This window comes from Saccharibacillus kuerlensis DSM 22868 (assembly GCF_000378145.1).
GTDB classification, from domain to species: Bacteria; Bacillota; Bacilli; order Paenibacillales; family Paenibacillaceae; genus Saccharibacillus; species Saccharibacillus kuerlensis.
Genome location: NZ_KB899279.1, coordinates 1 through 57,671 on the forward strand (window position 1 = coordinate 1; position 57,671 = coordinate 57,671).

The 57,671-nt window shown below is 52.3% G+C and carries 46 protein-coding genes, 6 tRNA genes and 1 pseudogene; 9 read left to right on the top strand and 44 right to left on the bottom strand.

What is annotated here, in order from left to right; all coding sequences use genetic code 11:
- A pseudogene (locus tag F456_RS24645) lies at positions 1 to 269 on the top strand (IS4 family transposase); the annotation flags it as partial.
- 477 nt (positions 270 to 746) lie between these two features.
- On the opposite strand, the gene F456_RS0104835 reads toward F456_RS24645, so the two are convergent.
- The 11 genes from F456_RS0104835 to F456_RS0104890 all read right to left on the bottom strand — a co-directional run bounded on the left by F456_RS0104835 (position 747) and on the right by F456_RS0104890 (position 18,837).
- On the bottom strand, positions 747 to 1,973 hold the full coding sequence (locus tag F456_RS0104835; RefSeq protein WP_018975872.1) for a chromate transporter: 1,227 nt from the start codon (positions 1,971 to 1,973) through the stop codon (positions 747 to 749).
- A gap of 388 nt (positions 1,974 to 2,361) precedes the next feature.
- A complete protein-coding gene (locus tag F456_RS0104840; protein WP_018975873.1) occupies positions 2,362 to 5,748 on the bottom strand; it encodes a VWA domain-containing protein in 3,387 nt (1,128 codons plus the stop codon).
- Positions 5,732 to 7,891, bottom strand: coding sequence for a vWA domain-containing protein (locus tag F456_RS0104845; protein WP_018975874.1), 2,160 nt, complete (start codon positions 7,889 to 7,891; stop codon positions 5,732 to 5,734). The genes F456_RS0104840 and F456_RS0104845 overlap by 17 nt, the downstream gene beginning before the upstream one ends.
- Before the next feature lie 58 nt (positions 7,892 to 7,949).
- Positions 7,950 to 8,852, bottom strand: a complete 903-nt coding sequence (locus tag F456_RS0104850) for a DUF58 domain-containing protein (protein ID WP_018975875.1) — start codon at positions 8,850 to 8,852, stop codon at positions 7,950 to 7,952.
- Positions 8,849 to 9,838, bottom strand: a complete 990-nt coding sequence (locus tag F456_RS0104855; protein ID WP_018975876.1) for an AAA family ATPase — start codon at positions 9,836 to 9,838, stop codon at positions 8,849 to 8,851. The genes F456_RS0104850 and F456_RS0104855 overlap by 4 nt, the downstream gene beginning before the upstream one ends.
- 236 nt (positions 9,839 to 10,074) lie before the next feature.
- Positions 10,075 to 11,769: a hypothetical protein gene (locus F456_RS24215; protein ID WP_018975877.1), complete on the bottom strand. Its 1,695-nt coding sequence runs from the start codon at positions 11,767 to 11,769 to the stop codon at positions 10,075 to 10,077.
- Positions 11,770 to 12,080: 311 nt separating this feature from the next.
- Positions 12,081 to 13,076: an ABC transporter permease gene (locus F456_RS0104870; protein ID WP_018975879.1), complete on the bottom strand. Its 996-nt coding sequence runs from the start codon at positions 13,074 to 13,076 to the stop codon at positions 12,081 to 12,083.
- Positions 13,073 to 14,002 (bottom strand): ABC transporter ATP-binding protein, encoded by a 930-nt coding sequence (locus tag F456_RS0104875; protein ID WP_018975880.1) that lies wholly within the window; start codon positions 14,000 to 14,002, stop codon positions 13,073 to 13,075. Before F456_RS0104875 ends, F456_RS0104870 begins: the two co-directional genes overlap by 4 nt.
- Positions 13,999 to 16,404 carry a DUF7408 domain-containing protein gene (locus tag F456_RS0104880; RefSeq protein ID WP_018975881.1) on the bottom strand — a complete coding sequence of 802 codons (2,406 nt, stop codon included), beginning with the start codon at positions 16,402 to 16,404 and terminating at the stop codon, positions 13,999 to 14,001. The genes F456_RS0104875 and F456_RS0104880 overlap by 4 nt, the downstream gene beginning before the upstream one ends.
- Positions 16,405 to 16,609: 205 nt before the next feature.
- Entirely contained in the window at positions 16,610 to 17,509 is a 900-nt protein-coding gene (gene purU, locus F456_RS0104885) for a formyltetrahydrofolate deformylase (protein WP_018975882.1), read from the bottom strand.
- A gap of 200 nt (positions 17,510 to 17,709) precedes the next feature.
- Positions 17,710 to 18,837, bottom strand: a complete 1,128-nt coding sequence (locus tag F456_RS0104890; RefSeq protein ID WP_018975883.1) for a deoxyribonuclease IV — start codon at positions 18,835 to 18,837, stop codon at positions 17,710 to 17,712.
- 470 nt (positions 18,838 to 19,307) lie between these two features.
- Here F456_RS0104890 and F456_RS0104895 point away from each other — a divergent pair, with 470 nt between their 5' ends.
- On the top strand, positions 19,308 to 20,213 hold the full coding sequence (locus F456_RS0104895) for a TIGR01777 family oxidoreductase (protein WP_018975884.1): 906 nt from the start codon (positions 19,308 to 19,310) through the stop codon (positions 20,211 to 20,213).
- Between the two features lie 139 nt (positions 20,214 to 20,352).
- Here F456_RS0104895 and F456_RS0104900 read toward each other — a convergent pair whose 3' ends face one another.
- The 13 genes from F456_RS0104900 to F456_RS0104960 form a co-directional block, all read right to left on the bottom strand.
- On the bottom strand, positions 20,353 to 22,176 hold the full coding sequence (locus tag F456_RS0104900; protein ID WP_018975885.1) for a DUF6382 and FHA domain-containing protein: 1,824 nt from the start codon (positions 22,174 to 22,176) through the stop codon (positions 20,353 to 20,355).
- 12 nt (positions 22,177 to 22,188) lie between these two features.
- Positions 22,189 to 22,704 carry an A24 family peptidase gene (locus tag F456_RS0104905; RefSeq protein ID WP_018975886.1) on the bottom strand — a complete coding sequence of 172 codons (516 nt, stop codon included), beginning with the start codon at positions 22,702 to 22,704 and terminating at the stop codon, positions 22,189 to 22,191.
- A 161-nt stretch (positions 22,705 to 22,865) separates the two neighbouring features.
- Positions 22,866 to 23,819, bottom strand: coding sequence for a TadE/TadG family type IV pilus assembly protein (locus tag F456_RS0104910; RefSeq protein ID WP_018975887.1), 954 nt, complete (start codon positions 23,817 to 23,819; stop codon positions 22,866 to 22,868).
- Positions 23,820 to 23,834: 15 nt separating this feature from the next.
- Positions 23,835 to 26,081 (bottom strand): DUF5702 domain-containing protein, encoded by a 2,247-nt coding sequence (locus tag F456_RS0104915; protein ID WP_157059996.1) that lies wholly within the window; start codon positions 26,079 to 26,081, stop codon positions 23,835 to 23,837.
- A gap of 124 nt (positions 26,082 to 26,205) precedes the next feature.
- The gene (locus F456_RS0104920; RefSeq protein WP_018975889.1) at positions 26,206 to 26,829 is read right to left on the bottom strand and encodes a hypothetical protein; all 624 of its coding nucleotides are present in this window, start codon (positions 26,827 to 26,829) and stop codon (positions 26,206 to 26,208) included.
- An 87-nt stretch (positions 26,830 to 26,916) separates the two neighbouring features.
- Positions 26,917 to 27,105: a Flp1 family type IVb pilin gene (locus tag F456_RS0104925; RefSeq protein ID WP_018975890.1), complete on the bottom strand. Its 189-nt coding sequence runs from the start codon at positions 27,103 to 27,105 to the stop codon at positions 26,917 to 26,919.
- Between the two features lie 36 nt (positions 27,106 to 27,141).
- Positions 27,142 to 28,020 (bottom strand): type II secretion system F family protein, encoded by an 879-nt coding sequence (locus F456_RS0104930; protein ID WP_018975891.1) that lies wholly within the window; start codon positions 28,018 to 28,020, stop codon positions 27,142 to 27,144.
- A 14-nt stretch (positions 28,021 to 28,034) separates the two neighbouring features.
- Positions 28,035 to 28,907, bottom strand: a complete 873-nt coding sequence (locus tag F456_RS0104935; RefSeq protein ID WP_373290940.1) for a type II secretion system F family protein — start codon at positions 28,905 to 28,907, stop codon at positions 28,035 to 28,037.
- Positions 28,904 to 30,178 (bottom strand): TadA family conjugal transfer-associated ATPase, encoded by a 1,275-nt coding sequence (locus F456_RS0104940; RefSeq protein ID WP_018975893.1) that lies wholly within the window; start codon positions 30,176 to 30,178, stop codon positions 28,904 to 28,906. Before F456_RS0104940 ends, F456_RS0104935 begins: the two co-directional genes overlap by 4 nt.
- The gene (locus F456_RS21760; RefSeq protein WP_018975894.1) at positions 30,175 to 31,356 is read right to left on the bottom strand and encodes a CpaE/TadZ family protein; all 1,182 of its coding nucleotides are present in this window, start codon (positions 31,354 to 31,356) and stop codon (positions 30,175 to 30,177) included. The genes F456_RS0104940 and F456_RS21760 overlap by 4 nt, the downstream gene beginning before the upstream one ends.
- A 298-nt stretch (positions 31,357 to 31,654) precedes the next feature.
- A complete protein-coding gene (locus F456_RS0104950) occupies positions 31,655 to 32,125 on the bottom strand; it encodes a thiol-disulfide oxidoreductase DCC family protein (RefSeq protein ID WP_018975895.1) in 471 nt (156 codons plus the stop codon).
- Positions 32,126 to 32,503: 378 nt separating this feature from the next.
- Positions 32,504 to 32,812 (bottom strand): hypothetical protein, encoded by a 309-nt coding sequence (locus tag F456_RS0104955; RefSeq protein WP_018975896.1) that lies wholly within the window; start codon positions 32,810 to 32,812, stop codon positions 32,504 to 32,506.
- Between the two features lie 146 nt (positions 32,813 to 32,958).
- Positions 32,959 to 33,381 carry an organic hydroperoxide resistance protein gene (locus tag F456_RS0104960; protein WP_018975897.1) on the bottom strand — a complete coding sequence of 141 codons (423 nt, stop codon included), beginning with the start codon at positions 33,379 to 33,381 and terminating at the stop codon, positions 32,959 to 32,961.
- A 162-nt stretch (positions 33,382 to 33,543) separates the two neighbouring features.
- On the opposite strand from F456_RS0104960, the gene F456_RS0104965 reads away from it, so the two are divergent.
- Complete coding sequence (locus F456_RS0104965; RefSeq protein WP_018975898.1) at positions 33,544 to 34,023, top strand: glutathione peroxidase; 480 nt, start codon at positions 33,544 to 33,546, stop codon at positions 34,021 to 34,023.
- A 194-nt stretch (positions 34,024 to 34,217) separates the two neighbouring features.
- Here the strand turns inward: F456_RS0104965 and F456_RS0104970 are convergent.
- Positions 34,218 to 34,300 (bottom strand) — tRNA-Leu (locus F456_RS0104970).
- A gap of 321 nt (positions 34,301 to 34,621) precedes the next feature.
- Here F456_RS0104970 and F456_RS0104975 point away from each other — a divergent pair.
- On the top strand, positions 34,622 to 35,275 hold the full coding sequence (locus tag F456_RS0104975; protein ID WP_018975899.1) for an urease accessory protein UreF: 654 nt from the start codon (positions 34,622 to 34,624) through the stop codon (positions 35,273 to 35,275).
- Between the two features lie 136 nt (positions 35,276 to 35,411).
- On the opposite strand, the gene F456_RS0104980 is transcribed toward F456_RS0104975, so the two are convergent.
- Entirely contained in the window at positions 35,412 to 35,798 is a 387-nt protein-coding gene (locus F456_RS0104980; RefSeq protein ID WP_018975900.1) for a helix-turn-helix domain-containing protein, read from the bottom strand.
- Positions 35,799 to 35,959: 161 nt separating this feature from the next.
- Between F456_RS0104980 and F456_RS21765 the strand changes: the two genes are divergently transcribed.
- Complete coding sequence (locus F456_RS21765) at positions 35,960 to 36,235, top strand: hypothetical protein (protein WP_373290939.1); 276 nt, start codon at positions 35,960 to 35,962, stop codon at positions 36,233 to 36,235.
- 314 nt (positions 36,236 to 36,549) lie between these two features.
- Here the strand turns inward: F456_RS21765 and F456_RS0104990 are convergent.
- The 6 genes from F456_RS0104990 to F456_RS0105020 all read right to left on the bottom strand — a co-directional run bounded on the left by F456_RS0104990 (position 36,550) and on the right by F456_RS0105020 (position 38,175).
- A tRNA-Leu gene (locus tag F456_RS0104990) sits at positions 36,550 to 36,632 on the bottom strand.
- A gap of 61 nt (positions 36,633 to 36,693) precedes the next feature.
- Positions 36,694 to 36,769: transfer RNA gene (locus F456_RS0104995), tRNA-Lys, on the bottom strand.
- A 6-nt stretch (positions 36,770 to 36,775) separates the two neighbouring features.
- Positions 36,776 to 36,847: transfer RNA gene (locus F456_RS0105000), tRNA-Glu, on the bottom strand.
- Between the two features lie 263 nt (positions 36,848 to 37,110).
- Positions 37,111 to 37,202 (bottom strand) — tRNA-Ser (locus F456_RS0105005).
- Positions 37,203 to 37,209: 7 nt separating this feature from the next.
- A tRNA-Asn gene (locus F456_RS0105010) sits at positions 37,210 to 37,285 on the bottom strand.
- A gap of 401 nt (positions 37,286 to 37,686) precedes the next feature.
- Positions 37,687 to 38,175 (bottom strand): SprT family protein, encoded by a 489-nt coding sequence (locus F456_RS0105020; protein ID WP_026293658.1) that lies wholly within the window; start codon positions 38,173 to 38,175, stop codon positions 37,687 to 37,689.
- A gap of 217 nt (positions 38,176 to 38,392) precedes the next feature.
- Between F456_RS0105020 and F456_RS21770 the strand changes: the two genes are divergently transcribed.
- Entirely contained in the window at positions 38,393 to 39,892 is a 1,500-nt protein-coding gene (locus F456_RS21770) for a serine hydrolase domain-containing protein (RefSeq protein WP_018975904.1), read from the top strand.
- Positions 39,893 to 40,031: 139 nt separating this feature from the next.
- On the opposite strand, the gene F456_RS0105030 is transcribed toward F456_RS21770, so the two are convergent.
- From F456_RS0105030 to F456_RS0105065, 8 genes are all read right to left on the bottom strand, one after another.
- Positions 40,032 to 42,179 (bottom strand): Tex family protein, encoded by a 2,148-nt coding sequence (locus F456_RS0105030; RefSeq protein ID WP_373290943.1) that lies wholly within the window; start codon positions 42,177 to 42,179, stop codon positions 40,032 to 40,034.
- Between the two features lie 286 nt (positions 42,180 to 42,465).
- A complete protein-coding gene (locus tag F456_RS0105035) occupies positions 42,466 to 43,407 on the bottom strand; it encodes a TRM11 family SAM-dependent methyltransferase (protein ID WP_018975906.1) in 942 nt (313 codons plus the stop codon).
- 150 nt (positions 43,408 to 43,557) lie between these two features.
- Positions 43,558 to 44,490, bottom strand: coding sequence for an L-serine ammonia-lyase, iron-sulfur-dependent, subunit alpha (sdaAA, locus tag F456_RS0105040; protein WP_018975907.1), 933 nt, complete (start codon positions 44,488 to 44,490; stop codon positions 43,558 to 43,560).
- Positions 44,487 to 45,176 (bottom strand): L-serine ammonia-lyase, iron-sulfur-dependent subunit beta, encoded by a 690-nt coding sequence (gene sdaAB / locus F456_RS0105045; RefSeq protein WP_018975908.1) that lies wholly within the window; start codon positions 45,174 to 45,176, stop codon positions 44,487 to 44,489. The genes sdaAA and sdaAB overlap by 4 nt, the downstream gene beginning before the upstream one ends.
- Before the next feature lie 406 nt (positions 45,177 to 45,582).
- Positions 45,583 to 45,933: a type II toxin-antitoxin system PemK/MazF family toxin gene (locus F456_RS0105050; RefSeq protein WP_018975909.1), complete on the bottom strand. Its 351-nt coding sequence runs from the start codon at positions 45,931 to 45,933 to the stop codon at positions 45,583 to 45,585.
- Between the two features lie 3 nt (positions 45,934 to 45,936).
- Positions 45,937 to 46,218 carry a CopG family ribbon-helix-helix protein gene (locus F456_RS0105055; protein WP_018975910.1) on the bottom strand — a complete coding sequence of 94 codons (282 nt, stop codon included), beginning with the start codon at positions 46,216 to 46,218 and terminating at the stop codon, positions 45,937 to 45,939.
- Positions 46,219 to 46,381: 163 nt separating this feature from the next.
- Positions 46,382 to 47,590, bottom strand: a complete 1,209-nt coding sequence (gene alr, locus F456_RS0105060; RefSeq protein WP_018975911.1) for an alanine racemase — start codon at positions 47,588 to 47,590, stop codon at positions 46,382 to 46,384.
- Between the two features lie 320 nt (positions 47,591 to 47,910).
- The gene (locus tag F456_RS0105065; RefSeq protein WP_018975912.1) at positions 47,911 to 48,471 is read right to left on the bottom strand and encodes a GbsR/MarR family transcriptional regulator; all 561 of its coding nucleotides are present in this window, start codon (positions 48,469 to 48,471) and stop codon (positions 47,911 to 47,913) included.
- A gap of 365 nt (positions 48,472 to 48,836) precedes the next feature.
- Between F456_RS0105065 and F456_RS0105070 the strand changes: the two genes are divergently transcribed.
- The 3 genes from F456_RS0105070 to F456_RS0105080 are packed head-to-tail and all read left to right on the top strand — an operon-like array spanning position 48,837 to position 51,848.
- Positions 48,837 to 50,057 carry a quaternary amine ABC transporter ATP-binding protein gene (locus F456_RS0105070; protein WP_018975913.1) on the top strand — a complete coding sequence of 407 codons (1,221 nt, stop codon included), beginning with the start codon at positions 48,837 to 48,839 and terminating at the stop codon, positions 50,055 to 50,057.
- On the top strand, positions 50,032 to 50,901 hold the full coding sequence (locus F456_RS0105075; RefSeq protein ID WP_018975914.1) for an ABC transporter permease: 870 nt from the start codon (positions 50,032 to 50,034) through the stop codon (positions 50,899 to 50,901). Before F456_RS0105070 ends, F456_RS0105075 begins: the two co-directional genes overlap by 26 nt.
- On the top strand, positions 50,898 to 51,848 hold the full coding sequence (locus F456_RS0105080; RefSeq protein ID WP_018975915.1) for a glycine betaine ABC transporter substrate-binding protein: 951 nt from the start codon (positions 50,898 to 50,900) through the stop codon (positions 51,846 to 51,848). Before F456_RS0105075 ends, F456_RS0105080 begins: the two co-directional genes overlap by 4 nt.
- A 124-nt stretch (positions 51,849 to 51,972) precedes the next feature.
- On the opposite strand, the gene F456_RS0105085 is transcribed toward F456_RS0105080, so the two are convergent.
- From F456_RS0105085 to F456_RS0105100, 4 genes are all read right to left on the bottom strand, one after another.
- Entirely contained in the window at positions 51,973 to 52,938 is a 966-nt protein-coding gene (locus F456_RS0105085; RefSeq protein ID WP_018975916.1) for a 3'-5' exoribonuclease YhaM family protein, read from the bottom strand.
- 112 nt (positions 52,939 to 53,050) lie between these two features.
- On the bottom strand, positions 53,051 to 53,785 hold the full coding sequence (locus F456_RS0105090) for a ZIP family transporter (RefSeq protein WP_018975917.1): 735 nt from the start codon (positions 53,783 to 53,785) through the stop codon (positions 53,051 to 53,053).
- 156 nt (positions 53,786 to 53,941) lie between these two features.
- Positions 53,942 to 56,311, bottom strand: coding sequence for a glycoside hydrolase family 31 protein (locus tag F456_RS0105095; protein WP_018975918.1), 2,370 nt, complete (start codon positions 56,309 to 56,311; stop codon positions 53,942 to 53,944).
- 235 nt (positions 56,312 to 56,546) lie between these two features.
- A complete protein-coding gene (locus F456_RS0105100) occupies positions 56,547 to 57,608 on the bottom strand; it encodes a Gfo/Idh/MocA family protein (protein WP_018975919.1) in 1,062 nt (353 codons plus the stop codon).
- Between the last annotated feature and the right edge of the window lie 63 nt (positions 57,609 to 57,671).

Below are 57,671 nucleotides of genomic sequence, written 5' to 3' on the forward strand. Positions count from 1 at the left end.
AAATTGAAGTGTTTTTCCGTTGGATTAAGCAGCACTTGAACGTGTCTCGACTTTTCGGAACCACTCCAAATGCGGTGTACGGCCAACTCTATACGGCGTTATTCGTGTACGTATTATTGAAATTTTGGTTCGAGCAAGGCAACCGAACTGTCCATCTTTCGGCTCGATTATCTTTGGCCGAATTCGATCGATTATTTAAGCTCAATTGTCTTCCTGTCGAATGGATTTTTTACTTCAGTAACCAGATTTCATTTCCAGAAAATAGCTAATCAACAGGCCTAGCAAATATGCAATTAAATGAACGCCAAAGCGAATTTATCTTAAAATAAGTGCATAGGTACAACTATTTGTTCAATAAATGAAGCTTCAGAAAAAAAAGCAATCATTTAATTGTATCAGCGCACTTATTTGGAGGAAAAACGAAAAAGAAGCCGAAATAAGTGTACTCTCGCACTTATTCAATCGCTGCCTCTTCTTTTCTCTACTCGTCTCCACCTTACTCTACTCTACTCTACTCTTCGCTTCTCTATCCTACTGTAATGGTGCCGAGAAGCCGCATCAAAGTGTACCTTGTGAAGCTGATAAGACGATAAGTCATGTTTAAAAATGCTCCGCGTAAAAAACGATGTTTCGATAGCGGAAAATGATGCCTCGTCGAGAACATGTATGCAGACAGCAAAAAGCTTTCCGACCCAGTCGGAAAGCTTTTTTGACTTGCTGCCCCAAAACAAACCATTTTCCGAAACTTACAACAAGCCGAGCAGCCACCCTCCGGCAGCCCCTACCGCAACGACCAGCCACGGCGGCAGTTTCCAAAAAACCAACAGCAAAAACAGTATCGCAGCAAGCGCAAAATCGGCAGAGGATCGAACAGCGGAGGTCCACACCGGATCATACAACGCCGCCAAAAGTATGCCGACAACCGCCGCATTTACGCCGCTCAATGCCCCGCGTACATGCGGACTCCGACGCAAGCTTTCCCAGAAAGGCAGCGTACCGGCAATGAGCAGGAAAGCAGGAAGAAAAATGGCTGCCGTAGCAATCAACGCTCCTTGAAACCCTCCTGCGACCGCACCCAGGTAAGATGCAAATGTAAACAATGGACCCGGCACAGCCTGTACAGCTCCGTAACCGGCCAAAAAATCTGCTGCGCTTACGAGTCCCGAAGGTACAACTTCCCGTTCAAGCAGGGGAAGCACGACATGACCTCCTCCGAAAACGAGCGCACCTGAGCGGTAGAAACCATCGAATAGCGTCAGGCTGTCACTTGGAAGCGCAAAACGCAGCACCGGGAGCAGAATCAGCAGGCTGAAAAACAAAGCCAGACATAATGCTGCAAATTTTCGGCTGATTGGAATGGGCAGTTCAAGAGGCGTCTGCTCCGCTTCTTTGTTTCGATACAGCAATATTCCGATAATCGCTGCCGCCGCAATAACCGCAATTTGGCTAAATGCCGTCTGCAGCAGCAGGACACCGCAAGCAGACAGTACAGCTATCGCGGCACGCGCCCGATCCGGTGCCAGGCTTCTGCCCATACCCAGTACGGCTTGTGCGACAATGGCGACAGCTGCGATCTTCAATCCGTGAATCCAGCTGCTCCCTCCAATATCGAATGCTCGCAGAAAAAAGGCGAAAGCGATCATCAAGACAATTGATGGAAGCGTAAATCCGATCCAGGCCAACAGTCCGCCTCCCAGACCGGCGCGAACCATACCTATACCGATTCCGACCTGACTGCTTGCGGGTCCAGGCAAAAATTGGCACAAAGCAACAAGTTCGGCGTAGCTGCGCTCATCCAGCCATTTGCGCTTTTTGACATACTCTTCTCGAAAGTAACCCAGATGGGCAACCGGTCCGCCGAACGAAGTCAAGCCGAGTTTGAACGATACGGCAAGCACTTCAAGCATTCGGTTTCCTGAACGATCCGTCTTTTCCGATTCGGCACCGGATACGCGATCAGGTTCAATATCCATAAGAACAATAATCCCCTTCCTTCTTGCATCCAGATCCGCTTGTATCAAGATCTCCTTGCATTAAGTTTTGCTTTCCTCAAGTTCCCTTCTAATTCTTTATAAGTTTTGCAGTCTGGCTCGTCCAGTCCTTTTGTGTTATCAGAGATGTTGATTTGTGTAAACTGTCGATTGTAAGCTGGTACGGATCAGAGGCACAGCCAATACGAAATCGGTGCGAAACCGTAATTAATGCCATCCAATAGGAATAAGGAGTACACAAGTTTGTTATTCTAAGCGTTGAAAAATAAAAAAGCCCGTCAACGGATGTGTAATCCGTTAACAGGCCTGCATTTTGCTGCTGCTGTGAAATGCAGAGGGTCCCCCATCAGCTAGCCGCGTTATCAACTTATCAACGGCTGCTGCGTTTCTTCGCAGCCAGCAGCCGATCCATGGCGCTGCCGCCAGCTTCGCCGCTGGAGTCCGGCGGCTGGCCTTCCGACTGCCCTGAGCGGTCGGAACCTGGATTTGGCCGCTTGGAACTGTCTGCGTCGTGAGGCTTTGTATCGGCTGCTTGGCGCCGCTTCGCATTATCCGCGCCATTCTCGCCGTGCAGCTTCGCGCGCTGGACGCTGCCTGCATCACTTTGCAGCTTCGCGCTATCGATACTGCCGGCGCTGTTGGCGCTGTTGGTGCTGCTAGCGCTATCGGCGCTGTTAGCGCTACCCGCGCCGCGAAGCGGCGCTCCAGAAGCCGCCCCCGCATTGCGGCCGCTCCCGCGCTCCGCGCGGAGACGGTCCACAGCGGAGGCAATGCCTCCCTCCGCAGCGGACCCCGTCCCCCCGCCTTCGGCGCGGGGGGACTCTTCCGGCCGCTGCGCAGGCCGTTCCGCCGCGCCCTGCGGAGGCGCGGCATTGCCCGCGGCGGCGTGCTTCTCGCCGCCGCGGAAGGCCGTGCTCCGCCGCTTGGCGGAGGACAGGCGCGCGAGCGCGCCTTTCTCCGCAGGAGCGGCTTCGCCTTCCGCGGCGCCGGAGCTCCGCCGGCGGGCTGCCGCGAACGGCAACGCCAGCGCGGCAGCGAGCCGTTCCCATGGAACGGCCAGGCGGCGGACCGCGACATCCGCGATCCACAAGGCCAGCACCGCGGCCAGCAGGATCGAGGTCCAGTCCCGCATCTGCTTATGCGGAGCGGCCGGCTGATTATAGACAGCCGCCGGATCTTCCCAGGACAGCGTGCGTCCGCCGGTCAAACGTGCCAGTTCGGCCAAACGGGCCGATCCTTCGTCCGAAACGGTGGAAATCCGGTATTCCGGCGAATACGGGATGACCAGTCCGGTCCCGGTTGCGGCAGGCAGGCCGGAGGTTTCTTCGCCTCCGGCACCGTTTACCCCGGAGTCAGCCTCTACGGAATCGTTCTCTACGGAATCATTTTCTCCTGAGCCCTCTGCCGGACTTCCCGCATCCTCTTGATCGGTTCCTGACGCGCCACTTTCCGAAGATCCTTCCGCTGCATTCCCCGCCCCGGCAGGCGACAAATTCAACAGATAAGCCCCCGGCTCGCTTACCGGCAGTACTCCGGTATAACGTCCTGGAGATGTCTGCACCAGCGTAATCGGCTCTGAAGCCGTTTCGTCGGTGCCGCCCCCGTCACCTCCGATTGAAGCGATCAGTTCGTCCGGCAGTGCAGCATCACCACTCTGCGAAGCCGTTACGGTCAATTCCATACCTCCCTCGCCCAATGCCGTTTCCACCCGGTAAGGTGAAGTGCTGAACTGTGGAAAAGTCCATTTTACCGTTTGGGTCAGCACATTGGCGAACTTGTCCCAAGAGACCCAATCTGCCGACCATTTTCCCGTCAAATCGCTTGTCCAGGCTACACTCCTGCCTGAACCGTACTGCCATCTGACCAGCAGAGGATCAGGCTCCGGACTGACAAGCGCCGTTTGGGCGGAAGGTTTGGCACTTGTTGCGACATAACCGCCAAGCTGAGGCAGTCCATCCGCAAACAGCGATGTCCAATCGCCCGCATCAGCTACGGCTGGCGTAAAAGGCTTATCTACCACATAAGTACGAGCAAGCAGCACCGCTTCGCGGCTGAAAATTGCCGGCAGCGTCGTCTCATCCTGCACATCGTAGAAGCGTCCTTTGCCGAGATTTGCAATGTTTTGCAGCAGTCCGCGATCCGCATCGGAACCGACCGCCACACTGGATACCGTTACATTTTTCTCAAGCAGACCGGATATCAGCTCTTCGTAATTTCCGCCTCCGGCCGATTGTCCATCTGTCATCAGAATGATGTGCCTGCGCTGTGCACCGATTTCCAGTATGGATTCCGTAGCCGCAGCCATCGCCGGATAAATATTAGTTCCTCCGCCGCTCGGAATGGACTGAATCTGTTCCAGCACCTCTTCCTTATCAGACAGCTTCTGCGGTTCTACGACCCACCACGGATGATCGTCGAAAGCGACAACGCCTACCGTATCCTTCGCTCTCATCAATTCGACCGTGCGCATGGCCGCTTCCTTTGCCAGTTCAATCTTGCTTCCGGCCATACTGCCCGAGCGGTCGATCACAAGAATCAGACCCAGTTCGGGGATTTCGCGCTTACCCTCCAGCTCCATCGAAACAGGCAGCGCCCGTTCGATCGGGGTATCAAAGTATCCGCCGAGTCCAAAGCTCTGATCGCCGCCGCTCATCATGAAGCCGATCCCGTAACTGCGTACTGCCGTCTCGATGGCATCCATTTTAGCCTGTCCGAGCGAGTCGCCCGAGACGTTGTTGAACAGAATGCTGTCATAGCGCGCGTAATCCGCCAGCTGCGTCGGCATTTGACCGGGGGAGATAACAGTGGTCTCGATCAATCCGGCATTCAGCGCCTTGGCAATATTCGCCGACGTATCCGGTTTTCCCTCGACAATCAGCACAGACGGACTGCCTTCTACCCGGGTAAAGGCAAAAGCGGCATTGTTCGCGGATTGTGTATCGCCTGGCATGCTTAATTCTGCGCGATAGCGATGCAGGCCGGGACGCTTCGCGAGCCCCTGCAGCAGCACACTGCTTTCTCCACGCTCTACACGTACCGTTTGCGAACCGATCTCTACATTGTCTTCGTACAGCCGAATTTCGCCCGTTCCCGAAAATGTACTGCGCAGCTGCGCTTCGACCGTAAACGCTTCGCCGAGATACAATTTGCCCGGCAGCGACAGCGAATCGATTGCGGCATCACGTTCAGCTCCGGTTTCTTTCTCCAACACATCAACGGTAATTCCGCGATTTTTGAGCAGCCGGCCCGCTTCAAGCATACTGCCGACATTCTCTGCTCCGTCGCTGATCAGCACAATTCGCGGATCGCCGGTCCCCAGCATTCCCGAAGCCAGCTGCAGCGCCCGCTGCACGTTCGTATAATCCGGATCGACCGCAGCTTCAAGTCCGCCCAGCGGAGCTTCTCCGCTCATCGTCTGTTCTGCCGAAGCAGCGCGTCCGAAAGAGATCACTGCAAACTCATCCTCCGCCTTCTTGCTCTCAAGCGAATCTCCAATCCATTCGCGATCTTCTCTGCTGGATTCCGTGCTTGAAGAACGATCAACGGCATAGACCACTTCATGCTGACGCTGCACCGTATAGAGCTGCACGCCGGCAAGGAGCAGGACAAGCAGCAGCAGTGCCAGCGTACGCAGCGCAGCCGCCAGACGATGACGAAAGGCGGAAATTCGCGCAGGTCCGCGAAGCGCAAATACCGCAAATACCGCGAGTGGAATCAACAGCAGCAGGACCCAAGGATGATCAAATTGAACGCCCACGACGGTACACCCCCCATTCCGTCAGCATAATTGCGATAATTAGCGCCGCCAGCGGGATCGTCAGCGGCAGTCGGCTTCGGTTGTCTTCCGCAGCTGCCTGATCCGGTACCGCCTGCTGTCCTGCTGCATTTCCGGAAGCTTCACCGAATACCGGATTTTCGGCAGGAGGCACCGCCGATTCCGCAGCGTCCGGCCGCACGTCAAGCAGATAGACCGGCGCGTCTTCCAATTCACTGCCGGATTGTTCAAACGCGTATAAGCCAGGCATATTAGGCGTGATCTGCGAAGAACTCAATATTCCGTCTGAGCTTTTCGCAGCGGGCTGCGAAAAACTCGACATTCCTTTTGTACCTTTTGCATCAGGCTGCGAAGAACCAGGCAATCCTTCCGTACCTTCCGCAGAAGTACCTTCACTGCCAATCGCCGCATCTACGGTCGAACCCGCAGCAAAAGCCAATCCCTGCAGTGGCTGCCAGACGGCGGACTCTGCACCGGCGGCAATCGGAACATCTATTGCCGAGCCGGATACCGCACGGCCCAGCCCTCCTCCTCGTCCTCCGGACAACCAGGTTACCGCGTTATTAACCAGAACCGGAAACTCGCTGTTCAACGGAAGATCTCCGCTCTGCAAATTGAAGCCGAACCAGAGTGTTCGCTGTCCGTTCACCATACCGGCTGCAATGGCGGGACGCTGACCGATACTCAAGATGGTCTCCAGACCGTCCGGTTTTCCTTCTGTCAACGGACCGAAATACGGCTCGTTCAAAGATAGATACTTCATAACCGGATGAGAAACGATCTCCACTCGCCGGTTTCCCGGCTGCTGCCTCTCTTCATCCCCTCCGATTTTCCAGATTGTTGCTTCGCTCATCAGCCTGTCCCATTCTCCGCTTTGCATGGCAGCAGGCAGCTCTCCTTCAATCACAACTAGGTCAGGCCGTTCTTCTGGCAGCGGAGGAACATCTGATGACGGATCTTCACTTTCAGAAGCCGTATCTGAGCCATTCGAACCTTCTAAGCCTTCCGATCTGGCGGAACCAGCGTTCGTCATGCTTGTGTGCAAGTCCATCCGGGTGACCTCCGCTCCAGACAGACGCATCGCCTTCTCCAGAAACAGATTGCCATTCGACAGCAGCAGCGCCTTGACTTCACCGCCTGTTTCCGGAAAAGCGAACGCATCGTCGTCCGCCGCATAATCGTCTGACGTCTCTCCGGTCAGACTCAGCCTGTATACATTCGCGGCTTCGGCAGCTTCGAACGTCACCGTTCGCCTTTCGCCAGGCTGGAGAGTCAGATCTTCACCCGTCAATGTTTGCCCATCGCCGGACAGTTCCACGCGAACTTCAAGGGCGGTCGTTCCCGTGTTAGAAACCACGCCAACAGCCCGTCCGCTTCCGTCTACGCCGAACTGCTCGACCGCAGCGTTGCGATAGCCGCCGCTTTCGATACGCCGGACTTCGATGGGCACAGATACGGGCAGGTCGTCCGTCCGTTCGCTCCACTGTCCATCGGTGTAGACGACAATGCGGGCATCCTCGTGTCCTTCGGCGACCGCCGACGCCAACGAGATTGCTTCGCGGTACGCGATGCGTGCATAATCCGGCGACAAGGAATCCACTGTCCGTTCCCATGACGCGCGATCTTCCATCCCTGATGCAATAACTTGCGGATTAGCACCCATTCGGATCAGCGTCAATCCACCGTCCGACTGACGGGTATCCGCCAATATTTCATCTTTCATTTGATCCAATCTGGTCTCATTCGATGTCGAATGATCCGCTTGCGTACCGGCTGCGGAAACATCATTCTCCCCGCCATCTTCGCCGGAACGCAAATTCGCACTCATGCTCGCCGATACGTCGGCCACGACAATCGTATAGCCTCCTGTCCCATTTTCCGCCCAGAGAAAAGGACGCATCAGCGCAAAAGCCAGCAGAGCTGCCGCCAACAGCTGCAGCCACATCAGCAGGCGGCTTTTCAGCTTCTGCCAGGGGCGATTCGCCTCCGTATTTTCCAGCACCCGCTTCCACAGCAGATGGCTGGGCACCGGCGTATCGATAAACTTCCGCTTGAACAAATACATAATCAGGATTGCCGGAATACCCAGCGCAAACCATAACCCTGCCCACGAACCGATTCCCATCGGCCGCACCTCCTTTCTTCCTTCGCGTCAATTCCGCCTCTTCGGCCGCGAAGATCATTCAGCGTACAAGTCCGGATTCGCGCATCGTACCCAGGATCGTTTCAATGGAAGGTACGTCGGTAGGCGCCAAAATATAAGCAATTCCTCTGCGTGCGCAAAATTCCGCCAACCTTCCGCGGTAGGAAGCAAATTCCCGCTCATAGGCTTCGACCAGCCGACCGGTCAAAGCTGCTTCTTTGAACGTGCCCAATTCCGCATCAATCAGCTTGAGGTCCCCGCTTAAGCGCGGCTGAATCTCTCCTCTTGTCAGCACTTGGACCAATACCACTTCCTGACGCGCTGCCTGCAGTCTCGCTATAACTTCCTCCAGCTCTTCTTCGCCTCGTTCGGTCCAACAGTCAGAAAAGATCCACGTCATGCCAGGCAGCTTCGGCAGACGGGAACGATCGGTGAACGCCTCGGACAAGGCTCCGCGTCCCGCCGGCTCCGAAGACGCCAGAAATTCCAGCATTCGGTGTATCGCAGGACGGCCTCGCAGCAGCGGCAGCCCTTCTCCGACCCGTTCGTCTACCCGGTAAACGCCAAGTCGATCGTATGCGGCAAGCGTCATATATCCGATGCTTGCCGCAAGGCGAGAGGCATGCAGCAGCTTGGAAGGTCCGTTCTCGTCGGCAAAAGCCATCGACTGCGAGCAGTCCACATAGAGCGTCACCTGCAGCTCCTGCTCGTCAAGATACTGACGTACAACCTTGCGGCCTGTTCGTCCGTATACACTCCAATCGAAACGGCGAACATCGTCGCCCGGCGAATATTCTCGGTAATCTGCAAATTCGAGCGAAGCTCCCATCTCCCGCGAACGCCTTCTACCTTGTCTCGTCCCACGTACCCGGCGCCCTGTCGATAGAGTCAGCCGATCCAGCCTGGCAATCCAGTCCGCTTTCAGCAGATCGTCTGGCTTCATCTCGAATGCTCCAAGCGGTCCAGAATATCAGCAACAAGCGTATCCGGTGAGACCCCTTCCGCTTGTCCTTCGAAATTCAGCAGCAGCCGGTGCCGCATCGCCGGCTTCGCAGCAGCAAGAATATCCCCGGTCGAGACATGCATACGCCCTTTGGCAATCGCCCGGACTTTGGATACAGCGATTATCGCCTGAAGACCGCGCGGTCCGGAACCGAAACGCACATAGCGTTTGACCGAATCCGGCGATTCGTTCCGGTCCGGATGGGTCATCATCAGCAGGCGTACCGCATAATCGAGCACGTCTTCCGACAACAGTACTTCTTTGACCCCCTGCTGGATATCGAGCAGAGCTGCAGCGTCAGCCCGCTTTACGGCCTGTCGGCTGCCTGAAGCGGTCGTTCGCCGAATAATTTCTTTGAGTTCGTCCGGCGACGGGTAATCGACATCCAACTTCAACAGAAAGCGGTCCAGCTGCGCCTCCGGCAGTGGGTATGTACCTTCATTTTCCAGCGGGTTCTGCGTCGCCAATACGAAGAAAGGTTCCGGCAGACGATGCGTAACTCCGCCGACGGTCACCGTTTTCTCCTGCATCGCTTCCAGCAGGGCGCTCTGCGTTTTCGGTGTCGCCCGGTTAATCTCATCAGCCAGTACAATACTGCCGAACAGCGGTCCCCTCCGGAACTCGCCGGCTGCACCGCCTTCTGCCCCAAAGTGAATAACGTCCGTCCCCGTAATATCGCTTGGCATCAGATCGGGCGTGAACTGAATACGCGAAAAAGGCAGATCCAGCGCATCCGCCGCCGAGCGGACCAACATGGTTTTCCCGAGTCCCGGAATGCCTTCCAATAAGGCGTGACCGCCCGCAAATACGCACCACAGCATTTGTTCGACGGTCTCTGTCTGGCCGACGATGACCTGCCCGATTTCTTCACGGACTTCTTCCATCGTGTTTCTCCAGGTTTCAATGCGATCGGTTTCCTGAAGCATGGCTTTCTCCCCTTTGGTCGGTCTGGATCAGACCGTTGGATTATTTTATTTGACCCCTCGAAATCCTCCGGGATTGTAGGTAATACCCAAGAGTGTTCCGTGCATTCAACAGCTTGGTTCCATAGCTTGGTTACGCAGTTTGGTTCTATAGCTTGATTCCACAGCTTCGTTCTACAGCTTCGTTCTCTGCTTGATTTCGATTATGCCTCTGTGCCGCTTGCGTTTATTCGTTTTATTCAGGATTCAGGGCGAATCTCGGTAAAATAGCTTTCAACGAGACCCTGTACACTTTGCGGCAGGTCGCTGCGATCAAGCGATTCCTGGGCCCTTGTGGAATATTCGCCGTATACTTCTTCATAGGGGCGGCTCACTCCGTCGATCGTCGGCGATACGCCTCCCGTTTGTTTGTCGCCGCCGCTGGACGGTCCGCTGTCGGACTGAATATTGCCTTCGCCTTGAAGCTCTCTCGGCGTCGTGACAAGATCGCGGCCGCCGCTTCCCCAGCCGGCTCCTCCTCCTTGTCCTGTTCCACTGCCGCCAGAACCGGAACCCGAACCGCTTCCCGATCCCTGTCCTTGCCCCTGACCCGAGCCGCTGCCTTGCGAACCCGAGCCTTGTCCTTGTCCTTGTCCGGAAGAACCTGCTCCGCTTCCGGCACCTTCTCCAGCAGCTCCTTCACCAGACTTCCCATTGGACCCGTCCGACCCCTCCCCAGCGGATTCGCCTGTAGATGCGAGTGCTTCGGCTGTACCGCCGCGGCCCCAGGCATCGGACACCGACATTCCTGCGGCCGTCAGTTGGCCTGCCATTTCCATACCGCTTTGAGCAAGCTGCGCGGCTGCCGCCGCAGCCAGTTCACTTTGCTGGCCAAGCGATCCGGACTCGGCCGCCGCTGCAGCCAGCTTCTCGGCCAGTTCCCGGATTTGTTCATCCGACAGCTGACCGGAAGCCGCCAATTCCTGGGCTGCTTTCTTCAACGCCTCCTGCAGAGCGGCCGTTTGCTTGCCGCTTTCGGGTGCCTGCTGCGCAAGATTCTGCATCGCATTTGCCAATTCCTGTTTTTGCTGCTCCGACAATTTCGACATCGCATTTTTCAGGTCCTCCGCACGCTTCGATGCATCGGCAGACTGCTGCCCTGCCGCTTCTTTAAGCGCCTGCTGGGCGGCAAGGCGACGGTTCCATTCTTCCATCTCTTGCTGCTGCTTCGAAGCTTTCTCCGCTTGGCTGCCCAGTTTCTTCATCGCTTCTTCCATTTTGCTCAGTGCTTCGTCCGCACGGCGCGAATCGCCGAGTTCTTGGGCCAAGTTCGCAGCAGAATCAGCCAACGGGGTTCGAGCTTCCGGAGGGATCGGGGCTTCGTTCAGCTCTTTGGCCAATGCCTCGGCTTTCTTCTGCTGAGTGTCGATCATCGCCCGTTCCTGCTGCCGCTGCCGAAGCTCATCGTCCATCGGATTCGGCAGAAGCAGCAGCAGTGCACAGATTGCGAGCAGCGCGGAAGACCCAGCTGCCGAGCGGCCAAACTTCCATGTGAACGGCAGACGTTCTCTGCGCTGCGCCGCAAACTCAAGGCCGTATGTTTCCGCTTGCGCCCTCTGCCATTTTGCGGCGGAAGAATCCTCATCCGAAAACTCCAGGGCGGTCGTCATCAAATCGCGGCGCTCTTCGCCCGGATCGGCCCGATCCATCGCTTTCGCCGCTTCTTCCGTTCCGACGGGACGAATATAGGCGCTGGCAGCGCCAACCACCGTGCCTAGCAGCATGCAGCCCAGCGCCCACAATGCCGGATTCGGCAGCGGAAATAAATAAGCCGCAGCCAGCAGCAGGACGGCTGCGGCAAGCCCAACCAGCAGACCTCGCAGTGCAAATTCACGAATCTTGAACAGCTGAAGCCGAAGCCGAACTGTCCGAATCGAAGCCAGAATGTTTTCCATGTCTTTTCCCTCCCTTTCGTTTTCGCAATGTGGAACCGCCTCGTATTCTGCATCTTGTTACGTACTATGCACTATAAACTATGTACTAAGGCGGCAAACGGCACGGCAGTGCTGCCGTACCGTTTGCCAAAGCTTTCAAAACAAAGCCGCGCAGGCAAAATTTATTTTTCTATTCGGGAACTGCCGCGCAAAAAATACGAACAGCAGCTTTTCAAATCATGACCTTCCGCTGACAATAACTTCCCGAATGATAAGCACTCGAATGTCAACTTCTCGAATACTGGCTTTTTGAATGCCAACTTTATCAACAACTACTTGCTGTTCTTCCCGTTTCCCGACGGTGTCATCTCCGCAATCTCCCCGCTTGGAATTCCTTCTTCCGCAGACGTAGAAATATCTTCCTTGCGTTTGCGCCGAACCGGCCGAATACGCCGGATCGCGATCCATAGAGCGCCGACAATAACAACTGCATATACCAGCAGAAATTCCAACCAGAGCGCAATCGGTGCTTTATCCTGCAGATTGCCGCTGTTTACGAGAAAGGCTTGTCTCGAAATACCGGGCTCGAAAATACTAACCAGAGCACCGGCCGGATTCAGCCCCAGAATAAATCCGACCCAGGAATATTTCGGAGGTACCATGCCCGGGCTGTAGGCCGACTGCTGCACGATGGCCAGGAACAGAAGGTAGGCTACTCCAGTCACCGCGAAGATGAACATGGTCATTCCGTACGTCATAATGACCGAGACAATTGTGCGCTTGAACAGCGTCGAACACATAATGCCCAGCGATCCAAGCAGCAGCATCGTAAACAGATAGAACAGGAAGACAAGCGACAGCTGTGTCGGAGAGATCCCGCCGTACAGGAACACAATACTGTAAATCGGCAGCGTCGCTAACACGATCAGGACCATGAACGCCAGCGAAGAAACCAGCTTGCTCAGTACGATCGCGGACGAACTCTGCTGGGTCGTCAGCAGGATGTTGAGCGTCTGCTTCTCCCGTTCACCGCTGATGACGCCGGCCGTTAACGCCGGTGTCATAAAAGCGATCAGCACAAGCTGCGCAATACTGAGCACATAAAATAAAACTCGGCTCGTCGACGGGTCGAAGCGCATGCCGGACTGCTGATTCTGCAGCCCCATGGTTACATAGATAAATCCGATCGCGAGAAGCCCCAGTATCAGAATATAGGCCAGCAGCGCGATAAAAGAGCGCGGCGTACGCATCCGCAGCCGGAACTCTTTGTCCAGCACCGGATTGATCCACAAACTTCTGCCTTCCCCGCTTTTGTTTTTCAAGTTCATGTCGCAGCCCCTCCCTTCGTAATTTCGAGGAAGACGTCCTCAAGATTGGTCTGCGCTTCGTTGAAGGACACGACTTCGTATTCCCATTCCAGAATACGGCGCAGCAGCTTCATTTGTTCGGCATCTTGGCCGCTGAAATGCACCTGAATGCCGTTGGCATCGCTGAGCACCCGGCTGACATGCTCTTCGTCCCGCAAACGCTCCGCCAGTTCATCCTGACGCCCTAGCGTACGAATATGCAGAACCCGGTTAACCCGCATCCGGCTTTGAATATCGGCGACTTTTCCCTGAGCAACCATCCGGCCGTGCTCGATCACACCGATCTCGTCCACCATTTCCGCCAGCTCCGGCAAAATGTGCGAGGAAATGATAATCGTTTTGCCCATTCGCTTTAGCTCTTTGAGAATTTCCCGCATCTCGATTCGCGCCCGCGGATCAAGTCCGGAGGCTGGTTCGTCGAGAATCAACACTTCCGGATCGTGTACCAGACTGCGCGCCAGACACAGACGCTGCTTCATCCCGCGCGATAATCCGTCTACATAAGATTCTTTTTTGTCCGATAAATTGACCAGCTCCAGCAGCTGCGGAATCAGCTTTTCCCGCTCTGTCCGTGCAATGCCATAGCTCGCTCCGTAGAAATGCAGATACTCATCCGTCTTGAAGCGATCGTATACTCCGAAGAAATCGGGCATATAGCCGATACGGCGCCGTACTTCTTTCGGATGCCGGGTCACATCGTAACCGCTAACCCTTGCAGCACCCGAATCCGGCAGCAGCAGTGTCGCCAGAATGGACATAGTCGTCGACTTGCCTGCCCCGTTGGGACCGACAAAGCCGAATACTGTTCCCGAATCAATACTCATGCTGATATTATCGAGCGCTTGAAAACTGCCATAGCGCTTGCTTAGCTCCTTGATCTCGATCATGACTGCACCGCTCCTTTCAGCTTGATTTCCGGCAGCACCATGTTCGTCCAAGCGTTCACCCTTACACGGATTTGTACCAAGTCGTCTGCCACATAGTCTGCCGCGTTTGTATACGAAGCCGCAGCGCCTCCGTTTTTCCAACTTATCGCTTCCCATTCGCCTTCGGTTTCGTTCCAGATTTCAAACGTTGTCGTCTGTGATTGACCTTCCGTAAGGCGGATATCAAGCTGTTCGTACTCCGCTTTCCCCGGATTCGGAAGTGAATACCCCAGCGTCATGCTGCCCGGAGAAGCGCTGATCCGTCCCGACCCATCGTCCGAAACCTGTGTTGTATTGGTATGGATAATCGAACCCCCTATGTAGCCGTAAGGGATGTTGATGGCTCCGTCCTGTACAAGGTCGACCGAGATCGCCTGCGTATACATGCTCAGACGGTCATTGGCAACCGTCTTCCCGCCCACGCTCAACGTATCCTTGGAGTCTTCCGAAAAAGCGATCAGGAACGAGTTCTGTACCCCTCCGCCTGTTGGAATCGGAATATTTTGCACCATTGAACGCTGACGGACATAAGGATCGTTCACCGATGTCTGATTTGCGAACAAGTAGCTGCCGATATCGTAATAACCTCCCGACAGCGACATCCCTTTGCCAAGCGAAGCTTCGGCGCCAGGCTCAAGCGTACCCAGCTTGTACAATTTTCCGCCAGCTACAAGTCCTGCATCGGTAAGACGAACACCGGTGTCGTTCACTATGCTGCCCGTAATCGTTCCCTGCTCGTCGACCGACAGTTGGGAGTCCAATTTACCCGTTTCAACATTGCCCGGTTCTTCGACATTGAATTTGGAGACCGACCAGTAGGGCATTCCGCCAAGACGAAGCTGTACGGCATCATTTTCTTGACGCACATAATTTTTCAGTTCGCCGCTGACTCCTCCGTTGTTAACCATCCAGCCGTCATTGTTCATCATCGTCAGCTGCGTACCGGCCGGAAAATCCACCGTATAATTGCCGGCACTCGGTACAAACAGCGCAGTTGCGCTTTTCCGAATTCCTTCGCCTTCTCCATTCAGCGTCACATAACTCAATGTATGCGCGAGCTCTTTCGTTTTATCCGACGAACCGGCCATGTAGATCGCTGCGCTGGATATGACGGCAACGAGCGGAATAAACACCCAAGCCCATTCGCGTTTGTCGAATTTGCGCAGCACCAGATAGAGTAGCGGAGCCACAATTACCACATAGATCAGCAGCATCCAGACAAGAATGCTCAGCTTCGGCATATGCAGCGAAGGGAAATAATCGAGTATATACGAGAGGTTGTACAGATTGGAGTTGAACGACGAACCATACATTCCTCCACCGGGTATGCTGACATTCAATGGGTTCAGAAGCAGCTTACCCCACAGCGAAGCGCTGCCTGCCCAAGAAGACAGAGGTTCCAGGGAAAGATCGTAAGCGGCATACCAGACTCTGCCCGACTGTGCCTGCATCGAAGCGATCAGCGGAAGCTGACCGGAACTATAGCGCACTTCGGCCTCTGGCTTTACAGAAGCTTTGGCAGCTGTAATCGATGCATCTGCAGGAAGCTCTTTGCCTCCTCCGCCCGAAGCCAACGGTGCAGCCGATACGGATTCCGTTCCGCCTGTGACTTCAACCGGGGACAGATCTTCCAGTCCGGCAGCCGTTTTCCCATAACCGGCACCGCCGCCCAGCACCAGCGAGCCTCCGCTGTTTATCCAAGAACGAATAGCTTCAAGCTGCGCTTCGCTCAGCGTATCGGAAGCAAAATCGTTCATGACGAGCACATCCAGGCCGTCCAGCATCATCGGATTTTCGCTAATATCGTCTGCTTCTAGCGGAATGATACTGACAATCTGTCCGCTGCCCTGCAGCAGACTCAAGAAATTCATCGTATCGGGATCGGAAGCCAGCACGCCCACGATTCCGCCGTATTGGGTAGAGCTCGTCAGATAAGCACGTCCCTCTCTGAAGGGAAGGGAATCTCCTTTTTCTATCGAACCCGGATAAAATCGCAGCATGCTCGTATTCCGGGAATACGAACCGCCCGGCACCGCGATTGTCACTTCTTTCGCCGTCCCGGCAGGAAGCTCGACGCGGCGCACATATGTACTTTCTCCCATTCCGTTCTGCGGTGTGATCTGCACAACTAGATCGCCGGTCAAATCCCGGTCGCTCGTCAGTGTGACCTTGAGCGGATTCATTCGACCTTCATTAACTTTGCCTCCGTAACCGAATTCGGTGGCTACTCTTAACCCGCCTTCTGCGGAGTTTCCGGCAGCGTTCGCGCCAACCGGCAGAATCGGCAGCATTACTGCAATCAGTATAAGCACTTGCATCAGCGCCATACTTTTTTTGCCTGTGCGCTTTCCCCATGCAAACATAGTATTCTCCTTTCGTTTCGTAAGCATTTAAACCTTTTTTAGATAAAATTTACATCCCGGACAACGACAGCGGCCTGTTGAGAGTTCAACAGGCCGGATATTGCGCCATTTTGGCTGTGAAATGCAATTGGAATCGACTGCCCGGATGTCCCCTTACTAAGACGCCTCCCGGAAGTCTTTTGTTACGAAATCTATATAATTCCTATTAATTGAAGACGACCGTCTTGTTATGATGCACCAGAATACGGTCTTCCGCATGCCATTTAACCGCACGCGCCAATACAACACGCTCGATTGTCCGGCCGATCCGCTTAAGCTCCGGCACATCGTCTCGATGGCTGACCCGCTGCACGTCCTGTTCGATGATCGGACCTCCGTCCAGCTCTTCCGTCACATAATGCGCGGTTGCACCGATGATCTTGACACCCCGGTCATACGCTTGAGCATAAGGTTTGCCGCCAACGAACGCCGGCAGGAAGGAATGGTGAATATTGATAATCCGATTCCGGTAGTTCTCGATAAAATACGGCGAAACGATCTGCATATAACGTGCCAGTACGATCAGATCGATATCGTCTCCCACTGCCTCAAGCTGCTGACGCTCCGCTTCAGGCTTGTTTTCTTTGGTAACCGGAATATGGCGGTATTCAATGCCGAACGATTCAACGTACTCCCGCATATCCGGATGATTGCTGACAACGACCGCGATTTCCGCGTCCAGGTCGCCCGCCTGCCACTGCCAGAGCAGTTCGACCAGACAGTGATCTTCTTTCGAGACGAAGATAGCGAGTTTTTTCTTTTTCGCCGCCCGGTAGATGTTCCAATCCATCGAAAAGCGTTCTGCAATCTCCGCAAAATCGGACTCGAGCTTAGGCAGTTTTTCGCTCAATTCTTCGAGATCGAACTCAATTCGCATAAAGAACATGCCGCCGTCCGGATCCATCGTATATTGGTCGGATTGTACGATATTCGCTCCATGATCGAACAGGAAGCGCGATACCGCTGAGACGATTCCTGGACCGTCCGGGCATGAAATAAGCATGCGAGCCCGATTTTTCGGCTGCTGCTGACCTGCGGAACCCGCAGTTTTGACGTGTTGCTCCATGATTCCAAAATCCTCCTTATATACAGACGCGACAATTGTACCTATCGGTCTTGTTGACGTGTCGCACGAAGAAATGGTCCGGCAGACTGCACAATGTCTATTTGCGCAAATCTGCCGGCTTCACTCTCATACGCTTTTTAAATTCTTATCGTTCATTATAAATAACACATACGGCCCGGATTCTATAGAATGCCGCCGTATTAGAAGCTCGCCAGCGCGTCTTTGCCCGCCAGCACGGCAATCAGACGCTTGTTGAGATCCTCTTCGGACGCGTTCGGCAGCACTGCCGCTTCCAGCGCCAGATCGTACAGCCGCTCAAGCGGTTCGCGCGGATCGGCCTTTTTCGCTTTTGCATCGTTTTTCAGCACCGACCAGATATCCAGCGTGAAGGATCGTGGATCGATGTCCTGCGACGCGAAAAACTTATGCAGCTTCTCGACGTCTTCCGCAAATCCTGTGCCGAATCGCTCTCTCACGTTGCCGCGCAGCAGTGCAATTTCGATCTCGTACATCGGACGCTGCGTTTTGACGTCTTTGCCGATCCACGGTGTTTCCAAAATAAACGGCAGATGCTGAAGCGACGAATGATTGACGACCTTGTTGATGGCGTCAAATCCGATCCAGCCTGCACCGATCGGCGTATGGCGGTCTTTTTTCGCTCCGACCGGATTTTTGCTGTCGTTAATATGCATCACGCCGATCCGATCCAGTCCCAAGATGCGATCAAACTGCTCCAGGACACCGTCGAAATCGCCTGCGACATCGTAACCGGCATCATGAATGTGACATGTATCCATGCAGACGCTGAGGCGTTCGTTATTCGGTACTTTCTCGATAATGCGTGCCAGTTCCTCGAACGAGCGGCCGACTTCCGTGCCTTTGCCCGCCATCGTTTCAAGCGCGATATTCACATCCGTCTCCTGAACGCCGTTCAGAACTTCCGTCAAACCGGCTGCGATACGTTCGATGCCGTATTCGACGTCCTTATCTGTAAAAGCGCCCGGGTGCAGTACGATCTGCTTGGTGCCAATTGCATGCGTGCGGCGAATTTCTTCCTGCAAAAAGCTGACGCCCAGCTCGTACGTATGATCTTTGTAAGAACCCAGGTTAACGATGTACGGTGCGTGCACGACGATCTCGGGCACTCCGTTCTGTTCCATCAGCTTGAGGCCTTCTTCAATATTCATCGTTTCCATAGGCTTGCGCCGCGTATTCTGCGGAGCGCCGGTATATATCATGAACGAAGTCGAGCCGTAGCCGTTCGCTTCGTTCGCCGCGCTCACCAATCCCTTGTCCGAAAAGGACACGTGGGAGCCGATTTTAAGCATGTTTCATCCTCCTCTTTGTCTGCGGCCGCCTTCTTTTTCCGAAAGCTTGTCCAAGCTCTTCGATCAGGCAGCCATCCAAACCTTGTCTCATTTTAACGTGAAGCGGGCAAGAAATCCATGATTAAGTGCCGATCCATCAAGAAAGAGACAAAGCAAAACAGCCGGCTTCATTATTGCTCTATACGAAATCGATTTCTAATGGAACGTAATGACAACTGATTGAAAGGGCGTTTGAAAGAAGCCGATTCAAAAACAGAGAAAGGTCGGAACCGAAGTTGGATTAGAGCAGCAATGAAAGCATAAATTAGAGCGCAGATGAAAACATAGATTAGAGCATAGATTAGAACATAAATTAGAGCCTAGATGAAGCAGAGCTGAACGCGCAGCCAAGAAGCATTCGAGGAACGTTTCCTATATAATGTAGAAAAAGAATGCGGGAGCAATGCGGTTTCCGCCCAAGGAGGAACGGAATGAAGATTGCAATCGGCGGAGGAACAGGATTTATCGGACAGAAGTTGACGGAAAGACTGATTCACTCAGGGCACGAAGTGATTGTCATTTCCCGCAGACCGGCGGAGGAAAAGGGTTCTTCCGGGCCGCACACCCTCACCTGGGACGAGATTGGACACGATCCTACTTTGCTCGCGGACTGCGACGGTATCGTCAATCTCACCGGTTCTTCGATCAGTCAGCGCTGGACGGAGCAGGCCAAAGCGGAAATGGAACGTTCCCGGCTGGAATCGACTCGTCAGTTGACGGAGGCGGTTCAAGCGCTGGATAAACCGCCGGCCGTATTTGTTCAAGCATCCGCGATCGGCATCTATGGGACGTCGGAAACGGCAGTCTTCGATGAAACCTCTCCTCCCGGCGGAGATGATTTCCCGTCGCAGCTGTCCATCAAATGGGAAGCGGCGGCGGACGACATCGAAAAGATGCCGGAAGTCAGACTGGTCAAAATGCGGATCGGATTAGTACTGGGCCGGGAAGCCGGCGTTTATCCGATGCTCAAGCTGCCTTACAAATTGATGGGCGGCGGACGTTTGGGCAGCGGAAAGCAGTGGATGTCTTGGATTCATATCGACGATCTGACTGCGCTGTTCGAATTCTGTCTGACCCATCCGGATATTTCGGGACCCGTCAACGCCGCTTCGCCGAATGCCGTCACTCAAGACGAGCTGGGCCGAGTCATTGGCGGAACGGTCGGTCGCCCGCACTGGTTCCCGGTTCCAGCTGTGCTGATGAAAACGGTACTCGGTGAAATGTCATTAGTCGTAACTGGCGGCCAGCACGTAGTTCCGGCAGCTGCGAAGCAGGCGGGGTTTACGTTCAAGCATCCGTATGTAGAGGAAGCAGTACGGGATTTGGAGCGGAAATAATTTGCTTGCAGCTTTATTTGTTGTGGTTTTGTTTATAGCTTTGTTTGAACAATTGAACAACAGAAGATCGAAAAAAGTCCGGCTCAGAGTTGAATCTGAACGGACTTGTTTGTTTCTTTCCACAAATGCAGTTTCTTCATTACCCGCAGCGCAGCGTATATGAGATTCCCGCGATTTTGAATGTATCGCCTTCATGCAGCTCATAAGCTTTGTAAGGCGTGAGTGCTTCTTCATTCAAAAACGTTCCGTTGCGCGAACCGATATCTTTGATCAGGCACTGACCCTCCGAAAGCTCCAGCTCTACATGCGCACGGGAAATACCGACAGCCGTTTCGATATGCTGAGACACTTCATCCGATCGTCCGATTGTAAAACTGCCTAATGGCAGGCTGATACTTTTCGGAAGCGACCCGCTTTCCAGACGCTCCAATCGGTAACTCGTCGTTACAGCAGATACGCCTGCCATATTTGCGGATGCTGCTGCTCCACGGTCCCCGTCAAGAAGCACAGTCGGTTGAGCAGCCGGGGCTGCCAGAATTCCAGTCCCTCCTGCGGCAGCCGGCATCAGATGCTCCTCAATTTGCATCTGCATGCCGCTTACTGCCGAATCAGTCATCGCGTAACGTCCCTCACTAGGTTCTCTATCGTAAGAAGACGCCGGTCTAAGAAAACTCGGAATATGACGCTCCTGTACCTCCGGTTGTGGCGAGCTTTGCATTCCCCACTTTTTAGCCGCGCCCAAAGACTCATCTATCGCCGAGCTTCTTCCATTTTGCTGTACCCCGTAAGACATGCGATGCCCCTTCACCTCTTTTGGTTCCTGCCAAGAAGATTCCAGAGCGGCCGCTTCTTCTTCCTCCTGAAGACGCTCGACTCTGCGGCCACCGAATTTTAACTTCCGCGTCCAGCCCAAGTAAGCGAAAACAAGCAGCAGGGGAGTCGCTACAACGCAGATCAACAGAGCGATTTTACTCGGATTTTCCAAATACAGCATCTTCCACAATACAGCCAGGAGCAGCAGACTGATCAGCGGAGCGACAAGTCTGCCGTTTTTGTTCTCCTCGGCTCCTTCCTCTGCGGGTTCTGCCGCTGGATTTGGCCTATTTTGTAGTTTTCTTTGTCCGCTGCCTTCTCCTTTTTGCCAAAGTGTACTGCCCATCGGCTTCCGGCGTTCGGTTATTTGTTCTTCGCCTTCGGGTGATGCCTGAGGGAATGCCTGAGAGAATGATTCGGCAGAAGTACGTTCCGGTGGCCTGCTTGTCCATGATTCATATCCGCCGTTTCCTCCGTCCCCCCCACCTCGGGTTTCCGAATAATTTTCCATCGGCGGGAACGGCTTGGGCGCGGCTGCACCTGCAGCTTCCAGTCCTCCTGTAGTTCGTTTACCGCTGCCGGCCAGCAGACCGATCAGCAGGCTCTTCAGAGCCTGAAGCGAAAATGAAGGCTGTTCGCACATTTGCAGGATTCGCTGAACTCCGCTTCCGCGCAGATCATCTATCGTTGTCATCCAGCGCGAAGCCAGTCCACCGATTCGTTCTCTGATCGGAGCGATTTCTGCCGTTTTGTTAAGAGGCAGGTAGGTCAAATAGATCGTTCCTTCCGACAGCGGCCCATCTACGAACATATAGTTTTCCTTCAGCAAAAATCCGTTTGGATTCAGCATATAGGTCATACCATATTCAAGCGCCGTGACAATTTGCAGCAGCAGCGCATAATATTCGACTAAAGTAATCTTTTCCGTTTTCATGCAGGTCGACAGCATTCTTTTACCGCCGATGTTATAGTGCAGTTCTGCTTCCGCATCTACCTCTCGTACATGCAGATCAAGTACATGCGGTACATTTGAAGAAGCCAGCATTTTGACCTGAACCCGATTCAAACGTTCTCCGCCTAATTTCTGTTTGCTTTTGATCACCATATAAGTCGTATCTTTTTGTATGAAATCCGTAACAAAATCCTCCACGTCCAACCCTCCTTAGTACATATAGAAGTATCCGACCAGCGCGCCGGGCAGAACCGCCCACATAAACGGAAACGTCAGATGATTGACTCTGTCCGAAGTCAGTGGTGTAAGGCTGCGGAACATGAACACTCCAGTGAAACTGCTAAAGATTTTCTTGATCCGGCGTGCTCCTTCGCGCCGCCAACACAAAATGCCCAGTCCAATGACCCCTGCAAACAGAATCGAATACAGCAAAGTTTGCGCAGTAAACAGGACTCCCGTCCAAGCACCAATTCCTGCAAACAGCTTAACATCTCCTGCACCTACCGCACCTAACAAATACAGAATGAACAGGACAATGAATCCGGCGGCGCAGCCTTTTAGCGCAAACAGGAGACCGTCGAGTCCGTGAGCAGCTCCTTGATACAGAAAGCCGCTGGCTGCAAACAACAAATTAAGCGGATTAGGAATTTTTCGGGTACGGATATCGGTCATAAACGCTGCTGTCAAAAAGCAGCCGCAGCCGAGATAAGGCAGAATGTCGTGCATCTTTCGTCCCCTCATTTCTTTTTCTGTATGTCTCAAATATTGAAATTATAGCTATAGCAGCTGCCTCAACGTCCGCGATACCGGACCGAAGCAGATATTGTACGGTTCCGATCCGCGGTATCGCCGACGCTATGGCATGTCTTTCAAATCAAGCTTTCCACCTACTTACTCTTCTGAACTTGGAACGTTGCTTCAGCCGCCGTCCCTCCATCCACCTCGACCACCAGCGTCCATTCCCCAGGTGTTGTATTTCCGCCGACCAACCAAGTCCAAGAGAGATTCCCTGAGGCGTCTGCCGTCTGCCGTCCCAGATAGCGTGCCTTACTCTGGCCGCTTTTATACACGACTTTGATCATTGCAGTTTGACCGGGCTGGACTTTGGCAGTAACCGTCGCTCTGGTCCCTGGATAAGCAGGATCGGGTACGGAAGTAATGGTCGCCGAACCTCCTGCCGCTTTCCCTGCATCTGCCGAGACGGCAACTTTTTCCCCGGTATCTCCGATCCAGGCTCTTTCTTCCGCTTTGGCGCGGATCGATAACACCTTGCCTGTAAAAGGGACTTTGAGCGGAAGTTCGTAAGACAGCTCTACACCAAAATAAGGCTGATTGCTCCCGCCGGTTGTAGGTATCGTGATACCGATCACATGGAGCTTATCCATATCGAGCGGCCCGTCCGCTATCAGCGGCTGCAGCAGAGGCTTGATTACCGGATCGAGTACTGCCGAAGACATCTGATCTTTAAGCGACTGCAGCGGCAGATCGCCTCTGGCCGCCGCTTCTCCAACCCATTTGCCGATCGGTTCGGGAAGCGAAGAAGCATACTGCGCAGCAAGTTCGCTGAATGAAATTTTCGAGAATCCCTGCAGCGCTTTGGATACAGGCTCGACTTTACTCAAATTGTCCGCCGCCATCTGAACCGGATAGAGATGAGTAGACACCTGCTTTGCCGCTTCGGAAGCAGTAGTCTGCAGTACGGTCGAATACGCGGTCATTTGGACAATATAAGCGAGGAAGATAAAGGTGAGCAGGAAAATAGGCAGGACAAGCGACGCCTCTACAGCGATGCTGCCCCGTTCGCCGGCAGCCCGCCAGCTGTTATTGTGATCTGTCTTCATAGGCCCCTCCGTGAATCAGTAAGAATAATCGGCCTGCAGATCGACCGTGTAGGCATGGCCTTCCCATGTACCCTCACCGACTCCCAGCGTTTTCATAACTCCCGGCAGAAACCAGACCGGAATAGACATCGACGCGTCACCAGATAGGTATGTATAATGTTCGTCGGGATTGATCCCGGTATCGAAGCGGATCAACGCCAGCATTCGGGATAGACGATTATCATTGCCGGGATGCGCGAATAAAAACAGCCGCAGATGATCTTTGTAGGTCAGCTCGATCGGCAGCGATTTGGCCAGTTTTAAATGTCCCTGTTGTGCCAACATCGTTAAGTCGATAATCGCCTGAGTGATCCCCTGAAGCACGGCCTTGGCTAGAATTGCAAGCGGATTGACCAATGCTAACACGTTCGAATCAGCAAATGCTTCCATTGTACGAATCGCCACCCGCATAGCAAATATTTCTCCGTATGCTGCGGCGATATTACCGGCAGGGTTGCCGAATCCATAAATGATGTACTCCAGCTCCTGATTCGCTACGCTCAGCAGGTCGGCAGCAGCTGAACCATCAAGCGGCGTGCCTGGCTTGGCAAGCTGCTGCATCTTGGAAAAGTCGAAATTGGAAAAGTGATCGGAAGCATATTCGTTTTGCAGCAGTCGATCACCTGTCGCATCCAGCATCCCCGCAATTCCTCCGAAAAACCCATCCATATTTTCCATTGCATCTTTGCCGGCTGCTGTCGGATCTTCCTCTATACTTGTCCGCCCCGCTTCGGCAGCGATGCCTCCATTCAAATTAAGATTTTCCTGGTAGTATTTTTGCAGCGTTTGAAAATCTTCGTGATGTCCCTGGGTTTCCGATAAAAACTTGATAATCTCATTGACCTCTTTAAGTTTGCTTTTGGCGTCCGCCTCATCCTTTTTGCGAGCTTCATCATTCACGCGGTGTTTTCCGAATTCTTCTTCAATCTCCTGTATCACGCTGCCGCCATTTCCGTATCGTCCGTTATAACGATCCGCTTCCCGTCCGGAGGCGATAACCAGATGCTTTAACGTATAACTGTCTATTCCGGCATCGCCAAGCGCTTGACCAAGATTTTGCTGCAGCTGATCAACCTCCGTCTGCATTCGGGAAAAGTCGCTTTCCTGTCCGGCAATGCGCTGCTCCATTCCAGTGAAAAATTCCGGCTTTAACAGCAGCTCCTTTATGTTATCCCGGACAGCGCCTGCTCCTCCTTCAGGTCTTCCTTCCGCTCCCGGAATGTTCGATTGCCTGACCGCATCGTAGGCTCTATCCGCGCTGCGGTTGCCCATCGCTTCAATAACGGCTTCCATCTCGCCATTAATCTCTTTAGCTTTATGCAGATGTTCCCGGGCTTTGATCATATCGCTTGAATGAGGAGGAAAAGCACGCGAGATAATTCCCTGTATCCGACCTGTCACAGATTGTGAACCGGATTCATAAGAAGAAATTCTGGCCAGCAGTTGAACCCATTCAAAAAATCCAGGAGCCGGATTTCCCTCTTCATCGGTTTCAGGAGGCGGAACTTCCAAAGAAGCTCTTTGTTTCTGCACCCTGTAATCGTCATACTGCGCAGCCATGTCGACCGCGCTCCTTACCCCCCCACCTAGCGAGGCGTCTGCTATTCCATTTCCGCCGTTCGTTCCAATCTTCCCAACCAGACCGTCCGTCCTTTTGCCGGCGGTCTTCTGCAATTTCAACATGTTGTCGAGCTCCGCTTCACGCTTGTCATACAGCTTCTGCAGCTTCTCCAAGATCTCGACGGCGGCTGAGGTCTCCTTCATCGTTTCAGACATTGGTTTAAACCGTCCTACAACCTCGATAGCAAAGTTGACTGGAGCCTTGTATTTCATTTCTTCGTTGATTTGACCTTTGAAAATTTCATAATCGCCCAGCTCCCGGCTGAGTTCTACCGATGAAGAAACCAACTTGGCGTCCAAGATCGGCAGCATATCTTCTCTGGCTTTATACTCCAGACTGCGTTCCAGCACTCCGGAGAAGATCAATGAAGGATCGGTTTTCCCATAAGCGAATAGTCCATACTGGAGCTGCAGTTCCGGCACGTATGCCGACATAACCGAACGCGTTGCCGCATGCAGCAGCCTCTCGCTCTTAGCTTTTAATGCCGCCATCCGCGAGTAGTCGATAAAGATAGCTACGAATGCCAGTGTAACAGCCAACACCAAACTCAGGAAAATGGTAATCGATCCGCGTGCGCTTCTCCAAATGAGTGGCTTGTTCATACGCCGCCAGCTCGAATGCCAGTTTCGGTATTTATTGAAGCGAATTTTCAAATTTTCACCCCCAAACCGGGACGCTTATTTTTCAATTCTGCGTCCCGATTTCCGTTGATTTTCTATTGTTCTTTTATTTCTTCGCTTTCTTGCTTAGCTGGACTCCGGCATTCTCCGGCGTCATGGCAACAGCTGCTCCGCCTTTTTTCTCGTTGGGTACAGCCTTGTCGGCTTTGAACTTGCCCGCATAGTAACGGATCAGCTCAATATTCCGAATAAACTCGACCGGTTCAACTACTGTCGAGTACTGCGCACCACCCATTTCATTGCCCGCGATACGCTGGATCGGCGTCAGCGAAAGCGGGGTGTGCAGCACCGTCTTGATCGGATGCAGCAATCCCCGTTTACTCGTCATTGTGCCGTTCATTCCTGCGGGAAGCTCTTCGGCTGCTTTGACCATCTTTTTGGAACCGAGCGATGCTCCTCCGCCTCCCGGCACAGCAACCGTTTCCGAAGCTTCGGCGCCGCCCAGACCGCTGAACAAGGCGGACAGCAGCTGATCTTCAGTCAGACGCCAGTACAGATCTTCATTTTGGCCTTTTTCAAAACCGCCTGTACGAGCCTCCTTATGCTGATTGTTCCAGCTGTATGCGGCTCGTTCCGATGTGATCGCTGAAGCCTGCACGAGCATGGCGCTCTGGTACAGGTACAGACAAAGCATCAGGATCATAATGAGGCAGAGCATGACGATTGGCATGACGAGCGAGGACTCGAGAGTGAAGCTGCCTTGGGTGTTGTGAAGTATTGATTTTACGACCCTTCGGTTGCAGACTTTCATAGCTATTTACTCAAAGAAACTTTTACTTTTAGTGTCTACACTTTGAAGCAAGCCTTTCACTAATTCTGTAATTTGTTTTTTGAACAGCAAAGCAATAATCAACGTGACACCAATGATTAAAATAACTTCCAGCGTCCCCAGACCCTCTTCTTCTTTCCAAACTCCCTTGAACTTCTTCCCGATTGCTTGCAGCATAGATAAATCCTCCTTAAATGATTGTTTTTGATTTTCTTACATTTGAATCAGCATCATAGCCGGTCCCCCAACCATCAGCATGACGACAACTAGGATCAGTACCATGGGAAATACCATCTTCGACGAAGCCTTCTCCCCTTGAATCCGTCCCAACGACTTCCGCTTTTCCCAGAGCGTTCTCGACAAGTCTCTCAGCGCCATAGCAAATTCTCCGCCTCCGCGTTTATGGTTGAGCAGCACCGTCGTTACAAAAATGCTAGCCTCCTGTACGCCGCAGCGCTTGCCGAACTGTTCGAACACCTGATGAAACGGATCTCCGCTTCGCCATTCAGCGGTCATGCGATCGAGCTCCTTGTAGAGCGGATGATCGATTCCCTCCTTCTGCTGCGAGCAGCGAACAATCGCCTGCTGTACTGTCTCCCCCGCCCCAACCAACAGAATGATCTTGTTCAGCATTTCCGGAAGTTCGAGCAGAATCTTCTCCTCACGCTGCTTGACTTTGGATGCTAGATCCTTAATCAATGCAAATGGAAGAACTACTGCAAGCCCAAGTCCGATAGCGAGCCAAGCTGCCGACCCTTCATTGGCAATTGCCATTATGCAGCCGAAAATCAGCAGCAGTATGACGTAAAACAGCATCTGAGCCATAAACAGCATCGTCCGCTCCGCACTGTCTCGCAGTCCCTCTCCGCGCTGTACAGACGACTGCAGTTTATGAAAAAAAATTGGGAAGCGTGCAGCAATCCTCATTCGTTCTACAAGCACCAACATCAGCGGCATCAGTCCGCGCATACGAATGCCATCCATCGGAAGGGCTGCGATTTTACGGTGTGCCGGCGTTCGCTTGCCGATCGCCAGCAGCAGAAACGCAGCCAGAACCAATAGCACGATACCCGCAGCAGCTGTTACCAACATTTCTTCACCCTCGTTCAAATTTGAATATTCATGATCCGCCCCATCAGCCATGCGCTCAGAAACAACAGGGATAAACCGATAGTCGCCAACGCAATCCCCATAGGCGTGCCGTACAGCGGAGCCATAAATTCGGGGGCGGAAGCATTAATAAAAAGGATAAAAACGAACGGTGTTCCGAGCAAAATATTCGATTCGAATTTTTTTTGAGAAATCATGACCGAGATATCCTGCTGGATATCCATCTTCTCCCCGATTACCGTTGAAGTCCGCCTTACCACTTCGATCAAATCGCCGCCTGTGCGCTTGCAGGTGATAAAGACGTCAACAAAATTGTCGATGTCTTCGATCTGCGCCCGCCGCCCAAAATCCAGCAGTGCCGATTCGATTGGTTCCCCGTATTCCAATCGTGTCGTGATCACATCCAACTCCCGAATCATGTCGCTGTTCCCGCCCGGATACAGCAGCTCCAGATCTTTTGCCGCTTCGCGAAAAGCATTTTCAACCGAGCGACCTGCGGCCATGGACGAAGATAACGAATACAAAGCCTGCTTGAAGTGCAATCTCAGCAGCGTACGTTTGCGCTCGATCTGCCGCCTTTGCCACAGCTTCGGAGCTTTAAGTGCGGGAAGCGTCAGCAGCAGTGCCAACAGCCATATTTTGTAGAACAGCATGCCCACCGCAAACAATATGCCCGCCGTGACAAGGATACTGAGCACCCGTTCGTACGCTGCCAGCTTATACGTCTTGTAGTCCTTCAGCTTGTCGGCCGGTGACGACTGCATTTCCATGTCCGGCCCTTTTTGCAGCGGAGTGCCTTTCCCGGACGCGGCTCTGCCCCTGGCCGGCCTGCGGCCCCCGCCTGCGTTCGTACGCAGCAATAAATTCACCCCCCTTCAGGCAGCCCGGCTGTCTTGCGCCAGTCGGCCGCTCCGGCACCCTGCAGTTTATCTGTATGCAGCATGGGTTCATGCCCCCGCTTCAGTCGTCCGACAATACGTCCCTCCGATTCGCCTTCCTCTTCAAAACGGAAGATCGGACGAAGCTCGACCTGCCCGTTTTTCATACCAAGCACCTCACTGATCTCGACTACCCGGCGGGAACGATCCCGCAGCCTTGATAAATGCACAAACAGATCGATCGCGGATGCAATCTGCTGACGTACAACTTCAATCGGCAGATCCGCTCCGCTCAACACCATCGTTTCCAGACGGCTCAGCATATCTTTGGCGCTGTTCGCGTGACCGGTAGACAAGCTTCCATCATGTCCCGTGTTCATCGCCTGCAGCATATCGAGTGCCTCCGCGCCGCGCACTTCGCCGACAACGATCCGGTTGGGACGCATCCGCAGCGAGGAACGAATCAGGTCGCGGATCGAGATCTCGCCTTTGCCTTCCACGTTGGCATTGCGCGTCTCTAGAGAAACCAAGTTCGGCACTGTGACGATCTGCAGTTCCGCCGAATCTTCGATCGTAATGACCCGTTCATCGGGCGGTATGTACTGCGATAGAGCATTCAGAAATGTTGTCTTGCCTGACCCTGTTCCTCCGCTGATAAAAATGTTGTAACGACTGCGCACCAGTGTCTTCAGAAATTCAGCCGCTTCTTCACCAAGCGCTCCGCGCCGAACCAGCTCATCCATCGTCATCGGCTTCTCCGGAAATTTACGGATCGTCATGGTCGGCCCTTTCAACGCAATCGGCGGCAGCACGACATTGACCCGCGAGCCGTCTTTAAGACGCGCATCGACAATCGGCGACGATTCGTTAACGATCCGATTGACGCCGGATACAATGGTCTGCACGATGTCTTCCAGCTTCTCTCGAGATTCAAAAGCCTGGGGAATCTGTCGAACTTCGCCGTCCCGCTCGATAAAAATTTCCTTATGCCCGTTGATCATAATTTCCGTGACGCTTTTGTCATCCACCAACGGCTGCAAAATATCGAGACCTCGAAACGAATCGTAGACCCGGCGCACCAACTTTCTCTTCTCTCCCGATGTCATGACTGACGAACGCGAATCGGACAATATTTTGCGCTCGATCAAATTCATCAGCTCTGCATCGTCCGCCGACTGCGTAACATCCAGCGAAGAGCGGACCTCCGCCCGCATGGTACGAAACAATTCTTCCTGCAGCTGTTCTTCGGCCGTAACTCTCATTGCCAGCCTCCTGCAGCCTGCATCGACTGCCGGACAGAGCCCTTCTGCCCTTTGCTTTCATCCAGACCAAGCTGTTCGCACAGTGCCAGAATATCGCGCTGAAAGATCGGCGAGCCGAGCAGTACATCTTCTCTCGATAAGTATTTCCATGACGGAATGTACGACAGAAAAGCGGCGGGACGAAGATCCGGACGAGGCAGCGTATTTTCTAATCGGCCTCCATAGCGGTTGACGACAAACAAACTCTTGCCAAGCAGCGTATAGAAGTCGTTCGGCTGCCGGACTTCTCTATAACTCATCCATCCTGCGGTCTTCCGCATATGCAGCAGATCATCGGCAAGCAGCCACAGCACGCGATCCGCTCGACTCAGCACAGCCCGGGAACGTTCATGACTTTCCGTGTCCGTGTCTACAATGACCACGTCGCACATTCCGCTGCTTGCGATATAATCGATCAGCAGAACGGTATCCGCCTCGTTCATCTGCAGCAGCTCATCTGGGCGATCAAGCGGTGAGAACGAAGCCGCCTTGATTTTTTCTTGAAAAGAAGCATAACGAGACAATGGAAATTGGCATGCTTCTCCGTTTTCCTTCGCCGCACGCAGATCATACAGCAGTTCCGGCAGACCGCCTTCCGCTCCCTGCTGTCCGCCGCTTCCGCTGCGAAAAGTAATGGAGCTGTCTACCGTTTCCAGATTGAGATAGAAAACTCGCAGCCCGCGGCCGCCCAGCTGTTTGGACAAATTCAAAGCTGTTGTCGTCTTGCCCGCGCCTGGAGCCGCCGAATGCACAGCGATGACTTCCGCCTTTCCAGAGACAAACGATCCGTTAGAAGTCTGTGCCGCTCCGGCCAGATCCATCACCGCCATCAGCAGCAGATTCAGCGGCTGGAAAGGCAGCAGAACGGGTCCGCCGAGCGCAATGCTCTCCTCCCCTCCTCCAAGCGCCGCCCAAGGTATTCTTCCGCCGCCTTCCGATTCCAGCCACGGCGTCAGAAAAGCCGGCTCACCAAGTACAAAGTCCGGCCGATCTTCTCCCATTGCCGTGAGAAAAGCTTCGATCTTTGAAAAAGCACGTACACTCACTTGTTTGGCAAACTCTCCTGTGCGAGCATACAGCAAGAAGGGTTCAATATATTGTTCGTCCTCTACGGCTAACATAATCTGCAGATTCCGCATTTCGATGTCTCCTTTCCTTCCTTGCAGCACAAAAAAGCACCGCTCGCAAACCTGCCGGAATCGGCAAGTTTGGAGCGGTGCTTCCGCTGTGCTTCGTTTAGTTGTCCTCACAATAGCATAAGAGTCCGCAAGCAGGCAAGACCCAATTTTTTCTTTTTCCCGCTTAATTGGCTCTGAATCTAAACAGTATGTTTATATAGGAGGAGTCTCGAAAAACGAATACATCTCTGCATCAAGTCGGAGAAGACGAAACAGATTTTTTTGGCATAGAACATGGTAAAGAAAATGAGGGCAGCAATCAAGCCTGTCCCGCACCCGTATCCAAGAACCGCTTCCGCACTCCTGGCGGCGGAATCGGGCATGTATCGTCCTTACCGAACCAACGGTAGCGGTTGCGCGCGATATAACGGTAGACTGTATCTCGCAGCGGCCTTGGCACGATAATCAAGGCATACAACAGCGGCCAGGGAAAACGCAGTCTGCGTGCGATGCGCAGCGCGGCGGTCGAGCGGACATATTTGCGCCCGTTCTCGATCAGCACCAGCGTGTTCGGCTCGCCGGATTCCTCGAATCCTGTTCCGCCGGCCAATTCCGTTCCCAATTCGGACTGGAGCGATGCAAACTGGAACGTGCCTTTCGGATCTCTGTCGACAATAAAACGAACAGCTCCCTGGCAAAAATGGCATACGCCATCGATCAATACAATATCCTGATCCGGAAGCTCTCCGGCCTGTCTATCGATTCTTCCTTCATCGGTTGTCGCCTGCATCATCCTGCCTCCTGTTCGAGAATATTTTTCTTTTCCTGCCTATCATCTTCTTCCTCTACTATCCCTTTAACCCTGTTGACCGGCTTGAACCTCGTTTAGATTCTCTGCTCCACTTCAACTTACAAATACTGAGAAGAAGATTGCTGTAAAACAGATCCCTACAAGAAAGATTACACAGGAAGGAGATACAAAAAGAGATACAGAAAAGACGCTAAAAAAGAAAACAGCGGATGCACAGGAGGAAGATTCCCATACGTCCGCTGTTTTCGTATCCGAACTGACAAAGCAATACCTGCCTGCCGTTCAAAAAAATCCACCTGTTCCGCATTGGATCGCATTTCGCTCCCATTCAAGGAGGAACGGAGTGCGCATCATGAACTAGGCGAGAAGTTCTTCGACTCTTCCGTCTTTCATCTGCGCGTCCAGTTCGCCTTTGAACTTCTCGAAGCAGTTGCAGATATAATCCTTACGGCAGATCGGGCAAGGAGTCTTGAGCAGTCGGCTGACGTGCGTCATTCTCCAACCCTCCGGAAAACGATTGTAGAAAGTGCGGCACATTGTGCCATCTTCCAAATGGAGGACATATTCATACAGTCCGTCCTTTTCATTGCTTCCGGCCTTATCTACACCTACGACAGTTGGTCTGTAAGCCATATTATAATCACCCGTTATTCTTAGTTTCGTCATGGGATATAACTCCACCCATGCCGCGTGCTTATATAGCTTAATGAATTTAACCCGTTGTGTCAACCGCACTTCAGCAGCCGCAGCATCGAAAAGGCCAGAGGCCTTTCCCTAAGGAAAAGCGTCTCCGGCCCGGGTTTTATTTTACATTAGACTACAGTAAGCTCCACATCCATGTTGCCTCGTGTTGCTTTGGAGTAAGGGCAGAAATTATGCGCTTTTTCTACCAAATCTTTGGCTTTATCCGGATCCAGTCCCGGAATGCGAACTTCCAGCTTGGCAGCCAATTTAAAACCGCCATCCGACTCATCCTTGCCGATCATCACGTTGCAGGTGACTTCGGTATCGGGAATATCCAGCTTTTCTTTGCGTGCGATATTGGCCAGAGCGCTCTCGAAGCATGCGCTGTATCCGGCGGCAAACAGCTCTTCCGGGTTTGTTCCCGTGCCGCCTTCACCGCCGAGACCCTTAGGCATCGACAATTCAAGATTTAGTGCACCATCTGTCGATTCGACTATTCCGGTTCTTCCACCTCTGCGTGCCGTTGCTTTTGCCGTGTATAAAGCATCCATGTTCTGTCACTCCTCTAATAAATTTAAAATTCTCGAACTGCCAAACTACCTAATCTATAAAGCAAACGACAGCTAATGAAACGAATTCGAATTGCAAAAATCAATTAAATTGTTTACAATCAAAGTGATAATAACTATTTTGATCCAGAGAGGAGTTTTGACGTGTCCGTATACGACTATGAAGCTCGCACCTCCAAAGGCGAAGAGGTCAAACTGTCCGATTATCAGGGAAAAGTAGTATTGATCGTCAACACGGCAAGCAAATGCGGGTTTACGCCTCAATTCCAAGGACTTCAAGAATTGTATGACAAGTACCATGAACGCGGCCTTGAAATCCTCGGATTTCCAAGCAACCAATTCAATGAACAGGATCCAGGGAGCAACGAAGAAATCGTAGAATTCTGTCAGTTGAACTACGGCGTTAAATTCCCTATGTTCGAGAAGATCGACGTTAAAGGCGGCAGTGCGCATCCTCTGTTCCAGTACCTAAGCGCAGAAGCGCCAGGGCTGATGGGTTCCAAAGCAGTCAAATGGAACTTCACAAAATTCTTGGTCGACAGAGAAGGCAAACCGGTCAAGCGATTCTCTCCGCAAACGTCGCCGGAACAGCTTACCAAGGATATTGAGAAATTGCTGGGTTGATCAATCGAAACGTCCAACTAACATCTACCTGAAAATAAAAAGCCCTCGCATCATGCGATGGGCTTTTAGTGTGATATTATTTCCAATCGATACTCGCTTAATTCTAATCAATACTTATTCGAATATAAAAAAATACTTATTTAAGTACATAAAAAAGCCGAAATATCCCCTAGGATACTTCGGCTTACTCGTTATGCGGTAGAGAGGACTCGAACCTCCACGGGTATACACCCACTACCCCCTCAAGATAGCGTGTCTGCCATTCCACCACTACCGCATATCAAATAAATGAGTCAACTCCTATATCATACTTCCTCAGAAGCATGCAGTCAATCATTTTTTTGCAAATTCGTTTTCAAAAAAGCTATCTTATCCACTTCCCCTTGATATGTATATGTTATATAAAGTAACACAAAAGTATTTAAGAAGCAGGATTTTATAAAAGTATGATCAAATAACTGACATTTCATTGACCAAACCATTATTCAGGTGTAAAAATAGATATTATAAATGATCGAATAATATAAATTATAGTATAATTAACACAAACCTAACATAATCGATTTTACAGTTTTTCATTATAAGGAGGCGCAGTGCCATGCATAGCGGACAAAAGCTTCTCAGTTACATGACTCTTCTCGAAACGTCGTCCCCATCGCCTGTAGGGTGCATTAAAGAGGATTTGAACGGCAATCGTTTGAGCTGTATTGAAGCTTTTGAAGAAGTCATGCGCTCCTATATTCATCCTCGCTTAGCGCACATTGAAGGAAAAAGTATCGAGGATTTGTATGCAGCATTCTCGCGCGGCGATTACGAAACCGTCTTCCAAATTGATCGCTGTCTGCGAACCCGAACTTGCCCGAATGAGATTGATGCGGAAATGCGCCGTACCGGACGCAAATTGTTGAAACTATCGAGATCTCTGTACCCATGGATAAATTTCACTCCGCTGTCCGAAGCTCTTCAAGCCGAAAAGGCATTTGGGTGCCCGGCCGTCTGCTATGCCTGGATCAACTTTCAATTGGAGATTGAACCGAGTGAGGCCGTACCGGTTTACCTGTACCATTACACAACCGCTTATGTCGAACATTGCTCCCGGCTTCTGAATCTCGACGATGTCAGCCGACGCAAACTGCTGATGCGAATGATCGATGATATATCGGAGCGCTGGGCACTCGTTCGCAATATAGGTGCTCCGTCTTTCATGTCGGGAACGGCTTATGAGGAATCTTTCATTCAAAAAACACTTTGAAGCCCCGGCTTCAAAGTGTTTTTTTGCCTTATCCGGCAAGCAGCTTCCTGCTTCATTCTCATACTTTATTTATATGCTCTGTTCTCACACTCTATTCTTATGCTTTATCCTTATCTTCTGTTCTTATGCTTTATTTTTATGCATCCGTATCTTCAATCTCCAGCTTACCCAGTCTTCGGCTGCGCCGATAAGCGGCAAATTCCATATATTCACGTATAAACGTCTTCTCTTCATCGGACAGCTCATCTTCTTGGCAATTGGATTGCCCAGATTGTTCAAAAAAATAAGCACTCCCCGTTTCCTTAACCTCTTCCGGTTGCCATTCTTTTCCTGTCATCAACCAATCCAGGCTTACCGAAAAAAATGCCGCAATTTCGATCAACTTGTGCGTACTCGGTGTAGACTTGCCCCGGCGCCAATCACCCAAGTTCCCCGCACTAATCCCGAGGCGTTCTCCGAACGCCTTTTTGGTCATGCCACTGCTCTTAATCAGCTGCTCAATCCGCTCATAAATCGACTGCAAATTCCCATCCTCCTCCACGACACATCCATTAAAATGACTTATATGCGTATGTAAATATTGATAAATTACGCAATTGCGTATATAATCGGTTTTATGGTAAATGATCCCTCTTGATCTCTTATCGATTATAATTCATCCTTTTGCACCTGAATAGGAGGAGTATGATTTTGCATAGAAAAAAAGCCATTACCCCGTTTGGATGGGAAATTAAAAGACGTCTAGCAGAGCTGGAGATCGACCAGAAAACTTTTTGCGAAATGCATAACATTCCGCCTTCCCGTCTCTCCAACTTGATCAATGGCAGCCGCAAAGCCGCTAAATACCGCAAGCAGGTCTCACAGCTGCTCGGATTATCTTACACTTCAAGCCCCTCATCCATAGAGCTTCCTGTAAATGAACTTTTGCGTCTAACAGAAACTGCAGGAACAAGGAGGTAAATGTCCTATGCCGCACTCCCGTTCCTTTTTAAGCCGTTTCACACCGAGCAGATCGTCTGACTTACCCGCCTCTTGGACTGCTGCCTGCGCCCGCTGCAGCAGGATCTACCATGAAGGCAAATGGATTCATCCGGATTCCCACAAAAGCAGAAACGCCGTACTTACACACGATATCTGTCCCGACTGCATTCGCATCCTATATCCGAATTACGCTCATATCGCTGACATTTTATAGAACAGTCCATTATCTCAGAAAACATCTGTACAAAAACAAAAAGCGCAGATCCCTTAAGGAATCTGCGCTTTGGATCGTATGCGGTAGAGAGGACTCGAACCTCCACGGGTATACACCCACTACCCCCTCAAGATAGCGTGTCTGCCATTCCACCACTACCGCATATCAATATGGTTCGTTAAACGAACATTCACCATCTCTTCACTTCTGCAAAGAAATAAAATGGTGAGCCATGAAGGACTCGAACCTTCGACACCCTGATTAAAAGTCAGGTGCTCTACCAACTGAGCTAATGGCTCAAAACATGACCCGTAGGGGATTCGAACCCCTGTTACCTCCGTGAAAGGGAGGTGTCTTAACCCCTTGACCAACGGGCCTCATTGTGTTAGCGCTTGTCGCTCTCGCTTAAGCACAAGTAAGAGTATAGCAAACATGTATGCTAGATTGCAAGCCTTTTTTTAAAAATAATTTATTTTTTATTTTTCCACTTTTAAACCGCTTTATTTCTAAAAATTATAAGACGTATTGCTTAAAAATATAAGAAAATACAAAAAGAAATATAAAGGAAAATACAAAAAGAGGAACCTTCTCAGGTTCCTCATCCGGTCAAGTATTAAAGTCCCTTATAATTGAAACGATATGGCGGAGAGAGAGGGATTCGAACCCTCGCACCGCTAACGCAGTCTAACCCCTTAGCAGAGGGTCCCCTTATAGCCACTTGGGTATCTCTCCATAAAAATGGCTCCCCGAACAGGACTCGAACCTGTGACAACTCGATTAACAGTCGAGTGCTCTACCAACTGAGCTATCAGGGAACATTGGCTAACGTTTCAACAAGATATAATTTAGCATGCCAGGTTTTTTTCGTCAACCCCTTTTTTGATTTTTTTCATCAAACAAAAAGAACCCTGATCACCTCCGGTGAAATTCGGGTTCCTGTAAGTTTCTTTATGCAGATTTTTATGTTTGATTTTCCCGAGCTCCTCCCGCTTTGTTTTCGTCTTACGGGTTCTAAGATCCGCAAGAGCAAATGGGCTTCGCAGCTCCCCTGCATCCATCTTGCCTTCCCGGATTCGCTTGTCGCGAACTTTTCTTGCTGACGATTTGGCCATACTACTTAACTCCTCCTTCGTGCTTCAAACAAGATATGGGACCCTTAACTTAAGGCCTTTATTAATTATATCTTATTTTCAGACAGGAAAGCGAAAGTTTCCGTTCAAGCTCCGCTGCCGCTCTTCGTCTCCGACTTCAATTCTTCAAGACGAAGCCTGCCTGCACAGCGTCCGCAGCGATAACGCGAAGCATCCATACGCCGCTTGCGTTTGTATTCCATGCCGCATGTGGAGCAGGTCAGCTTGTACTTGAATGGCAGCACGCGCTTGGCCTTGTCCGGCAGTGCCTGGCAGTAGCGGCTTCCGCCCACTTTGGCCAGCAGACGCTTGAAATCGGCATCCCGGTGACGATAGCCACGTCCAGCAATATGCAGATGATAATGGCAAAGCTCGTGTTTGATGATCCCTTCTACCGCTTCCCGGCCATGCGCTTGAAGCTGGTGAGGATTGATCTCAATATCGTGTGACCGAAGTGCATAGCGCCCTCCCGTCGATCGAAGTCTGGCATTGAAAAAGGCACGGTGCCGGAACGGCACGCCGAAATGCTCGAGCGACACTTTTTCGATCCATTGTTGCAGTTCTGCGTCGGTCATTGTCCGCTCGCTGTGCAATTTGCATCCCCCTCTGTATGATCCTTCTATTGAATTGTAACTTGCGATTGGTCTACACTGTCAAGGAAAGGTTCTATGAAAGCGGTAACTAAAAATAAGGAATTAAGAAATCATGCGCCGTGAACATTCGATAGATGGCGCAGATCACAAGATCCTTTCGAGAATCCGAAGAAAATTATTTGTCTGGAGGCATGCACTGATGCACACAACCAAACTCCCGAGACGCCGACCTGAAGAAGCAGGAATCGATCCTCGCGGAATTCTCGATTTTCTGGATGCGGTATCGGAGGAACAATTCGATCTGCGGAGCTTCATGCTGCTGAGACGCGGCGAAGTCGCTGCCGAAGGCTGGTGGGCGCCCCATGCATCGGAAGACCGGCACGCGATGTATTCGGTCAGCAAAAGCTTTACGTCGACAGCTGTCGGTCTTGCGGTAGATGAAGGACTGCTCAATGTCGAAGACAAGGTCGCCGAGCTGATGCCGGAGCTGATGCCGACCGACCCGGATACCCTTTTGCTCAAAATGACTGTACACGACCTACTCGTTATGGGTACGGGACACCGGGAAGATCCGTTAAACGCCGTTCGTCCGATACCGGATTCCGACTGGGCTCGGACCTTCCTCTCGGCAAACGTTGAAAATGTTCCTGGAAGCGTCTTCTCCTACAGCAGCGGAGCAACCTATATGCTGTCCGTTATTCTTCAGAAACTCACTGGGCAAAAGATACTTGATTATCTCGAATCCCGCTTATTCGCTCCTCTCGGTATTCAGCGAAAAACGTGGCAGGAAAGTCCGCAGGATATTACTGCAGGCGGTTGGGGACTTAAACTTTCCAGTGAGGATCTCGCCAAATTTGGACAGCTTTATCTGCAAAAAGGCATGTGGAACGGACAGCGAATTATATCTGAAAATTGGGTCGAACTGGCCTCATCGAAACGTATCGATACCGGCGACGACAAGGACGGCGACTGGACACGCGGTTACGGATACCAGTTCTGGTTGTGCCGACATAATGCTTACCGGGCCGACGGCGCTTTTGGACAGTTCTGTCTGATTCTGCCTGAACAGGAGGCTGTAATCGTCTTGACGTCTGCAATTTCGCGGACTCAGGAGCTGCTTGAAGCGGTCTGGAGACATCTGCTTACGGCGATGCATAATGGGCCGCTTGCCCTCAATACAGCTGGCGAGAAAGCGGCAGAACGGCTGCAGGCGCTGGAATACGCTTCGGACCCGGCAGGCGAAGTGCCGGCGAATGAGCCTTGGTCCGGCCGATTATACCGGCTGGACGGGGAGCTTGGCGGCGGGCCGAAGCTTGAGGCTGCCCGCTTTACTGCAGACGAGGACGGTTCGGTCCTCGTCGAACTGTGGGAAGCCGGAGACAAGGCGGCGGATTCAAGAGAGGCCCGGGAGCATGCGATCACGCTGCGCTGCGGCGCAGGCGAATGGCGCAGAACCGAGACGAAGGTTCCTCCGGGCAGCTCTACTCTTGCGCCGGATACGGGACCGGCACACGGTTGGGCCAGCCGATATGCGGACGGCTCGCTGCGGCTGGTTATCCGCTTCGCGGAAGAGCCAATTGTCTTAAACTTCACGGCCGTTTTCGACGGCGACACAATAATATTGACCGAGCATGGCAGCAGGGAGTTGGGCCGCGAACAAGCGAGCGTTACCGGACTGGCCAAGACCTTCCCGGAATAAGTTCCGGCAGCTTGAGCAGGTCCCCTCCTCTCCTACGGAACACCTTTTACTATTTATGAGCAGCAAAAAAAGCGTCCCGGAACCATCTCCGGGACGCTTTTCATATGCAGCCTTATCCTTGCCTTTATTGCTGCTGGCTTTAACCGTTCTCTACGGGTCCGCGCATCGTAAGACCGACGCGGCCTTTTTTGAGATCCACATTCAGCACCCATACCGTGACGGTGTCGCCGACAGCCACAACGTCCATTGGGTGCTTAACAAAGTTTGAGCTGAGCTGCGAAATATGCACCAGACCATCGCTCTTGATGCCGATATCGACAAACGCACCGAAGTCGATAACGTTGCGCACCGTGCCCTGCAGTTCCATGCCAGGCTTCAGGTCCTCGATCTTCAGCACATCCGTACGGAAGATCGGCGCCGGCAGCTCTTCGCGCGGGTCGCGGCCCGGACGCAGCAGACTTTCAATGATGTCTTTCAGCGTTGGCAGACCGACTTCAAGCTTGTCCGCCAGTGCCTGCACATCCGCCGCCTCCAGCGCTTCACGCATCGGTACGGTACCGAGGTCGGCCGCTGTTACCTTAAGCTCGGCAAACAGACGGTCGACAACTTTATACGATTCCGGGTGAATCGGCGTACGATCGAGTGGATTTGTTCCTTCGATGCGCAGGAAGCCTGCACATTGCTCCAGCGTCTTCGCACCGAGACGCGGTACCTTCTTCAGCTCCGCCCGGCTGGAGAACGAACCGTTCTCGTTGCGGTATTTAACGATATTGCGAGCGGTCGTCTGGTTGATGCCCGCGACATACGACAGCAGCGACGGCGAAGCGGTATTTACGTCGACTCCGACATGGTTAACGGCCGACTCGACGACAGCCTTCAGCTGGCCTTCCAGCTGCTTCTGCGATACATCATGCTGATACTGGCCGACGCCGATCGCTTTCGGATCGATCTTGACCAATTCCGCCAGCGGGTCCTGTACCCGGCGGGCAATCGAAGCGGCACTGCGCTCCGCTGCATCCATATCCGGGAATTCTTCCTGGGCGATCTTCGATGCGGAGTACACACTGGCACCGGCTTCGTTAACGATCAGGTAGGCGAGTTTGCGTCGTCCCGCATGACCGGCGATCCAATCCGCGACGAACTGCTCCGTTTCGCGAGAAGCCGTACCGTTGCCGATGACGATCAGCTCCAAGTCGTATTTCTCTACCAGTTCGCTGAATTTCTCCGAAGCTTCGCGGACTTGACTGCGCGGCGGAGTCGGATAAGTCACAGCCACTTCCAGCAGCTTGCCCGTTTCATCGAGAGCCGCAAGCTTGCAGCCTGTCCGGAATGCAGGGTCAACGCCCAGCACCCGCTTGCCGCGTACCGGCGGCTGCAGCAGCAGACTGCGCAGATTGCCAGCGAAGATCGAGATCGCCTGAGCATCGCCCTTTTCCGTCAGTTCGCTGCGCACTTCACGTTCGATCGATGGCGCAATCAACCGCTTGTACGCATCTTCGATCGCGCGTTCCAGCAGCGGATGCGTCGGCGACGAGCCTTTGATCACTCGTTTGGAAATATAACGTATGATTGGGGCGGAATCGGTCTCAAGCGCAACTTTCAGCACATTTTCCCGTTCTCCGCGGTTAATCGCCAGAATACGGTGCGGCGGCATCTTTTTCGCCAGTTCCCGGTAGCTGTAGTACATTTCGTATACGGATTCGGCAGATGCATCTTTTGCCTCTGTTGCCAGAATCGCATGATCCAGCGTGTACGTCCGCACCCAGGCACGGATTTTCGCGTCGTCTGCAAGCTGCTCCGCTACGATATCAAGTGCGCCTCCCAGCGCTTCTTCGGCCGACGCCACCCCTTTGTCTTCCGAAATATAACGGGCCGCTTCCTTGTCGATATCCGCACGAACCGGCTGGCTCAGCAGCCACTCGGCCAGCGGTTCCAACCCTTTCTCTTTCGCCACACTGGCACGCGTTTTACGCTTCTGGCGAAACGGACGGTACAAGTCTTCAATCTGCTGCAGCTTTACAGCTTCCAAAATGGAACGTTTCAGTTCTTCCGTCAGTTTGCCCTGCTCATCGATAATGCGCAGTACTTCCTGCTTGCGCACGTGAAGTCCGCGTGCATACTGCACGCTCTCTTCAATATCTCTTAACTGGTTCTCATCCAGTTCTCCGGTCATTTCTTTGCGGTAGCGTGCGATAAAAGGCACGGTATTCCCTTCGTCGAGCAGCGATACCGCCGCTTTTACCTGCTTCGCCGCTACTCCAAGCACTTCCGCCGTCCGGCGGAACATCGTTTCGCGCTCGGAAGCTGTCATCTCGGACGAGCCGGCTTCGGTGTTCAATTCCAGATCAGACACAAAATCTCCCTCTTTCTGCTGCTGCTTGTTCTCCAACCGCCGGAATCCATCTCCGGGCGGTCCGGTCCATTCCGCGTGCATACAGCGTATCTTCAAAACCACAAGTTTTGAAAATACGCCGGACGCCGCGAAAAACGGTGTTTTTATTATGACAGACTAACGTTCCCTTCGGCAAACGAAAATCACTTTGTCAGCCTGCTGCCCTTAAAACATTTCATTATTATTTCGATACAACTAGAAAAATATACCGTGCAAACCGACCTTTGCGTACTACACAGCGGTCAGACACGAAAAAATCGGCAGCCTCAAGCTCCGTTTCAATGTCTTCCGTCGCTACAATTAGACAGCGATCGGCCAAGCGCCTCGCCCCAAGCAGCATCTCAAATCGCTCGTCTGTCGTAAGTACCGAACACAGATTGTAAGGCAGGTCCAGTACCAGCGCATCATACTTTCCTTGAAGCGTACGCATATCCGCAACACCTACGGTACCCGGCAGGCCAAAATGCGTCAGATTCTCCCGCGCTCCGATTGCGGCCAGCGGATTCAGATCGAAGCCGTCCATTTGTATGCCCATTGATTTCGCTTCGATCAGCACTGTCCCGATTCCGCAGCAGGGATCGACCGCTGTAACGCCTTCCGGCTGAGGCACGGCAATATTCACCACCGCTCTTGCCATACGTGTTCCGAGTGCGGTCGAATACTGACGCGGCTTCTCGTTGTGATACAGCCAGACAGCTTCGCTCTCCTTATAGGCGCCGAGCAGCCATATCCCTTTCACATAGGCAATCCCATACAGCCGCTGCGGAGTTTTCATGTCTGCCCGACCGCGAAAATGTGCGCCAATGATTCGCTCGACACGCCGTCGTTCGGTATAGTCCGCCGTCCCGTCCGCCGCGATATACCGCAGCTTGAACGTTTGTCCGTCAAGCTCCAACCGGGATGCCGCTTCTGCCATCCCTTTCAGACTGTCCTCTGCCGCCTCGACGGCAAGCCGACCATGAACGAACGGACTGCGCGACGGATCCATGCGTCGGTTCGACACAATGAATTTCTCACAAGGAGCCGAGTCAAACAAAGTGCGCAGTTCCATTTCGCACAGCGGGCGCTCTTCTTCGTGGCAGGCGAAGTCATACAAATAAGCCGGATAACGCTCCAATCCCATCCCTATCTCTCCGTTCTCCCATCCTCAAAAAAAGACGAAGCGTCCGGCTGTATCCGCCACCGGCATCCGCTCCGCCTCTCCAATCACTCGTCTAAAAAACCTTCAAATTCGGAACCCATTCGTTCATGCCGAACTTTGCAAAAATATGAATTATTCTGCCGTTTTGACCGTTTCAGCTGCCTCTTCTGACTCGGGTTCCAAAGGTTTGCGGCCTTTCATTAGCCCTTCGGTCAGCTTGCGGCCCGTCGGGGTCTGAGCCAATCCGCCTTGTCCCGTCTCCCGGTGTCCGCTCGGCATAGCCGCGCCAACTTCGAGCATGACGCTGACCACTTCGTCGGAAGGAATAGCGCTGCGCACGCCGGCCAGGCCCATATCCGCCGCAGCCAACGCATTGACCGCGCCCAAGCCGTTGCGAACAATACACGGAATCTCGACAAGTCCGGCTACCGGGTCACAGATCAGGCCCAGTGTATTTTTAAGTGCCAGTCCAACGGCATGCATAGCCTGCTCGGCGCTGCCGCCGCGCAGCTCAACGAGCGCTCCGGCCGCCATACCGATTGCCGATCCCACTTCCGCCTGGCAGCCGCCTTCCGCGCCAGAGATAAACGAGTTATTGGCAATCACATAGCCGATCGCTCCTGCGGCGAACAGTCCGTTCACCATATGCTCATCGCTCCAGCCAAATCGTTCCTGGGAGCTGACGAAGACGCCGGGAATAATTCCGCACGACCCTGCCGTCGGTGTGGCGATAATGCGCCCCATCGAAGCATTCACTTCTGATACGGCCAGCGCATAGGCCATGGCACGCGAAGAAGGATCCCCGGAAGACGGCGTACCGTTTTCAACCAGATCCAGCACTTTTACAGCGTCCCCTCCACTGAGGCCGCTGCGCGATACCGTCTGCTCTGTAAGACCCCGACGCACCGCTTCTTTCATCTTCTCGTAATAGTCGGCCATCTGCGCCACAATCTCTTCGCGCGGCACGCCCGTCTCCGCAGCTTGATCTTCAATCATGACTTCAGCCAGTGTCTTGCTTTCTTCCAGGCTGATCGCAGCCAGTTCCTTCAATGTCCGGAATCTCATTGGCTCTGCGCCTCCCTGCTGTTCAAGTTAATTACGATCACTTCGATTACATCGCTGATCCCACGAAGCCGCTGCAGCAGGTCCTGACCCGGAACGGAATCCAGCTCCATAACGGTCATTGCTTCTGCACTGCGGCCTTTGCGATCGACGCCCATATAGCCGATATTGGTCTCGCTATCGCTCAAAATCGCGGTCAATGAAGCGATCACACCCGGACGATCGTGGTGCAGCACGACGATCGTCGGGTACTCGCCGCTGCAGCGGACATCGAATCCGTTCATCTCGTGAATCATGATGTTTCCACCGCCGATCGAGGCGCCAAGCACTTGGGCACTGCGGCCATCTGCCGCCGTGAGTTCCAGCTTCGCAGTGTTCGGGTGAGGGGCCATACCGACGCCTTTGACAAACACAATCTCGATTTCGCGGCGCGCCGCTTCTTCAAGAGCCTCCGCTATACGGGCATCATCCGTGGCATAGCCGAGCAGCCCGCCCGCCAGTGCCAGATCCGTTCCGTGTCCCCAATACGTTTCGGCAAACGATCCGTACAGGGCAATTTTCGCACTAACCGGCTCTTCGCCAAGCAGCTGTCTGCCAATTAATCCAATACGAACCGCTCCTGCCGTATGTGAGCTAGATGGACCGACCATGGAAGGTCCTATAATGGAAAACACATTTTTAAACCGCATGTGCAAGCTCTCCTCGCTTCATCAGTAATCATTGCCGATAATCGACCGCGAAATTCAATCGTTTGTCTTTATCGTTCACACCTGCTTATTTTACACGCGAAAAGGCTTTGCGTCGACTTATTCGCATTACTTCGATACCGCAAAAAAGCTTTATCCCACCATAATCGATACGAATTTCCTGAATACATATTTGTTAGATTGATGTCAGATTTATTCCTATTCCCCTATATCAAAGACATGGAGAAAAATATACGGTCCGATAAAAAAGTAAAACAGCAAAAAAAAGGAGCCGCCTATGCGAATGTTTCGCACAGGTCGTGCTCCTCTTTCGTGTGGTAGAGACCCGCCCCCGGCTTGCGAACGAGCATTCCACCTTAACGCCGCGCAAACGGCAAGGCGTTCCGGATCAAAAATCGACCAAGCTCAAGCTGATCTGCAGGGATTCGTCTACCCTCTTCATCGTCTCTTCGCCAAGTCTTGTAATCCGGTCCGTCAAGCGCTGCTTATCGATCGTTCGAATCTGTTCAAGCAGGACGACGGAATCCCGATCGAATCCATGCGTTTTCGCATCGATTTCTACGTGGGTCGGCAGTTTCGCTTTCTGAATTTGGGCGGTAATCGCCGCGACGATGACCGTAGGGCTGAAGCGATTGCCGATATCGTTCTGAATAACCAATACCGGCCTTACTCCGCCCTGCTCGGACCCCACCACCGGCGATAGGTCCGCAAAAAATACGTCACCGCGTTTTACAAGCAATAGTTACACCCCGCTTACTAAGCGAACCAGAGTGATGTCTGCATCTTCCTCCGCATGAAAAGCTTCACAAGCCATCGACAAATTGATATGGGCCATTTCCATGTAACCCTGCTGCATCGACTCGCGGATATACCGCTTCTTCCGGTCGACCAGATACTGTCTCATTGCCAACCTGATCAATTCACTGCGATTGGAATTTTCCAAAGCTGCGATTCCATCCACTTCTTGCAGAAGATGATCGGGTAAGCTGATCATCACTCTCTTGGTGCTTTGCAAGTTCGCCACCGTTCGTCCACCCCCATGAGCTTGTACCCGCCAACGTTTCCTGCCTTACGGATCGTCCATTTTTCGGGAACTGTTGAAAAGCGTATATACGATGCGTATATCACCTATGCTGCCACTCATTATAGCCTACAATCATTCATCCGTACAGCCCAATTCTTCACATTTATTTAGAAAGAACTTGAAAAGCAGTCGGATTTTCATGCAGCAGGGGGTTTAATTCCGCAATTTTGACGCCTTGGCGCACGTAAATTCGCGGTACTCGATGGGCGAGCATGCACACCACTTCATAATGGATTGTTCCCAGTTTGGCGGCAATTTCGTCTGCGGTAATACTCTCACCGGACTGGCTGCCGAGCAGAACAACCTCCTCGCCTTCTTGGATATCTTCCGCATCTGCGAAAGATTTGAGCGACACCATACATTGATCCATACAAATTGTTCCGGTCACCGGAGCCCGTTGACCCCGGATCAGTACTTCTGCCTTGCCGCCAAGCATTCGCGAGTAACCGTCGGCATAACCGATCGGCAGCGTCGCGATTCTTTCTCCGGCCTCTGCCGTGTAGAGCGAGCCATAGCTGATTCCCATAGCGTTCTGCAGCGTCTTGACGAACACTGCCTCCGTCTTGAGCGTCAGCACAGGTTTCAAGGCAACGGCAGTACGGCCCACTTCGCAGGAAGGATAAAGCCCATACAGCGAAATCCCAATTCGAACCATTTTCGGGGACAACCCCGGCGTGTCGATCGCGGCGGCACTATTGCCGGTATGTATCAACGGGATGTCGATGCCTTCCTGCTCAAGCGCGTCCGTTAGGTTTCGGAACTCTTCATATTGGTTCATGGTATAGGTCTTGTCGGCTTCATCCGCTCTGGCAAAGTGCGTAAACAGCCCTTCAACTTCGATTGTATCCACTTCCAGCGCCTTTTTGACAAAAGCATGTGCATCTGGTCCAACTATCTGTCCCAGACGTCCCATACCGCTATCCACTTTAATGTGAACTTTGAGCTGGGCATGAGACGGAGAACTTTCCAACTTACGCGCCGCTTCCAACACTTCATCGCTGAACAAAGCAACTGTAATGCCAAAGTCCCTTGCGACAGCCAGTCCTTCTGGAGGAGTATAACCCAGTACCAGAATAGGAATAGAGACTCCCGCATAACGAAGCTCCAGCGCCTCATCAAGGAAAGCGACGCTCAAATAATCGGCTCCCAGACGCTCCAGCTCACGGCTGACTTCCACGGCTCCATGTCCGTAGGCATTTGCTTTGACGCAGGCTAGAAGAAGGGTCGAAGAATGTAGATGCAAACGAAAAGCCTCGTAATTGGCGCGAAGCGCATCCAAATCTACGACGGCTTGAGTAGGACGATACTGCATAGGCAAAACAGCCACCTCTAAATGTAAATTTATTAATTCCAGCGTAAACTCGGAAAGCGGGGCTGTCAATGCCGGCAGACCAGTCCACAGAGCTAAAGAATTGTACGCGAAAACAAGGCCAGAGGACAAAATCCACCTACAATCAAAACATTACCCGCGCAGGGTTTTTTAGAAGCGCTGCTTGGAGCACTTATCCCGAAATAAAGAAACAAAGCAAAAAAAGCCGATCAAATCGGCAATCTTCGCAGGAAAAGCTTATTTCGGGAAAGGGAACCAGGCGAACGTTTCCCAAGTCGGCCCTTTACACATTGTTTTCAATCTTATGATTCTCTGGGAACCAATTTGTACAATTCCCCATCTTCCATCGCATCGATCACCCGGTCAAGCCATCTATAGTAGCTTTCCGCCTGGCGGATTTTATCACGGTCTTTCGTTAATATTTCAACAACAAATTCACTGGCATCCGGCTGCTCAAGCAGACGGTCAATCTCTTTTAATGCTCTGCGCAGAACCTGAAGGTTGCTCTCCACAGCTCTTCTCCATTGTGTAGCAAAATAATCGGTAAAAGTCTGATACCAGTCGTATTCAACTTCATACAGATCTTTACGCGACCCTTTTTCCCAAACTTTGTTCACCATATTCAAATCGAGCAGTGTACGTACGCCTGTACTCATACTCGTCTTACTCATCTGCATCTCGCGTCCCATTTCATCAAGCGTCATCGGCTTATCCGCGAAAAAGAGCAGTCCATACAGGTGTCCAGTCGACAGTGTAATCCCGTACAGTTCCATATTTCGGCCTACAACCTCGATTACACGTTTGCGTATGCGCTGAACAGCTTGGTGTTCTTCTTCACTCCACTGGTTTTGGTCCAAGCCCATGCCTGAAACCTCCTTATATCTTCCCCGCGCGCACCGCCCTTTTGTGCCATGGACGCGATTTATCATATTCATTCTAGGAGAACGCTTATGAATTGTAAAGTGCTCAGAAAGCGAGGATACAGGAGTAATTTCGAGCATTTTCGACTATTGTTCTGTACAGTTTTTTCTGTACAAACTTAACGTACGGATTTTAAGTTTGTACAGAAAAGATTAGTCTGTTACAATTTAGGACGTTGGCATCAAGCAGCTCGCTTGGTTACGGGATCTAAATTAGATAAAACTGACGAGCTCCGGAAATACGCTTAGTGCGGAATACTCTCCATATTTCTCGAAAACATTTTTAAACCAAAAAAGAGGTGAACGAAATGCCGATACTCAGTATCCGCAACGTGAGCAAATTGTTCGGACCCAATGCGGCGCAGGGAGTTAAACTTCTGAACCAGGGCTATAACAAAGAACGGCTTGCCAAAGAAAAACAAATCACTGTCGGGGTTAACCAGGTGAACATGGATATCGAGCAGGGGGAAATCTTCGTTATTATGGGCTTGTCGGGCAGCGGCAAGTCGACGCTCGTTCGCATGTTCAACCGGTTGATCGATCCGAGCGCAGGACAAATCCTTGTACATGACAAGGATATTATGAAGATGAACGCCGAACAGCTGCGTGACGTGCGCCGCAAAACGATCAGCATGGTATTTCAGAAGTTTGCGTTGTTCCCGCATCGCAGTGTACTCGATAACGTCGAATACGGTCTTGAGATTCAGAAGATAGATAAGTCGAAGCGACGCGCAAAAGCCATGCAATCGTTGGAATTGGTCGGACTCAAAGGCTGGGAAGACAAAATGCCAGACGAACTGAGCGGCGGCATGCAGCAGCGTGTCGGTCTTGCCCGGGCATTGGCTAACGATCCGGAAGTACTGCTGATGGATGAAGCGTTCAGTGCGCTCGATCCTCTGATTCGCCGCGATATGCAGGACGAACTGCTTGATCTGCAGGAGAAAATGAAGAAAACGATCATCTTTATCACACACGATCTGGACGAAGCGCTTCGCATCGGCGACCGAATCGCACTGATGCGCGACGGTGAAGTCGTACAGATCGGTACGCCGGAAGAGATCTTGATTCATCCAGCCAACCGCTACGTGCAGCGCTTCGTTGAAGACGTTGATCTGTCGAAAGTACTTACGGCTTTACATGTTATGCGTCGTCCAGAAACGATTACACCGGACCGTGGACCACGTGTTGCCTTGGAACTAATGCGTGAACGCGGCGTCTCGAACTTGTTCGTGATCGACCGTGGGAAACGCCTGCTCGGTGCTATCACTGCCGAAGACGCTTCCCGCGCAGTAAAAGAAAAGCTTTCTATTGAAGACATTATGATTTCAGAATGTCCAACATGTCCCCCAGATCGCGTAATTGGAGAGATGTTCGAGCTGAGCAGTACATCGCCGCTGCCGATTTCGGTCGTGGATGAAGAAAACCGCCTGCTGGGCGTCGTGGTCAGAGGCAGCCTGCTGGGCGCCATGGCTGGAGAAGTGGAGAACGAAGGAGTGAACGGCAATGCAGCACCAACTATTGTCGGCTGATATGCCGAAACTTCCGATCGCAAGCTGGGTCGATACGGCCGTTGATTGGATGAGTACGAATCTGGAAGGACTCTTTGACGGTATTGCCTTCACGATCGAAAAAGTTGTCACCTTTTTCACCGACGTCTTTACTTCCCCGCATCCCATCTTGTTCATTATTATTCTTGCCATCATTGCCTACTTTGCTGGCAAGTGGAAACTATCCTTATTCTCGGCGCTAGGTTTCCTACTAATCTGGAACCTGGGCTACTGGGAAGCAACAATGAGCACATTGGCACTCGTCCTGACTTCAGGACTGGTCTCAATCGTTATCGGGATTCCGATCGGCATCCTGTGCGCGAAAAGCCGCGGCGCTTCGAACGTTATTACCCCTCTGCTGGACTTTATGCAGACCATGCCGGCGTTCGTATATCTGCTTCCTGCCGTTACATTCTTTAGCCTTGGCGTCGTCCCGGGTGTTATCGCGTCTATTATATTCGCTATCCCGCCTACCATTCGCCTAACTAACTTGGGCATTCAACAGGTATCGAGCGAGCTGGTAGAAGCGGCAGATGCATTCGGTTCAACCGGCGCCCAGAAACTGTTCAAGGTTCAGCTTCCGCTGGCCATGCCGACGATCTTAGCCGGCATTAACCAAACGATCATGCTGTCGCTGTCGATGGTAGTCATCGCCTCGATGATCGGTGCACAGGGTATCGGTGTCGAAGTCTATCGGGCTGTTACGCAGCTGCGTATCGGCCAAGGTTTCGAAGCCGGCCTCGCCGTCGTCGTACTGGCTATTGTCCTCGACCGCTTATCGCAAAATATATTCAAACCTGCACAAAAAAGGAGAAATGCGAAATGAAAAAGTTCAACTTTGGCACGAAGAAATGGTTCGGAATGACAAGTCTGGCGGCTGTATTGGTACTGGGGGCCTGCTCCTCGGGTGGTGGCTCAACAACTACAGGTACAGATGCTGCAAATAACAGCGATAGTACAAGCACACAGGCTTCGATCGGCGCTCAAGTCGACCACAAGATTATCGGTATCGATCCGGGTGCAGGTATTATGACGGCTACACAAAAGGCGATCGACGACTACGGTTTGAGCGATTGGAACCTGATTGAAGGATCTGGAGCGGCTATGACGGCCACGCTCGATAAAGCAATCAAAAAAGAAGAGCCGATCATCATTACAGGCTGGACTCCGCACTGGATGTTCGCCAAATATGATCTGAAATACCTGGAAGATCCGAAGAAATCTTATGGCGATGCTGAAGAAATTCACACCATTGCACGCCTTGGACTTCAAGAAGACCATCCGGAAGCTTACCAATTCCTGACCAACTTCGAGTGGACGGAAGAGGAAATGGGCGAAATGATGATCGCAATCCAGGACGGCACATCGGCGGAACAAGCTGCTGCCGACTTCGTTGAAGCTCACCCTGAGCGTGTAGCAGAATGGACAAACGGCATTACACCAGTAGATGGAGAAACCATCACGCTGGCTTTCGTTGCTTGGGATTCCGAGATTGCCAGCACTAACCTCGTGAAGTACATCATGCAGGAAGAACTGGGCTTTACCGTTAAAGATCTGCAGGTCGATGCTGGTCCAATGTGGCTGGGCGTAGCTCAGGGCGATGCTGACGCAAGTCTTGCCGCCTGGCTGCCGCTGACTCACGCTGACTACTGGAACCAGTATCAGGACAAGATCGAAGATCTGGGCGCTAACATGAAAGGCGTGAAAACAGGTCTAGTCGTACCGGCTTATGTCGATGCGAACTCGATTGAAGATTTAGTAGATTCCAAGTAAGCACGGCTAAACCTTTGAAGCGATCCCTTTCTGGGATCGCTTTTTTCTATTCGGCCTCTTCTTGGCAGCAAAAACAAAAAACGCGATTCCTTGTGGAATCGCGTTCTGGTTGTTGAACTGCTGTTTAATTCTGGTCCTTGGGGCCCCGATACAGCGCTTTGCCTTCCAGCACGCGCAGCGGTACTGTCCATTCTTCATTGTCCGGCATCATATCGAGCGCATCTTCGGCAGCCTGAAGTTTGGCATCGAGCTGATCGATATAATGCAGCGCAATGGCTTCGGCCGTTTGCGGCTGAACAGGGCTTCCCCATTCGCCTTTGTTGTGATGGGCCAGAATCATATGCTGCATCAGAATGACTTTTTCCGATGTAGGGTCCATCTCCAGCTTGATCGCCGCTTCCGTTACCCAAGTCGAAGCCATTGCCAGATGACCCATCAGTTTGCCGGTAAAGCTGTACTCCGAAACCACACCCAGCTCCGCCGTCATCTCCTCCGTTTTGGCAATATCATGCAGGATAATCCCCGCCAGCAGCATGTCCCGGTTCAGGAACGGACGCTGCTTGCAGATGAATTCGGCCAATTCCAGCATACGTACCGTATGGTAAGCAAGCCCGGCATAAAAGGCATGGTGCATCCCTTTGGCAGCCGGGTAATGCATCAGCTTGTCGCCGACCTTCTCGATGCAGTAATCGACGATACGGCGAAGATCCGTATCCGAGATGCCTGCGGCGGTCGTCTTGATCGTGTACACAAGATCATTCGGCGGCACCGGCGCAGAACGGATAAAGTCGGTTAATGTGTACCCGTCTTCCGGATCTGCTGCACGCAGCTTGACCACTTTGAACTGCGGCTTTTCTCTGTATTTTTGCACAACACCGCGAACTTTCACCAGCATCGGCGCAAAAAATGTTTCCTTATCCGCAGTGCTGACATCCCAAAACTTCGCGGGTATCTCACCGCTCGCGTCAGCCAGTACCAGATCGAAATAATCTTTTGGCGGCGTAGCGTTCGTTTGTTTCAAATCGGCAGACTTCAGCAGGTAAAATCCTACAATGTCGTCGCCTTCAACAAATTCTTTGATCGTTTTCATTTGATTCCTCCGGTTGTGTTAAGTCGTGGATCGAAGCCCTATCGGACCGAATCGCTTTCTTCTATTATATAGATTACTCGTACAGGAATGAAACCTTTTGCTTATCCGTTAATCAGAAAGCCAGAAGCATCATCGAATACCCAATGGTTCCAAGCAGGAACATGCCGAGACTGCTCTGCTTTTCTTCGGGCAGCTCCTCCTTAAGCACATTCAGCAAAATGCCGCCTGACAGGAAAGCGAACAGCGAAGCCAGCACCAGCTCCGGCACTTCCGTCAGCATTCCGATTCCCCAGCCGATCAGGATACTGGCGGTCAGGATCCATCGGCCTCGGCGGTCGTAACGTTCCTGATGATCTTCCCTCAATGAATGGTCGTTGACTACAAAGTGCAGCGCCATCGCCAGCGAAAACAGAATCAAATTCCATGCCGTTTCCTGAATCCGGTGTACAAGCAGATAGCCGATCAGCGCATTGTAAAGGGCAAACGAGATCATATGCACCCGGTATATGCCATAACTCGGCCGAGCTTCTCCGTGCCGCTCCTGGCTTTGTTGGCGTGAAATCTTAACCGTCCGCTCCAGCGCATAAAAGACGACCAGGCCCAGCATCGCGATCAAATAAGCGTGATGTTCCATAAAGCTCAAAATATCCAGATGCTCGCTGCTTTCAAATGACTCCTGGTGTTCCTTCAGTTCAGGCAAAATATGCACGAAGACATAAGCAACCGCCACGCCGCCGGCCAACGATAGGAAGCGGCTTCGCGGAACAGTATCCAAAAACTTCATCGAAGCGGAGAACATATGCACCAGCGCCATCAGCACCGCTATCAAAAAAATCAATCCGTTCATCCCGTTCCACCCCTCCCTTCCGATTGATAGAAAGATACCCTGCCATCCGAAAACGCGATCGTTCCGCATTTCCGCTGCAGGGTATCTCTTTCGCTACATTTGTCCTATTCTTCCCCGTTTCGCCGCTCAATGAAACCGAGCTTCTCCGTGCCGGAATTATCTCTTCAGCCGCACCGTTCCGCTTTCCGCCGGAATATGGAACGTTGTACCTCGGATTTCTGCCAAAAATGGAATCGCTTCTCCGTTCAGCTCCACCCAAGAAACGGATAGTCCATGCACAGTAAGCCTGAACGAACTATAGGCCTCCGCATAACCGGAGTTCCCTTTTTCCAACTTGATCTCCAGCTCGCCATCCTTTTCACTCTGACTGAATCGGTACTCGTTATAACTTCCACTCCGATAATCGAAGCTTTCGCCGTCGTCTTGGGTGTGCACGTATTCCCCCGTACCCGGATAGACGTCCAGCAGCAATTCCTTGATTTTAAGCTCGCCCACATACTTCTGATCTGGGTAAGCCGGTAGGAATGATCCCGCACTCACATAGATCGGACAGACATCGAGCGGCGCGTCGGCCAGAATTGCTTGTCCGCCTTCCAGCACTTCGCCGGATGCATAATCGTACCATTTTCCTTCCGGCAGATATACCGCACGGTGTCTCTTGCCTTGTTCCACAACCGGCGCGATCAGCATCATGCTGCCGAACAGAAACTGATCGTCAAGCTCCTGTACGGATTCATCCTGCGGATACTCCAGCACAAGCGGACGCATGGGAGGAAGACCGGTATTTTCCGCTTCGCGCATCAGATCGTACAGATACGGAAGCATCCGGTAGCGCAGCTTCATCGCTTTGCGATACGCATTCAGTGTCTGCTCGTCGTACGCCCACGGCTCCTGATCCCGCGTTCCGATCGCCGTATGGTTGCGGAACAGCGGACTGAATGCTCCCACCTGCACCCAACGCGCCAGCAGTTCCGGCGTGCAGTCGTGCGAGAAGCCGCCGACATCGCAGCCGTTGAACGCAAAGCCGCTCAGACCCAGATTCAGCGTCATGGGGATCGACATGCGCAGATGCTCCCAGAAGCTCTGATTGTCGCCGGTCCATACCGTCGAATATTTCTGCGTTCCGGCATAGGCGGCGCGGGTGATGACGAACGGTCTTTTGCCTGTCGCGTTCAGAATACCGTCGTAGGTGGACTGGGACATCAGATGACCGTACACGTTATGCACTTCGCGGTGATCCGTTTCCCGTCCGTCATTCTTGAACCGTACATCGTCCGGGAGCGGTCCCGTGAAGCTTGCCGGCTCGTTCATATCGTTCCAAATCCCCGCTACGCCGGCATCGGTCATGATCTTCTGATTGCCTGCCCACCACTGACGGACCGGTTCATTAGAGAAGTCCGGATAGACCGAGTCTCCCGGCCATACCGTATTCACGTAAGTTACGCCGTCGCGGTCGGTCGCGTAATAGCCTTTGTCCAGTCCTTCGTCATAAATGGAATAGCCTTTGTCCTTCTTCACGCCCGGGTCGATAATCGTCACAATCTTGATGCCCTGCTCCTTCAGCTTCTCGATCATTGCAGCCGGGTCAGGGAAGCGCTCGCCGTCCCAGGTGAATACCCGGTAACCGTCCATATAGTCAATGTCCAGGTGAATGGCGTCCAGCGGCAGATCGTGCTCCCGGAACTTGTCCGCAATCTCCATAACTCTGGCTTCCGGCGCGTACGACCATCTGGACTGATGCGCGCCCAATGTCCACAGCTGCGGCAGCGGGGTTCGGCCGGTCAGCGCGGTATAGCGGGTTACGACATTTTTCATATCCGGTCCATAGATGAAGTAATAATCCAGATTGCCATCATCGGCGCCGAAATAATAATAGTCCGAATTTTCTTTGCCCATATCGAAGAACGTCTTGAACGGATTATCGAAAAAGAGTCCGTAAGCCGCCCGTTCTTTCAGCGTGATGAAAAATGGAATACTCTTGTACAGCGACTTGTGGCTCTCAACATGCGGAGACGGATCGTCAGTGTTCCACATCTCGTATTCGTAGCCTTTCTTGTTCAGCGGTCCCGTCTTGTCGCCGAGTCCGTAGAACTTTTCGCCGCCTTCCATCGCTTTCAGAATCTGGATCTTGTGGTGGCCGGTCGTTCTCATTGCCTCATGGCCTTCGCCCTCGGCAATATCGACGTTACCCCGGCGCAGAAAGGGATCGCGGCTGCCGCGGTAATCCAGGCAGAGCGGCGTACCGACAGCATCGTAAAAGTCCACATGAAAATGATCGTACACTTTCACATTCAGCTCAGCCGTTACAATCTCAATTCGCCCATCCCGCTCACTGACACGAAAATCGCAGTCCTCGAACGCGAAATTGGGATGCTCAACGGCCCGGGACTCATGCTCCTGCGTATGCAGCGGAGAAAAGACGTTAATTACCCATGGGTTCACAATCTCGATCTGTCCTTCGCCATGTTCGAATTGAATACGTACCCGTCGGCCTTCCTTCTCATACCCTGTCCGTTTGCCCCACATCTGCCTGTCGTCCTCCCTTTTGTGCAATCGTTTGCTTCAAGCTTCTACTCTATACCTTGCAGTAAAATGATAGCGTTGTCAAATTCGAAATCTGTAGGTTTAATGCATCTGTATCTTACCTTCCCTTTTTAAATGGACATGATTCTTCACAGGTTGATTCACAAAAGACAAAAAGACATCCCGGCTTCAGCCGAAATGTCCTTTTGATGCCTAATCGGCAGTGCCGATACAAGCTTCAAATGTCCCGTACAATGACCGAATTGCTCTCTGCCGATTCAAAAATAGCCTCAATCAGCGTCATTACGCGATAGACTTCGTCATTGGGTACAGCCTGTTTGGACGCGCCTTCAAGGGTGGAGACAAGGTTGACGTAAAAGTTGTCCGACAAGTCTTCCACATGCTCGATTGGTCTGCGGATCGTCGATTCCTCGGAAGGAGGCGCCATCGTTTTGGTCAATCCTTTGCCCGCCTGGATCGGCTTTGGCTCGACATGCTCAACCTCTCGGTTACGCGTTACAATCTCACCGCTTAAGTCCCAGTCGCGGATGACCGCTGTCCCTTCCGTTCCTTTCACATACCAGCGGGGCAGCTTGATAAAGTTGGTCGTTCCCACTTCAATCACGGCACTTAACCCGTTCTTGAACTTAATCGATGCCGTGAATCCGTCATCCACTTCCGTTCCCAAAATGTAACTGAGATCGGCGTACACACTTTCAATCTTGCTGTCTGTGAGCAGCAGCAGTTGGTCCAGCAGATGAACGCCCCAATCAAGCAGCATACCGCCGCCGTAGGCTTTGAGCTGCCGCCAGTCGCCTGGTATTCCGTTCGCACCTTGTACACGCGATTCCACATGGAAGACGTCGCCGACCTTTTTATGGGCAATCAAGTCTTTCACGATCAGAAAATCTTCATCCCAACGGCGATTCTGATGGACCATAAACAGACGCTCCGATTCCTCGGCCGCCCGCAGAATCTCAAGCAGATCGGTCGTATTCACCGCTGCCGGCTTCTCGCAAACGACATGCTTGCCTGCTCGCAGCGATTTGATCGATAACTCCTTGTGCACATCATTCGGCGTTGCAATCAGTACAATATCCACTTCTTCGTCATCCAGTATCGATTCAAAGTTTTCGTAAGCTCGGTAACCTCGGCTTCTGGCCAGATCCATTCGGTACTCAGTAGGATCATAGACGCCGGCTATGGCGATTCGCCCTGTCTCTTCAGCCAGCTTTGCATTATGACTGCCCATTCCTCCAAAACCGACTACAACAAGATTATATATTTTCCCATGATTCATAGGTCTGCCATCCTTTCCTGGATCGTTCGGTAGAATGATGGTTTATTTTCTTCAACAGAGTGA

Bases quoted from the DNA above. Each gene is read 5' to 3' on its own strand.
- F456_RS0104835 (WP_018975872.1), bottom strand. From the start codon at position 1,973: ATGGATATTGAACCTGATCGCGTATCCGGTGCCGAATCGGAAAAGACG.
- F456_RS0104845 (WP_018975874.1), bottom strand. From the start codon at position 7,891: ATGGGAATCGGTTCGTGGGCAGGGTTATGGTTTGCGCTGGGTATTCCG.
- F456_RS0104850 (WP_018975875.1), bottom strand. From the start codon at position 8,852: ATGAAGCCAGACGATCTGCTGAAAGCGGACTGGATTGCCAGGCTGGAT.
- F456_RS0104855 (WP_018975876.1), bottom strand. From the start codon at position 9,838: ATGCTTCAGGAAACCGATCGCATTGAAACCTGGAGAAACACGATGGAA.
- F456_RS24215 (WP_018975877.1), bottom strand. From the start codon at position 11,769: ATGGAAAACATTCTGGCTTCGATTCGGACAGTTCGGCTTCGGCTTCAG.
- F456_RS0104870 (WP_018975879.1), bottom strand. From the start codon at position 13,076: ATGAACTTGAAAAACAAAAGCGGGGAAGGCAGAAGTTTGTGGATCAAT.
- F456_RS0104875 (WP_018975880.1), bottom strand. From the start codon at position 14,002: ATGATCGAGATCAAGGAGCTAAGCAAGCGCTATGGCAGTTTTCAAGCG.
- F456_RS0104880 (WP_018975881.1), bottom strand. From the start codon at position 16,404: ATGTTTGCATGGGGAAAGCGCACAGGCAAAAAAAGTATGGCGCTGATG.
- purU (WP_018975882.1), bottom strand. From the start codon at position 17,509: ATGGAGCAACACGTCAAAACTGCGGGTTCCGCAGGTCAGCAGCAGCCG.
- F456_RS0104890 (WP_018975883.1), bottom strand. From the start codon at position 18,837: ATGCTTAAAATCGGCTCCCACGTGTCCTTTTCGGACAAGGGATTGGTG.
- F456_RS0104895 (WP_018975884.1), top strand. From the start codon at position 19,308: ATGAAGATTGCAATCGGCGGAGGAACAGGATTTATCGGACAGAAGTTG.
- F456_RS0104905 (WP_018975886.1), bottom strand. From the start codon at position 22,704: ATGCACGACATTCTGCCTTATCTCGGCTGCGGCTGCTTTTTGACAGCA.
- F456_RS0104910 (WP_018975887.1), bottom strand. From the start codon at position 23,819: ATGAAGACAGATCACAATAACAGCTGGCGGGCTGCCGGCGAACGGGGC.
- F456_RS0104915 (WP_157059996.1), bottom strand. From the start codon at position 26,081: ATGAACAAGCCACTCATTTGGAGAAGCGCACGCGGATCGATTACCATT.
- F456_RS0104920 (WP_018975889.1), bottom strand. From the start codon at position 26,829: ATGCCAATCGTCATGCTCTGCCTCATTATGATCCTGATGCTTTGTCTG.
- F456_RS0104925 (WP_018975890.1), bottom strand. From the start codon at position 27,105: ATGCTGCAAGCAATCGGGAAGAAGTTCAAGGGAGTTTGGAAAGAAGAA.
- F456_RS0104930 (WP_018975891.1), bottom strand. From the start codon at position 28,020: ATGTTGGTAACAGCTGCTGCGGGTATCGTGCTATTGGTTCTGGCTGCG.
- F456_RS0104940 (WP_018975893.1), bottom strand. From the start codon at position 30,178: ATGAGAGTTACGGCCGAAGAACAGCTGCAGGAAGAATTGTTTCGTACC.
- F456_RS21760 (WP_018975894.1), bottom strand. From the start codon at position 31,356: ATGCGGAATCTGCAGATTATGTTAGCCGTAGAGGACGAACAATATATT.
- F456_RS0104950 (WP_018975895.1), bottom strand. From the start codon at position 32,125: ATGCAGGCGACAACCGATGAAGGAAGAATCGATAGACAGGCCGGAGAG.
- F456_RS0104955 (WP_018975896.1), bottom strand. From the start codon at position 32,812: ATGACGAAACTAAGAATAACGGGTGATTATAATATGGCTTACAGACCA.
- F456_RS0104960 (WP_018975897.1), bottom strand. From the start codon at position 33,381: ATGGATGCTTTATACACGGCAAAAGCAACGGCACGCAGAGGTGGAAGA.
- F456_RS0104975 (WP_018975899.1), top strand. From the start codon at position 34,622: ATGCATAGCGGACAAAAGCTTCTCAGTTACATGACTCTTCTCGAAACG.
- F456_RS21765 (WP_373290939.1), top strand. From the start codon at position 35,960: ATGATTTTGCATAGAAAAAAAGCCATTACCCCGTTTGGATGGGAAATT.
- F456_RS0105020 (WP_026293658.1), bottom strand. From the start codon at position 38,175: ATGACCGACGCAGAACTGCAACAATGGATCGAAAAAGTGTCGCTCGAG.
- F456_RS21770 (WP_018975904.1), top strand. From the start codon at position 38,393: ATGCACACAACCAAACTCCCGAGACGCCGACCTGAAGAAGCAGGAATC.
- F456_RS0105030 (WP_373290943.1), bottom strand. From the start codon at position 42,179: ATGTTCCGCCGGACGGCGGAAGTGCTTGGAGTAGCGGCGAAGCAGGTA.
- F456_RS0105035 (WP_018975906.1), bottom strand. From the start codon at position 43,407: ATGGGATTGGAGCGTTATCCGGCTTATTTGTATGACTTCGCCTGCCAC.
- sdaAA (WP_018975907.1), bottom strand. From the start codon at position 44,490: ATGAGATTCCGGACATTGAAGGAACTGGCTGCGATCAGCCTGGAAGAA.
- sdaAB (WP_018975908.1), bottom strand. From the start codon at position 45,176: ATGCGGTTTAAAAATGTGTTTTCCATTATAGGACCTTCCATGGTCGGT.
- alr (WP_018975911.1), bottom strand. From the start codon at position 47,590: ATGCAGTATCGTCCTACTCAAGCCGTCGTAGATTTGGATGCGCTTCGC.
- F456_RS0105065 (WP_018975912.1), bottom strand. From the start codon at position 48,471: ATGGGCTTGGACCAAAACCAGTGGAGTGAAGAAGAACACCAAGCTGTT.
- F456_RS0105070 (WP_018975913.1), top strand. From the start codon at position 48,837: ATGCCGATACTCAGTATCCGCAACGTGAGCAAATTGTTCGGACCCAAT.
- F456_RS0105075 (WP_018975914.1), top strand. From the start codon at position 50,032: ATGCAGCACCAACTATTGTCGGCTGATATGCCGAAACTTCCGATCGCA.
- F456_RS0105080 (WP_018975915.1), top strand. From the start codon at position 50,898: ATGAAAAAGTTCAACTTTGGCACGAAGAAATGGTTCGGAATGACAAGT.
- F456_RS0105085 (WP_018975916.1), bottom strand. From the start codon at position 52,938: ATGAAAACGATCAAAGAATTTGTTGAAGGCGACGACATTGTAGGATTT.
- F456_RS0105090 (WP_018975917.1), bottom strand. From the start codon at position 53,785: ATGAACGGATTGATTTTTTTGATAGCGGTGCTGATGGCGCTGGTGCAT.
- F456_RS0105095 (WP_018975918.1), bottom strand. From the start codon at position 56,311: ATGTGGGGCAAACGGACAGGGTATGAGAAGGAAGGCCGACGGGTACGT.
- F456_RS0105100 (WP_018975919.1), bottom strand. From the start codon at position 57,608: ATGAATCATGGGAAAATATATAATCTTGTTGTAGTCGGTTTTGGAGGA.